Genomic DNA, 57,671 nt, shown 5'->3' with positions numbered 1-57,671 from the left:
GATATCCCCGTGAATTTCATCCGCCACGACGAGCACACCGTGCTGGCGACAAATTGCGCCGAGCCGCGCCAGGTCTTCCTTGCTCCAGACCCGCCCCACGGGATTATGTGGATTGCACAAGAAGAGCATTTTGGTGCGCGGATCGGCGGCGCAGGCCTCCAGGCCTTCAAAATCCATGTCATACTTGCCTGCGGACAAGACAAGCGGGTTTTCAACCAGGCGCCGTCCATTCTCGGCAATAATATCGGCGAAATCAAAGAACACGGGCGGCTGAACGATGATGCCGTCTCCGGGGTTGGTGAACAGATTTGCCGCCATCGACAGGCTGTTGAGCACATTGGGCGCACGCAGGATGTGGTCGGGAACAATATTCCAGCTATGTCTGTCCTTCATCCATCCCGTCAGGGCAGGCAAAAGACCATCCGGCACAGTCTCATAGCCAAAGACACCATGGGACAACCGCTGCGCCATCGCGTCCCGTACGGGCGGGGGCGCGCGAAAATCCATGTCCGCGACCCCTCCCGGGAACAGGTCCATCCCGTCTTCGCCCAGCACCATGCGGTGGGATTTGAGCGCAGGCACATCGCGGCGATTGATCACCTCGTCAAAATCGAATGCCTCAGCCATGGTTTTCCTCACGCAGTAGCCAGCCAAAGAACCCTGTCGCCATCACAGCCGCGATCACCTGAACCATAATGAAAGCGGCCACATCCACTGGCGCAATCCCTGCGAAAGTGTCCGAAAACCCACGCGCAATCGTGACAGCGGGGTTTGCAAAGGATGTGGAAGAGGTGAACCAATAGGCTGCGGTGATATATAGGCCAACAGCCATTGGCACCGCAGTTGGGCGCGCCTTTAGACAGGCAAGGATCGTACCTACCAGGCCAAAGGTCGCGACAAACTCACCCGCCCATTGGCCGATGCCGCTGCGAGTGGTGGTGGACGGATCGACCAGCGGGTGGTCGAACATGACATGGGCCGCCAGCACGCCAATGATCCCACCAAACACCTGCGCGCCAACGTAGAAAAGCGCGTCACGCTTTTCAATCTCGCGGCGCAGGGCAAAGCACAAGGTGACCGCCGGGTTGAAATGCGCGCCCGAAATGGGGCCGAATATCGTAATCAGCACCACAAGGATTGCCCCGGTCGGGATCGTATTTCCCAAGAGCGCAATTGCGACATTCCCATCTGCCAAGCGCTCGGCCATGATGCCGGAGCCAATGACGGTTGCCAAAAGCGAAAACGTCCCAAGCCATTCTGCCATAAGGCGTCGTTCAAGCGTCATAATCGTCTCCTGTGGGGAATACAAACCGTGCCCCGTCGATGTTGCCGCATGTGATAGCTGTCGCAGATAGCGGCAAGCGTGAGGGGCTCCACATTCATGCCTTGTCCGCTTCCGCCTCAGCGTCGGACGCGATCTGAAAAACCGCATCCCCCCTCTCGACCCGTGCCATCGCACGAGAGCACAGGACGATTCCTGCGTAGGGAGAGGAAACCTTTTCAGGCTCGGCTTTCGGCGTTTCCGGATGGTGAATAAGGCCGACAGTCTCCCCCACCTCAACATTATCACCGATCGATTTAGTTGACTCGAATATACCAGCCGAATAGGCATAGACCGACCCCTGCACGTTCAGCTCTTGGGTGCCACGGCGCGCGTCTGGCTGGTAGTCTGGCAACATGCCCAAAGAGTTCAGAATGCGTCGCAAACCACGTTCAGTGCTCTGTAGAATCTCAGGCGTGACCACGCCGCTCCCGCCAAGTTCCGCCATCACGTTGATAGCACCCTTGCGGTTGGCAGCCCCCATGGCAGTACGCGCCGAGCTGCTGCGCCCACCGCCGCCAGTAAAGACCCATGCATAGGGAAGATCAAACGCCGCTTGCAGATCGAGGAGAGCCTTTGTTTCTTCGGTGCTGTGTCCCTGGCCGCGTAGCAGGGTGGGCGGATAAAACAGGGAGCTACCACCAGAGTGCAGATCAACCGAATAGTCCGCCAGAGGCATCAGAACCTCTTCGATGTAATGCGCAATCATTTCAGTTGGCGTGCCGGTGGCGCTGCCAGGAAACGAGCGGTTGAGATTACCTGAGTCAATTGGCGAGATACGCAGACCAGCCTCAGCCGCAGGCGTATTCACCATTGGCAACAGGATCAAGCGACCGCGAATGTCAGCTACGTCCAGCGAACGCGCGAGGTTTGAAACAGCGATCTGTCCTTCATATTCATCGCCATGGTTTCCAGCCATGATGAGGAGAGTTGGGCCCGGGCCGTTGTTTATACAGGTGATCGGAACTGGGATCCAACCATAAGCCGAACGGTGGACAGAATGTGGCAAACGCAAAAAGGCCGCCTGTTTTCCGGTCACGGTGAAGTCGACTTCTGACGTAATGGATGTTGCAGTCAACGATGGCTCCCAAAAAACATCATTTCGGAAATTTCCGAAATATCGTTTCGCTAAATGAAACCAGACCGGTTCGCTTGTCAAGCTTCGTTATTTCGGGCATTAACGAATTATGGATCAAGCCAACGCCCTCGAAGCCTTTACGGCCCTTGCACACCCCACCCGACTGGAGGCTTTCCGATTGTTGGTCAGAATTGGCCCAACAGGCTTGCCAGCTCTGGAAGTCTCGCGCCGACTGGGGACAAAGCCGTCAACCCTTTCTGGCCATCTCTCCATTCTGAAACGCGCAGGCGTTCTAACAGCAACCCGTCATCAACGTGAAATCCACTACTCGGCAAACCTCGCCAGTGTGAATGCGCTCGTCCAGTTTCTGATCGCAGATTGTTGCGGAGGGCAATTCGAAAACTGCTCTGAAATTGTTGCTCTGCTGGATATGGCAGATCCCTTGCAAAGCTAACCCTGCAAGGGAAAGGCCGGCCTCAGCGGGCAACGACAGCTCTGTGTCCGTTTTGATCAGCGCACCAGTTTGCCTGAAGGGCAACGCAGGAACTTAACCGCTCGTCATGCCTGCGATCATGGCCGCAAGCGCGACCAAGTGGACAAGCATCAAAGCCCTGTCATTCCACAATGCGCCAACGGCAAACCAACCCAGAACACCAATTAGAAACAGATAGAGGTTCCAGGGTGTCCAGCCAAACCCCGTCGCAGTGTACCCCATGATTTGAATGGCGGATGCCGCCCATTTGACCATGAACACGAGGCGTTCGCGGTACTGCCTGCGAAGAGCGAGATCAGACGGCACGGGTTAATCCCCCGTCAATGCGCAAATTTTGGCCAGTCATGTAGCCGCCGCCCTCAGAAGCGAGCAACGAGATGATCGAGGACACTTCTTCGGTACGGCCATATCGCCCCATCGGAATGCGGGCCTTGCGGTCTGCGGTTTCAGGCAGGCTATCGATAAAGCCGGGCAAGACGTTGTTCATGCGAATGTTGTCTGAGGCGTATTTGTCGGAGTACAGCTTGCAGAAAGCAGCCAACCCGGCGCGAAACACACCAGATGTCGGGAAGAGCGGATCAGGTTCAAACGCGGCAAAGGTAGAGATATTGATGATCGCCCCACCTCCCTGTCTTTGCATCAGAGGGGTGATCAACCGCGTCGGGCGGATCACATTCATCAAATACACCTCCATACCCTGGTGCCAGTCGTCATCGCTGATTTCCAACACCGGCCCCTTAGGACCGTGTCCTGCCGAATTGATCAAAACATCCACCCGGCCCCACCGCTCCTGTGCCCCCTGCACAAGCGTGGACAAATCATCGCCATTGAGATTGGACCCGGTGACACCAAAACCGCCGAGTTCAGTGCCTAGTGCTTCGCCTTTACCCGATGATGAGAGGATACCGACCTTGAATCCGTCAGCTGCAAGCCGCCGCGCCGCGTCTGCGCCCATCCCGCTACCACCTGCTGTTATTAGGGCTACTTTTTCTACTGACATATCCAACTCCAATGCTTTTCCCGTCAATTATATTGGATCTTTCCAAGTTCCTGGATTGAGAATTGATGTTTCGCGACAGTAGAAATACTATCGTCAAATGATAGATCTTCCTCCCCTCAACGGGCTACGGGCCTTTGATGTTTCTGGCCGTAGGCTGAACTTTCGTGCCGCTGCAGATGAGATGGGCGTTACCCAAGGGGCCGTGGCACAGCAGGTACGTCAACTTGAAGCGCATCTCGGCATCACGCTTTTTGAACGTCTCCCCAAAGGACTTGCCCTGACACCTGCTGGCCGCAGCTATCACAAGAGAATTGCACACGCCTTTGCCGAGCTGCGTTCGGCGACGGCCCAGCTAAAGCCCGAGAACGGAAAAGTTCTAATCAGCGTGACGCCAACCTTTGCTTCAAAGTGGCTCATTCCAAACCTACCAGATTTCTCAAACAGACATCCCGAGATAGATTTGCGTATCCTGGCAACTGAAAAAGTCTCTAGTTTCCATAGTGACGGCATTGACCTCGCCGTTAGACAGGGATCGCCACCGTTCGGCGCGGCACTAGATGCCACGCTTTTATTTAGACAAAATCTAATCGCCGTAGTTGCCCCCAAACTGGTGCAAACCGCGCGCCCTCCCTACAGCGATGAAACGCTAGCCCACTTGCCGAAAATTCATGACACACATGATCTCTGGCCAAAAGTGCTGTCGGAATGGGGGATAGGAGACCAAAGCAAACGGGGTCTTCGGCTCAGCCAAACTGCCCTTGCAGTGGATGCAGCGATCTCTGGTCAAGGTGTCGCCTTGGTCAGCCGTTTTCTCGTGGCCAATGACATAGCCGCCGGAAATCTGCTTGAGATTGGACCGCTGAACGCCGTCGGAGCTCAGGATTTCTACTTGTTGACGTTGCGCAAAACCACGTCGAATGCTGCCATTGACACAGTTGTATCTTGGCTCACCTCGCAGGCCAACAAAACGGACTAATAAGTAGTAGCTCCTTCGCAACAATCGCCAGGTACTGAGATTGGCACAACCGCGTAGCTCCTGCCTTCATTCTTTGTACACTCCTCAGGCTAGTTCCGGTCAGACAGCTAGGTTACCCGAAGGGCGGTTCAGGCCTTCGTCGGAAAATGCATCGACACTTTGGCCGGAAGATGAGAGCCTAAACGTCCTACGTTTCCGCCCTGCTCGCTCGCCCCGTGAGGATATCTCTTGCTTCTATCGATTCAGGCCCACCTCATCTACACATGCGCGCAGCCTTGCGATCTTTTGCTGCAGATTGAGGTGGCACAAGATCCCGAGCAACGGCTCGAGGAGATGCAGTTTCGCATTTCACCCGATATTGAAACCAATATTGTGCGAGGTGAAGAGCAGGTTGGGATCAGGCGCTGGCTGCGCGTGGCCGACGCGTTTGAGTGCCTGTATCAAACCAAGGTCGTGGTAGATCGGCAGAGTGTTGAACTGGCTGATCTGCAAACCACACCGCTCAACCAGATCCCCAGTGAGGTCACTAAGTTTCTGATGCCCTCAAGATACTGTCACCCTGAAGACTTCCTGAATGCTGTCCCAGCTTTGTTTGGGCCGCATTCTGGTGGGCAGCTGATTGCAGTGATGTCCAAATGGATCAGGAACGAATTCACCTACGACAACCTTGTGAGCAACGGTATGACAACCGCAACGGACAGTTTTGGGGCGCGTGCAGGCGTTTGTCGTGACTATGCGCATGTCTTGATCGCAATGGCACGTGCAGTGGGCATTCCCGCCCGATTTTTGAGCGCCTATGCGCCAAATGTCACCCCCCAGGATTTTCACGCCGTGGCAGAGGTTTATCTAGAGGGCAAGTGGCATTTGGTCGACCCGACAGGCATGGCAAAAGCGAGCGAGATTGCCCGAATTGGTGTGGGCAGGGACGCCGCAGACGTCTCTTTCATGACCTCCTACGGCAGCATGTCGCTCAAAAAACAGGCAGTTAATGTGTCGCGAATTATCTGACCGAACAATACGCATTGCGAAAGCATCAGTACCTCCTAAAGTGTTCTTATGGATTTAGAACGCCGCCACTTTGATGAAATGCTTTTGGGTTCAGATGGCGTACGCGCTCCGTATGCCGAGTACCAAAAGTGGTTTGCAAACGAAGACCCCACGCGTCTTTCGAAGAAATCAAAGGAAGCCGAGGCGTTTTTTCGACGAACCGGCATCACCTTTAATGTCTATGGGCAAGCCGAGGCCCAAGAACGTTTGATCCCGTTTGACCTGATCCCCAGGATCATCGCAAACCGCGAGTGGACAAAACTGTCCAAAGGGATCAAGCAGCGTGTGGTTGCCATCAATGCTTTCCTGCACGACATTTATCACCGGCAAGAAATCCTGCGGGCAGGGATCGTGCCGACTGAACTGATTTCGCGAAATGAAGCATTCCTGCCGCAGATGATCGGCCTTACTCCACCGGGGAAAGTTTACACGCACATCGTCGGCACGGATCTTGTGCGCACAGGTGAGGATGATTTCTACGTGCTCGAAGATAACGCCCGAACCCCCTCGGGTGTGTCCTATATGCTGGAAAATCGCGAAACGATGCTGCAAATGTTCCCTGAACTTTTCAGCCAAATCAAAGTTCAGCGGGTTAGCGACTACCCCAAGAACCTGCGGCGCTCCCTTGCCGCATGTGCGCCCCAAGGATGCTCTGGGAAACCCACGGTGGCCATTCTGACGCCTGGAATTCACAACTCTGCCTATTTTGAGCATTCGTTTCTGGCCGATCAGATGGGCGTCGAGCTGGTGGAAGGTCATGATCTGATGGTCGTGGACGGCCACATCGCAATGCGAACAACCAGGGGCTACAAGAATATCGATGTTCTGTATCGGAGGGTCGATGATGACTATCTTGACCCGCTGAACTTCAACCCAGACTCCATGCTGGGTGTACCGGGGATCATGGATGTCTACCGCGCCGGCAACATCACGATTGCCAACGCGCCTGGTACAGGCATTGCTGACGACAAAGCGATCTACTCCTACATGCCTGATATCATCGAGTTCTATACTGGCGAAAAAGCAATCTTGAAGAACGTCGAGACATGGCGCTGTTCAGAACCGGACTCTCTGGCCTATGTGCTTGAACACCTGGAAGAGCTCGTCGTGAAAGAGGTCCACGGGTCAGGCGCCTACGGGATGCTTGTGGGGCCAGCGGCCAGCAAGAAAGAGCTGTCCTCCTTTGCCGCCAAACTGCGCAAAAATCCAGGCAACTATATCGCCCAGCCCACGTTGTCTTTGTCGACAGTGCCCATCTTTGCCAAAAAAGGCCTTGCGCCGCGTCACGTCGATCTACGGCCGTTTGCCTTGGTATCTCCTGAGGGTATTGACATAGCCCCTGGCGGGCTGACCCGCGTAGCTTTGAAGGCGGGTTCTCTGGTGGTCAACTCCAGTCAGGGCGGCGGTACCAAAGACACTTGGGTTCTGGAGGACTAGCAGAATGCTTGGAAAAACCGCTGGTGGCCTCTATTGGATGTTTCGCTTTTTGGAACGCTGCGAAAATACTGCGCGCCTTGTCGAAGCCGGTTTCAGGATTGCTCTGACACGATCCAATGATCCGGCCTCTGAATGGAAATCTGTTGTGACCACAGCGGGTGCCCGCAGCAACTATGACGCAAAATATGACACCTACGAAGCCGCCTATGTGGTGGATTTCCTGCTGCGTGACCCCGCCAATCCGTCAAGTGTTCTCTCAGCTGTTGAAAAAGCACGGACCAACGCCCGTATGGTTCGAACCGCCCTGACCACAGAGGTTTGGGAGGCTGTCAATGAGGGCTGGATGGGCCTGAAACAGACACTCAAGTCACCTGTCAAGGAAACGGACCTACCAGCCGTGCTCGGAGAGATTCGCCGTCATAGCGCATTGGTCCGCGGGGCTCTGCACGGCACAATGCTGCGCAATGATATTTTTGATTTCACCCAAATGGGCATCGCATTGGAAAGGGCAGACAATACGGCGCGGATCATTGATGTGAAGTATTACACGTTATTACCTTCCGCCAGTTTTGTCGGGTCTGCGTTGGATAACGTGCAATGGGAAACCATTTTACGCTCGGTTTCTGCGCACCGGTCGTTTCGTTGGCTCAACGATGAAAACATGACGCCCGCCAGCGTCGCTGACTTCCTCATTCTTGACCCACGCTTTCCACGCTCTCTGTCCTTTTGCAGCCGAATTCTGGAAGAGAGTCTCGGTTTTCTCGCCAAGGATTATGGTACCCGTTTGACCTGTCACGACATGATCAGCGCGCAGCGTGACAGGCTGCGCGGGCATACAATTGCAACGGTTTTTGACGAGGGGCTGCATCAATTCATCACAGCCTTCATCGACGACATCAACGCGATCGGACAGCAGATCGAAAAAGACTATCGGTTCATCGGATAGGCATTTGAAATTATGAAACTGGAAATCTCTCATACCACCCAATACACCTATGATGCGCCGGTCTCTTATGGGTTGCAACAGGTGCGCCTGACCCCGACCTCCACAAAGCATCAGACGGTTCTGGACTGGAATATCTCGATTTCCGGCGGGGTGCAGGAGCTTGAGTTTCAAGATCAATATCAAAACCAAACGCTATTGGTTCAGGCCGATGCCGGCACCACCGCAGTCTCCGTTCAGGTCTCTGGCGTGATTGAAACCCATTCGTCTGATGGTATCTTTGGCAAAATTTACGGTAAGGCACCGCTTTGGCATTTTTGCCAATCTACGCCCCGCACGATACCTGGCCGTGGCATTCGCAAGCTCGCCAAACATATAAAGCCCAAAGGCGATACGCTGAGCGACCTTCACGTATTGTCAAAGGAAATTCTTGCAGCGGCGCCTTATGGCGAAGCAAATACATTTGCAGGGACCAGCGCCGAAGAGGCGCTGAAGGCTGGCGGTGGCGTTTGTCAGGACCATGCGCAAATCTTCGTGGCTGCGGCGCGGGTGGCAGGCATTCCTGCGCGCTACGTTAGCGGATATCTCCTGATGGACGACCGGATCGATCAAGATGCCAGTCACGCCTGGGCCGAGGCTCATGTGGAGGGGCTGGGGTGGGTCGGCTTTGACGTCTCGAATGGCATTTCACCGGATGAGCGTTACGTCAGGATCGCGACAGGCCTCGATTCACGGGATGCGGCACCCATTACGGGCATTCGCAGGGGCGCTTTGGACGAGACGATGATTGTATCGCTGCAAATTCAGCAATAGATACGGGAGACTGTTTCGCATTTTCTACCCCGTACTGGACCAAAACAATGACCTATTGCGTCGGACTAAGATTGAACAAGGGCTTGGTTTTCATGTCCGATACCCGCACCAACGCAGGCGTAGATAATTTCTCGGTCACGCGGAAAATGTTCACATGGGAAGTTCCAGGTGATCGGGTCATCACGCTGATGACATCCGGCAATCTTGCAACGACCCAATCATTGATCAGTCTTCTGGAGGAGCGTTCAAAGGTTACAACGGAACGTAGCCCCTCCATTTTAGAACTGCCGACCATGTTTCAGATCGCGCGGCTTGTTGGCTCCACATTGCGAGAAGTGATCGCCGATAGCCATACTGAAGGACAGCAAGCATCGTCGAAATTCAAAGCCTCGGTGATTGTAGGGGGCCAGATCAAAGGCGGGGCACCGACGATGTTTTTGATCTACCCTGAAGGCAATTTCATTGAAATCACGGAGGACAACCCGTTCTTCCAGATTGGTGAAGCCAAATATGGCAAACCGATCCTTGTGCGGGCCTACGACCCTGACATGTCATTCGAAGACGCCGTAAAACTTCTGATCGTCTCGTTTGATTCAACGATCAAGGCGAATTTGTCAGTAGGGCTACCCCTTGATCTTCATATCTATTTTCAAGACAGCTTTGTAGCCACCGCGAGACCACGGATCGAAGCGGACGATGCCTATTACCAAGCGGTTTCCTCAAGCTGGGGGGACGCCTTGCGCAACGCGCTGGCCCAATTACCAAGCTACAGGATCGACTAAGCAGACGAGGCGGGGAAACCCGTAGCCAACCTGCCGCGAGTTTTAGCACCCGAACCGGTATGCCTAACCAGCTTTAGGGGCTGGGGGATACTCCTTTTGCCTTGATAACAACTGCGGCGCAGCGACGCTTATGGCGCGTTGCCTGCGACCCAGACCAGAGCACGGTGCCCAGATTGAACAGGTCACTGGCCCTGCTGCGCCCAGCCAAGCAGTGAACGCATGGTTTGCAATGGGGCTTTGGAAAGAAAGGTTCAAGACGCGCCATCTGCGCATCCGTCAGCCGGAAAAGAACGGACATGATCACTGTTCGTTTTTGAACCCTTAGTCACACCATCGAATAGTGAAGTGGTCCGGCAAATTCGGACAGCGTGCTAAGATGTATCCAACCCGATTGAATGGATACAAGAATGACAAAGCGACGGAATTTTTCAGACAAGTTTAAAGCGACTGTGGCCCTTGAAGCATTGCGCGGTGACAAGACGGTGCAGGAGATTGCATCGAAGCGCCAGCTGCACCCTACGCAGGTGAGCACGTGGAAACGGCAGGCGATTGATGGCATGGTCAACGTTTTCTCGGACAAGGTCAAAAAGGCTGAGAACAAAGACGGCGAAATCAAAGAGCTTCATGCCAAGATTGGTCAGCTGGCGGTGGAAAATGATTTTTTGTCACAAGGGCTGAAGCGATGAGCCTGTCTGAACGCCGCGAGATGATCCGCAAGGACAACACCGACCTTAGCCTGACGCGCCAGTGTAAGCTGCTCAAGATCAGCCGTTCCTCAATCTATTACACGCCTGTTGGCTTTGATCAGGCGACGATTGATCTGATGCATGAGATTGACCGGATATTTACGAAGTATCCGTTCTTCGGCAGCCGCCAGATCGCGGCGTATCTGCCCCAATCAGGGTTCTCGGCAGGACGGCATCGCGTGCGTCGCCTGATGGGCATCATGGGGCTGCAGGCCATCTACAAAGGGCCGAACACCAGCAAGAAGCACCCGCAGCATAAGATCTGGCCATACTTATTGAGAAAGCTGTCGATTACGCGGCCCAACCATGTTTGGTGCAGCGACATTACCTACATTCCAGTGAAGAACGGGTTCCTGTATCTGGTGGCAATCATGGATTGGGCAACACGCAAAGTGCTGTCCTGGCGGCTGTCAAATACGTTGGATGCCAGCTTTTGCGTTGAAGCACTGGACGAAGCCATCGCCAAATATGGCAAGCCCGAGATCATGAATACGGATCAGGGTAGCCAATACACGGGCGCGGATTGGATCAAGACGCTGACGAAGGCCGATATCAAAATCTCTATGGATGGGCGGGGCCGCTATCTGGACAACATCTTCATCGAGCGGCTCTGGCGATCCCTGAAGCAGGAGGCAGTGTATCTGCACGAGATCACCAACGGCTTTCAAGCCAAAAGGATCATCGACGACTGGATCGGCTTTTACAACGCAGAGCGGCCTCACACCGCCCTCGACAAGCGCACGCCAGACGCGGCATACTTCGAACAAAGTGAAACACGAAAAGCGGCATGAACATAAACCAGATGCATCTTAGCCAAGCCGCAAACCTGTCCTAAAAAGCAGGACCACTTCATAGAAATCAATCGGCCCTGCCCCTCGCCAATCTATTTCAGCTATCTTGGGGTACGCCAATCGACCAAACGCTTAATCCGAAAATTGAGTGAATTATGCATCCTGAAGAAAACACATGACGATTCCGCCTAACTTCGACATGTCGGACGCGACAAGCCTATTGTCGACCTTTCTTAGATCGACAACACTATCGCCCTTAACCTCTTCTAGGTTTTTCACCCGAACATCAAGCGCCGCAATCCTGGGCCCATCCGACAGGTAATCTGCTGGAAGTTCAGCGCCGTAGAAAGATCGAAATTGCCCTGGCCCAACGATCCGCCAATGACCGTTGGCTGTCTCGATACTGTCAAAACCCTCGGCATCTTTGGTCGCGGAGACGTTGTGAATGCGGGCCAACCAATCCATCACAGGCGCTTTATCCTCAGCTACAATGGTCGCTGCGGCAAAGCCCTTCGCGCCGTTGGGATGTGTCATCTTATCGGGAAACTCCAGCAGGTCGCGCCGATGTTGTTGGCAGGCAAAGACCGACAGCCGGGGCATAGTGTCGTTGCGGAATACCTTCAGTGTGGTTTTGGTTCGGTCCTGCTTTCCGTCGGCACGAACAACATCGCGGCCAAAGTTCACGGTGCCTGTGCACGAAATCCGATGTTTGGCCAGTTCGGCCTCTGCCTCGTCGGCATCCTCTGTGAACAGCGCGGTGAGCGCTACACCTTCCGATTTATCCAGGAACGCTTCGACATGGCGCCCAAAGCGAAAGCCCCCGGTTTCATAACCGTCTAGCAAAGACGTATCGCCGATGCTTACGATCTCAAGAATTTGATGTCGGAACAGGGCGAGCGCTGTGGATGTCCCCCAAGGGTGCTGACCGGGCGGTGCAATGAAGAACCCCAAGCTGCGGTAGGTCTCAATCGCTTTGTCCAGATCGCGCACGGCGATCAGCGGGTGGTCGATACCAAGAAATGCCATGGAACCCTCCTATGTGAAGCCACTAAAGCTGCCGGGTTTGCGGTCTCGGATGGTGGCTTTGGGACCATAGACAGTTTTGCCAGCGGGAATTGATTTGGTGACGATGGCCCCTGCAGCGACGACCGCGTTTTCGCCAATATCAATACCGCCCAAGATGACCGAATGGCCCCCCAGCACGGCACCTTTGCCTATCAGCGGGTGACGACGGTCGCCCATGGAGACAAAGTTCGACCCCAACGTGACACCGTGCCAAATGCTCACGTCGTCTTCGATGACCGCCGTCCGTCCGATCACGACCCCAAGCCCGTGGTCGAGCCAAACGCGACGGCCGATCTGTGCCTCTGGCGCGATATCCACGCTGAGTTGCCGTCCAAGCATGGCTTTGATGGCCGCGGCCGCGGTATCGCGCCCAGACATCAGCAACGCATGCGACGCGCGATAGGACAAAAGTCCCTGATATCCGGGAGCGAACAACAAAACACGGGCGGCATCGGTACTGAGATCGCGTTCAGCCGTGGCCACGAGATCTTCCAAAGCGAAAGCGACGCTCCCCGCATCCGCTGCAAACGCTTCGCCAACCAGATCGCGAATCCTATGCCGCGCTTGCGCGTCAGGCACCAGTCCAGCAAGAACCGCGGCGAGCAGGTCAGCATCGTTTTGCACCTCGTCCGGCGTAAAGCCGTACAACGCAGCCAGCGCCGGCTCTTCGTGAAACAGCTGGGCAGTGTCTTCGATCAGGGTCATATCACTCGCTTGGGGCATAGCCAAAGGCCACGCGCGGCACTTCGGCAGTTTCGACCCAAACGCTTTTGGGTTCGGTGTATTCCATCAGCACATCCGTACCAGACGAGCGCCCAAAACCGGAAGAGCGCGAGCCACCAAAAGGCGTAGACACATGAATAGCCTTGTAGCCATTCACCCAAAACGTGCCCGCCCGCACATTCCCTGCCATACGGTGTGCGAGGCTGACATTGTTCGTCCAAACCGCGCCCGCCAGACCAAAATCTGTGCTGTTGGCGATGCGCACGGCATCAGCCTCATCGACAAAGCTAAGAGCCGCCACGACGGGGCCAAAAATCTCGGTTTGGGCGGCGTCAGCTTCTGGAGGCAGGTCCGTCAGGATCGTAGGCGGCACGATGAGAGCATCGCCTTTTGTTCTGTCCCCAGACAGTACCTTTGCCCCGTTCTTTGCCGCCTGATCAACCATCGCTGTCACATGGTCGAACTGGCGACGGTTACTGATCGGGCCGATCTCAGTCGCCTCGTCGAGCGGATCGCCAACCTTGAGCTGTTCCATCCCATCCGCGACCATCTTAACGAATTTATCCTTTATCGATGCCTGCACCAACAGCCGCGAGCCAGCGACACAGCTTTGCCCAGCGGTTGCAAAAATCGCGGCCTGTGCGCCTTTGCAGGCTGCCTTGAGGTCGGCATCCTCGAACACGATGTTGGCCGACTTGCCTCCCAACTCTAGCACGACAGGTTTCAGCGCCTTCCCTGCCGAGGTCGCCACAACCCGTCCAGTTGCAGGAGAGCCCACAAACACCACCTTGCGCGTCGCGTCATGCGCAATCGCAGCTTCGCCGGCCGTTGGGCCTAGGCCCGCCAGCACGTTGATCAACCCTGCGGGCGTACCTGCATCTTCGCAAATGGTGGCCAGCGCGATGGAGGTCACAGGGGTCAATTCGCTAGGCTTCAGAACTACGCCATTGCCGCAGGCCATCGCTGGAGCAATTTGCCAACCGGCAGTAAACATGGGCGCGTTCCATGGGGTGATCTGGAAAATCACACCCAGGGGTTCGCGGATCGTATAGTTCAGATGGCCCGACGGAACCGGGATCACCTGACCGTGCAGCTTGTCCGTATACCCCGCGTAATAGCGGAACATCTCGGACACTTTCGCAACCTCAACCCGACAATCACGGAGCGGCTTTCCTGAAACCACGGCCTCGACCTGCGCCAGTGTCTCTTGACGTTCATCCACGAGGGCAGCGATTTTTTGCATTACGATACCGCGGCCAGCGGCGGTGAAATCGGTCATCCACACCTTCTGCGCCACCGCTGCTGCCTCACAAGCACGGTTGGCCGTTTCAGCACCACAATCGGGATATTCAGCCAATACGGTACGAGAGTACGGGTCCTCCAGAGCGATCATCGCGCCTGTCCCAGAAACGAACTCCCCCCCCACATAGCTTTGTGGGACCTCCGACAAGTCAAGCTCCGCGCAACGCGATTTGTAATAAGCAATACGATCAAACATTAGAGCGTTTCCGATATTTATAGATTTCATTGAAGTCGGCGCTGTCATCCAGAATCTCTCGGCTGTTTTCCCAGATCGCCGCGATTTCCCGGGTTGCGGGAAGATCGATTCCCAGCCGTTCGGCCAGTCCGGTTGCAAGCCCGACGTCCTTTCGCATCAAGCCCATGGTGAAGCCAGAATCGTAAGCCTCATTGGTGATCCATTTGGGGAAATTCACCTCACTGACGCCCGACCGGCCGGATCCTGCGTTGATACCTGTCAGCAGCTCAGTCAATGAGATACCAGCCCGTTCGGCCATCTGCGCCATCTCGCTCATCAGGACAAGGTTCGCAGCGCAGAGCAAGTTGTTGGCGATTTTCACGGTGTGACCCGCACCAGAGGGGCCGATATGGACCAGCTTGCCGGTCATCTTCTCAAGTAAGGGGCGGACCTTGGTAAAACCAGCTTCGTCACCGCCGACAACCATGGTCATCGTTCCGGTGCGCGCGCCAAGTGGGCCGCCGCTGACAGGGCCATCAAGGAAGGTGTAGCCGTTGCTTTCCGCCGCCGCCGCGAGGCGCTTAGTGGTGTCCGGCTCTGACGTTGAGGTGTCGACAACGATACTGCCCTTTTTCAGATATGGGCCTAGTTCCTCCATCACCGCAGAGACAATAGCAGCTTTGGGCAAAGACAGGATAACGGTGTCGCAAGCACTAAAATCGGCCAAAGAGTCCGCCACCTTGGCCCCCGCCGCAGCTGCGCGCGCGCGGGCTTCTGGCATCGCGTCAAAGCACATCAAGTCGCAGTTCTGCGCCATCAAGCGCGAGAGGTATCCGCCCCCCATCGCCCCCAATCCAACCAATCCGATCATGAAAATCTCCCGATGTTTCAGGGAAAGTAATCCAACATCAGGCATCCGTGAATTGCAGCAACCTAGAAATAATGTTGCATTTGGCGCAACAATGCACCTCAGTCAAACCTGAAACGCCTGCATCGATCGCATTGCGTGATTGGCGAGTTTCACAGCCACCTCAGGCAAGCGCCGACCTGAGCGAGCGATTAAACTGACTTCACCCCGCGAAAATTCCGAAACATCCAGAGGCAAATCCACGATGGTGCCATCTGCGATCTCTTGCGCCACAACAAAAGCAGGCAGGACGGTGACGCCTAGCCCTTCGCGTACAAAATTCCGGATAGCCGCGAGCGAATTTGCTTCCAAAGCCCGATTTAACCGCACACCATAGATCGTCTCAACCTCGCGCACCATTGCCCCAATGCCGGAACCAGACGACAAGACCGCCGAAGGCATCGCAGCCAGGCTGCTTATTGAAACAGGCGTCGCAGTTTTGGCCCAGTCCGAAGTCGGAGCAGCCAATAGCCGCAAAGGCTGCGCCATATGTACCAACACCTTGCTCTGACGATCAGGCTTCGCATTGAAAACAAACCCTAAATGGGCTGCATCATTATGAATGTCTTGTACCACGGCTTCAGTGGAACCACTGCGCAGGGTGAATGTGATTTCAGGATAGGTTGTCTTGAAACTGGGCAAGGCGTTCTTAATCAAGTCGCTAACAAACCCTTCGCCCACCGCCAGCGATACGCAACCTCTGCGCATCCCGCGCAAGGCGTCAAACTCCGCCGTCAGTGCCTCAAACTCTGCCGCCTGTCCACGCAAGTGACGCAACAGCAAATTCCCCGCCTCGGTTGGCTTAACCCCCTTCTTGTGCCGTTCAAGCAATTGAATGCTAAGCTGCTCCTCCAGCGCCGTCAGCCTGCGACTGATCGTGGAAGGCTCTTGCTCTAGCGAAACGGCTACGGCCCGGATCGAACCCTCTCGGCAAACCTGCAGAAATGTAGAGGTGAGTTTGTCGTCCATTTGAGTTCCGGAGTTGCGCTGTTCACAACAAATTTTACATAGAGCCACCTAAGAACGCAACATTTTGGCACTAGGGCCAATGGCGTCATGTAAGCTGCTATTCTCGAGAAAAGACATTCATCTGGATTCAGTGAACGGCCGTTTTGTCCGCTCTGCCGAGCTTGACCGCCTGCCTCAGTACGGATTTGGTGTACTGGCGCGGAGAACGGTGGCTGTGAGCCCTTACCGGTCATTTTGCACGTTCTCTGATGCTGCAAATGCACCTGGTTGCTCCCGGCCCAAACCTGCCGTTGACGAGCTATGCATGCGCCGCATTGCAGCTTACCCAAGGCAACCGTTCAACACATTCTTCGAGAACTAGCCGTTAAGGAAGGTCGACTGCGCTGCATCTGAACGTGAAGGTTTCGTTATTGAACTGTGTCCAGACCTGATCTTGGTTCACGATACGGGCCATGATCTGATCATAATTTCCCCTCGCGCATGATAGGTTAGTACGTTTGAAAGACGTCATTTGCGCCACCACATCGAAGGTTCACTTTGTCCCGCAGGGCTGCTGTCTATGTATGAGGCCCGTCCGGCTTGGACTCAACCTGGCACGCCAACAGAGCCTTGTTTGCCAGTTTTGCGCCGGATTCACGAGCCACCTTGAAAGGGGCACTGAGCGGCTCAGCAAGTGGAGTGTCAGTTTTTACACCCCTGCTGCACACCCAAGTTGCATCTCTCTTTCAACCGCCTGCTATCCTCTCTCGTCCAGTTCTCAGGGGCGGTCACCTCTGCCCATGGGGCGATATAGTCTTGGGCGTAGTAGGCGTGACCGTGGCCCGCAGGGGCATCAAAGGCCAAAGCCAAATCGAACGCGAGCTGAAACTGGGTCACAATCGGGATAAACTTAAGGCGCGTAGAAACATCATGAGCGGGTGGGTCATTCATCCAGGGCGGCGCCCGCCACAGAGAATAGGGATCATAGAAAACAATGGGATCGCTCGAGTATTGCAGGAAGACAATGCGCATACTGCCCCACTCCGCTTTGGCTTGTGATGCATCCGAAATATGAGAAGCGTATCGGACCAATGAGCCATCACCGATTGTCGGCAACCACCAAGAGCTGCCTGGCCGGCGTGAGTGTTGAACATATTGCCAGAAACGGGAGGGAAACGGCGGACCGACCCAAAAAGCACCATCAATTGGGTCTCCGACGAGCCTGAAAAGGTTGGTGGCATACATGGAGGACCAGGCGCCAAGGCTCAATCCATGCGCGTAAAGGCGGGGTCTGCTGTCCTGCGGCAGTGTTTTCCAGTACTCATGCACGGTTTCAAGAAGGGCGGTGGCCTGATCCAACCCGGTCTTGGTTTCCAAAACCAGCGCCAGAGGCGATTGAAGATAGGAATACTGCGCACTCACCGTCGCGATATCTCCGTTGTGCATGTACTCAACCGGGTCGTGGGAGCCAGGATCCATCCAGCCGGTTCCCGTGGGGCTGGCAACAATCAGGACCTTTCGATCAAAGGCTTTGAGCCGTTTGAGTTCGGCAAGAGCCAGCTCCGCCCGCTCTGTCGCCGTGTCACCATTCGCACGTCCGACATAGACACGGATGGGCTCGAGCGCTGGCTTACCGGAAAACGCAGCGATCGCTTTCGCATCAGGGCCAGTCATCACGAAATCACGACCAGGCTGCCCCATCGCAGCCCAATCGATCAAGGACGCGGCAGATCCTGCCTTGTGCTCTGCTGTTGGCCGAGGCGGAGCATTTTCGAATAACTTTTGCGCGGCTTCATAGCTTTCATCCAGCCCCGTAACAGCGCGATCGAAAAGACCGTCACGCGTAACAACAAATAGAAGGAGAATGACTGTGATAACCCCAAGAATATTTGCACGCCGAACAGGCATAATCCGATAAAAGGCTGCTCTGACCCATCTAAATACCCCCGAAATCAAAATGCCCATGACGAATGCAATGGCAAATGTGATGAGCGCTGAGACAAGAATGGTCGTGAGGTATTGCGCTTCTGCAGGTTCCAGTCCCATTTTCTGCCGCAGTTCATTCTGCCAGTCCAAGTGGAACCAAATAGTCAAGACGGTCACCGATACAGTGATGCCCAGGAGAGCGAGGTTCAAAGAAGCGGCCAGTTTTCCTTGCAGGCGTGGCATATCGGCGGCGCGCCATATCAAATCAGCCGCTCGACCAAAAAGGTATCCAAGTGAAATTAGGACCCCGCCAAGAATACCCTGCACAGCCGGGCCACGGGGGATCAGAGACGGTGTCAAGGAGGCGGCAAACAAAAGCACGCCCAGCAACAGACATGGTAGAGAAAACCGCGGGACGAGTGTGCCGATTCTGAACATTTCCTAGCCTCCTCGCGCAGGGATAAAATACTTAAACAGCATAGGTTTGATGATAGCCAAGCTACACATTCTTTTCAGGCTTCAATGTTTATTCTTCCCTTTATCGCGTCAATTTGGCGGGCAATCTGCTAGCCGGCAGGCCGAATGCCAATCTGGTGGGGCTGGTGGCCCACCCGGCAAGGGTCTATATGGACATCTGCAAAAGGGCGCCATCCGGGCATCCCAAACGTGCAGGAGCAGAGCATGCCAGATCAGATTTGCATCATTGGCCTTGGCTATGTGGGTCTGCCCCTCGCGGTGGCCTTTGGACGGCATCGTGCCACCCTAGGGTTTGACATAGATGGCGCGCGCATCGCAGAACTGCGCGCAGGCGCGGACCAAACCCGCGAAATCTCGCCACAAGAGCTGAGCGAGGCAAGCCATCTGGCGCTGACTTCAAATCCTGATGAAATCTCTGATGCCAGGATCTATATCGTCACCGTGCCCACCCCCGTAGATGCAAGCCATCGCCCGGACCTGCGCCCTTTGCTGGCGGCCTCCAAAACCGTTGGAGCCGTTCTGAAACCTGGCGATCTGGTGATCTACGAAAGCACCGTCTACCCCGGCGCCACAGAAGAAGACTGCGTGCCGGTCCTAGAAGCGGAATCCGGCCTGCGGTTCAATCAGGATTTCCACGTCGGCTATTCGCCCGAGCGGATAAATCCTGGTGACAAAAATCGCCGCTTACCCGATATCACCAAGGTGACCTCTGGCTCCACCCCCGCAGTGGCGGCGCAGGTGGATGCGCTCTACAAAGAGGTCGTAACCGCTGGCACCCATCTGGCACCCAGCATCCGCGTGGCCGAGGCTGCAAAAGTGATCGAAAACAGCCAGCGCGATATCAATATCGCCCTGGTGAACGAGCTTGCGATGATTTTCAACCGTATGGGTATAGACACAGAGGCTGTGCTAAAGGCCGCTGGTAGCAAGTGGAATTTCCTACCCTTCCGTCCCGGCCTCGTTGGCGGGCACTGCATCGGGGTGGACCCCTATTACCTAACCCACAAGGCAGAAAGCCTCGGGTACCATCCGGATATCCTGCTAGCGGGCCGTCGTTTGAACGATGGGATGGGGACTTACGTTGCCCAGCAGATGATCAAGGCCCTGGTCAAACGCGGCAAGCCCATGCGCCGCGTGCTGATCATGGGGCTGACGTTCAAGGAAAACTGCCCAGACTTGCGGAACACCCGTGTCATTGATGTGTTGCGAGGGCTGGAGGACTACGGGTTAAGCGTCGACGTGCACGACCCCCACGCCGATCCTGCCGCCGCAAAGGCCAGCTTGGGTGTGGAACTCGTCGCCGAGCCCGCGCAGCAGGCCTATGATGGTATCATCCTCGCAGTTGCCCATAGCGCCTTCATCCAGATGCAGGAAAGTGATTTTCGCGCTTTCGGCGGCGAGGATGCGGTGCTTTACGACCTGAAGTACATCCTGCCACCGGACGCCTCCGATCTGCGCCTCTAATAGTGAAGTCGGGCGGCAAAGTCGCCAACCCTACATATCGATAGCATAGCACTGGAAGGACATTCTCTCCTCGCTTTGACACATGGATATGGACCGCAAAGCCGGAGCGCTGACAAAGCCCCTATTCGTTTAAGAGCATACTCTGCTCAAGCCTGAAGAAACTCGACGGCTTGACCTTTGACCACAGCGGCCGTGAGCCGCCCAGTGGCAAAGGCTCCCGTATCGATGGAAATGCGGCCTGCCTCGGCACTCGGTGCATCCACTATCGTATGACCATGCAGAACCCAATTTCTATCCTGGAGGGGCATTTTGAAAAACTCCGGATGCCCCCACAACAGATGGCTGGCGCTCTGCTCGTCGACGGGCACCGCCGGATCACAGCCAGCATGGGTCACAAAGATGTTTCCCGACTGCCAAGACAAGGGTAGGCGTCGCAGCCAGGTAATGAGGTCCTCCCCCATTGCCACCGTCAGGGCCTCGCAAGCCTTTTCAAGATCTGTCCCCTGTGAGGTATCGCTAACCCCCGCCACACCAAAACTGGCCAGTGTTTGCAGACCACCATATCGCAACCAACGGGGCCCAGCCGCCTTTGGATCATCTAGAAACGACAAAAGCATTTGCTCATGGTTGCCCATGAGGCAGGTGATCTCCGGGTGCGCCTGGAGAAACCGCAAAACCTCGGCGCTGTGTTCGCCGCGGTCCACGTAGTCGCCAACGCAGATAACTTGCAACTCTGGTTCGAGCTTGGTCAGCAAGCGCGTCAACAGATCAAAACGCCCGTGGATATCCCCAATGGCGCAGAAGGGTCCGCCTGGAGACAAAGGGGCAACAGGCTGAGAGCGAGCGAGGAGTTTTGCCAGCCAAGATCTAAGCATGTACCAGGTTCCAGACAGGTTTGAGTTAGGTCGTATCGCCTTTTACAGAGAGCCGCGATGAAAGGGAACGGCTGGAAAAGCGCACTATTTTGGGCGCAAAGGTGTTTATGTTTCGTGACCGTTCAGTGAAGCATTGGACGCCAATTCTGAGTTTTCGAAGCTTTGAATCAATAGCTGATCTGAAAACAATCACAAAACCGGCAATCCGAGAGGTAATTTATTTCCTTCGCAGGCAACAATGATGCCACCCCGACGCGGTTCTGGGTAAATTCAGACCCAGCATGGGGATCTCAAAATGGACGAATTTCACAAGCGCCTGACAGCGCTGCGCCAGCAGTTTCACCAGGACCCGGAGCTTGGCTTTGAAGAGCATCGCACCAAGGCGCGTGTGGCGGAACGGTTACGGCAGCTAGGCCTTGAGGTACATGAGGGCGTTGGCGTCATCGGTGTGCTGAAATCCGGCGGAGGCAACCGGGCAATTGGCCTGCGCGCCGATATGGACGCGCTACCGATTCACGAAGCCACGGACCAAGATTACAAGTCACAAAACACGGGGGTTATGCACGCCTGCGGCCATGATGGGCACATGGCAATGCTCTTGGGCGCTGCAGAGGTCCTGGCCCAGAGCCGCGACTTTGATGGCACAGTGGTTTTTATCTTCCAACCAAATGAGGAACATGGACTGGGGGCGCAGGCGATGATCGCTGAGGGCCTGCTGGAGCGTTTTGAGCTCGAAGAAATTTACGCAATCCACAATCTGCCTGGCGATCCGCTTGGCCAGGTTTCGACCCGCCAGGGACAAATCTGCGCCAGTGAAAGCCTGTTCGAGATCACCCTGCGGGGCCAGGGCGGGCATGCCTCAATGCCCCACGTGGGGGTAGATGCCATTACCGTGGGCGCTGAGCTGGTTCTCGCCTTGCAGACGATTGTCTCCCGCAAGCTGGCCCCTTCCTCCGGAGCTGTGGTCTCTGTCACTGAATTCATCACCGATGGGCAACGCAATGTGCTGCCTGGCCTTGCGCGGCTCAAAGGCGACGTGCGGGCGCGCGCCCCCGAAGACCGCCTGGCACTAGAACGGTTCATGCGCCAAATCACCAGTGGAATCGCAGCGGCCCATGGCGTCACTGCCACGATGAGCTTTGACACGGAATTTATCGAAACACTGAATGCCACAGATCCAACAGAAGCGGTGGTGCGTGTGGCACAAGCCATGCAGATCGCAACACTCGCAGATCGCCCCCCAATGAGCTTTTCGGAGGATTTCGCTCATTTCAGTGCTGCGGTTCCCGGCTGCTTCCTGCTCCTGGGCAACGGCGTAAGCGGTGCCCATGGACAACCGCTGCACTCTGCCGACTATGATTTCAATGATGCGCTTTTGCCGATTGGAGCTGCCCTATGGGCAGAACTGGTCCGTGATCGTCTGCCAAACAGAAAGACCACCGATGTTTGATTTTCTCACTCTCCCAAAGCTGGGCCATGTCGCTGCCAAAAAACGCAAGGGTGACGCCGTCGAGAGAGTTTTGTCCCGACAGGACTTTGCCACCTCCCGCGCTGAAATCACCCAGTGGCAGGGCTATGCGCCAACGCCACTGGTCTCGCTCAGGGCATTGGCGGATAAGATCGGCGTTGCTGAAGTGCTCTACAAGGATGAAGGCCCACGGTTTGGGCTCGGCAGCTTCAAGGCGCTTGGCGGTTCCTATGCGGCGCAACGGGTGCTGCAACGGCAACTCGCGGCCAATCTGGGGCACGAAGTCTCATTGGAAGATATCCGAGAAGGCAAATACAAAGCAGAGGCCGCCAAAATCACTCTGGTCTCTGCCACCGATGGCAACCACGGTCGGTCACTGGCCTGGGGCTGCCAGCGATTTGGCGCCCTTTGCCGGATCTATATCCATGCTGAGGTCAGCGAAGGACGGGCTGCCGCCATGCGTGATTTGGGCGCCGACGTGATCCGTATCGCAGGCGACTACGACGACTCCGTTCTGCTGGCCAAACAAGAAGCCGAAGAAAACGGCTGGTTTGTAGTCTCCGACACCTCATGGGAGGGCTACTCTGAACCGCCTCGTGACGTCATGGCCGGCTACGGTGTGATGACGCAAGAAATCTGCGACAGCCTGGAGCAGGCCCCGACCCATGTGTTTTTGCAAGGCGGGGTCGGCGGACTGGCCGCAGGAGTCGTTGCTGGGCTGCGGCAACACTGGGCGGCAAAGGGCCCACGGGTGGTGATTGTTGAACCTGAACTGGCTGCCTGTCTGTTTGAAAGTGGCCGGGCGGGTGCTGCCACCAGTGTTGCCATTCAAGAAGAAACAATGATGGCCGGCCTGTCCTGTGGGGAACCCTCAGAAATGGCCTGGGAAATTCTGGCCGAGGAGGTTTCCGATTTTCTGACCATACCGGATTCGCTGGTAGCCCCTACGGTACGCCTTTTGGCGCGGCCCCTCGAGGGGGATCCGTCAATCGAAGCGGGCGAAAGTGCCATTGCTGGCTTGGCTGCATTGATCGCCGCACGCCAAGATGGCGCACTTTCGCAAAAATTGGAACTGGATGCGGGATCGCGTGTTTTGCTGATTGGCTCAGAAGGGATCACGGACCCCACCATTTTTGCTCGGATCATGGGAGACCTCGATGCAGCGTAAGGCCCCAGCACGCGGGTTTGAGCAGGCGGAATTTCAGGCGCGCACCCAAAAAGCGCAGGCACTGATGGCGCAGCAAGGCTTGGAAGGCTTGCTGCTGATGACGGAACCGGATGTGAGATATTTCAGCGGATTTCACACCCTGTTTTGGCAGAGCCCGACACGCCCCTGGTTTTTGTTCATCCCGGCATCTGGCAAGCCGGTCGCGGTAATCCCTGAAATCGGTGCCGCCCTGATGCGGCAGACTTGGATCGAAGATATTCGCAGCTGGAGCGCCCCAGCCCCACAGGATGACGGTATCAGCTTGCTGCACGAGCTCTTGGCGCCCTTGGCACGACGCGGGGCGCGGCTTGGCATTCTGAAGGGGCATGAGACCTCCCTGAGGATGCCGTTGGGGGACTGGGAACGGCTGGTGCGGGCGCTGCCGGGTCTGCAGCTCACTGATGCGACCGGATTGATCCAGGGGTTACGGATGGTCAAATCAGCAGCCGAGATCGAAAAACTGGCCCATATCTGCACAATTGGTTCAGCCACATTCGATCAAGTGCCTAAACAAATTTCACAGGGAATGCCCCTAGAGGAGGTCTTTCGTGCCTTTCGACGCGAGGCACTGGCCCAGGGAGCGGATGATACCCCCTATCTGGTCGGTGGCGCCGGGCCGGGGGGCTATGCAGATGTCATCTCCCCCCCCTCGCGCCGTCCTTTGCAAGCCGGGGATATTCTGATGCTGGACACTGGCGCCACATGGGACGGGTATTTTTGCGACTTTGATCGTAACTTTGCCATCGAAACCGCAGATGATGCCGCCCGCCGTGCCTATGATGTATTGTGGCGCGCCACCGAGGCCGGGTTGGCAGCAGCCCAGCCGGGCAACAGCTGCCAGGATCTGTTTCAGGCCATGCAAGGCGTGATTGCTGAGCTTGACGATCAAAGCGGCGACATTGGCCGGTTGGGACATGGGCTTGGAATGCAGCTGACCGAACAGCCCTCTCATGCGGACTTTGACTGCACCCGTCTTCAGGAAGGCATGGTGCTGACGCTGGAACCCTCCTTGGGCTATGGCGACGGTCTGATCATGGTCCATGAAGAAAACATCGTCATCCGTGCCGACGGGGCTGAGCTGCTGACCCGGCGCGCACCACCAGAACTGCCGGTGATTTAGCAAACACCCCTGAGGAAAAGCGCAGAAACCGGTTGTCCTTTGACCTGCTTCTGCGCTTTATCGGCACATGGACGACAAAGATCTGGAAATACTAAAGCTGATGCAGGGCAATGCCCGTTTGACCGCAGATGCGCTGAGCCTCGAAGTAGGCCTGTCCCCACCTGCGGTGCAAAAACGGGTGAAACGCCTGCGCGACTCTGGCGTCATTCACAGCGAAATTGCCGTACTCTCCCCAGCCAAGCTGGGCCGCGAAATGACAGCGATTGTAGAGGTGGTACTAGAACGCGAAAGCCGGATGCACCTCGACGCGTTCAAACAGCGCATGAGGGCGGCACCCGAGGTGCAGCAATGCTACTATGCCACTGGTGCAGCCGATTTCATTCTCATTGTCGTCACCAAAGATCTAAAAGAATACGAGGCGTTTACCCAAGAGTATTTCTTCGACGAGTCCAATGTCAGCCGGTTCAATACCTCGGTGGTGATGGATCGGGTCAAGGTCTCGTTGGATATTCTTTGACGCTCGCCTCAGAATCAAAGGCCAGCGATGCTATCGGGGCAAGTGCCTGAACTGTATCAGGTCTTATTCTCCAGCGCTGTCTGTAGAATATGCGACAACCGTGCCTTGTTCATCGGCTTCTGCAAGAAAATATGGCCACGGAGAGACAGAGCTTCCAGCGTCGCTTCATCTTGCATATAGCCTGACATCAAGACTGCCTTGATCTCTGGGAACCGCCCCCCAAGCCGGTCGACAAACTCCAAACCGCTTTCGCCCCCTGGCAGAACAATATCAGCTAGGATCAGCGCAGGCCTCGGGCCCTGCGAAATCACCTGCATGGCAGAGGCGGCATCGCTTGACTGTGTAACTCGGTAGTTTAGTGACTCCAGAATACTGCGCAGCGTGCTTTGCACCGCCCTGTCGTCCTCCAGCAGGTGTATATTCTCCCCATTGCCGGGGATTGGAGTGGCCAAGTTTGGCGCCTTACTTGCTTCCGGATTCTGCAGGGATCGGGGCAGAAAAAGTGAAGCACTGGTGCCCTGCCCCAGCTCACTGTGCAAAGCAAAACCGCCGCCTGATTGCTGTGCAAAACCAAAAACCATAGAGAGGCCTAACCCACTGGTCTGACCAGGTTTACGCGTGGTGAAAAAAGGCTCACAGGCGCGGTTAAGCGTGTCTGGGGTCATCCCCTCACCAGTATCGCGGATCAAGATTTCAACGTATTCCCCGGGCTTTAAACTATGCTCCCCCCCTGGCAGAGGCTGTGCCTCGGTAACCAGATGGTTCTGGCAGGATATCTTCAGCTTCCCACCCTCTGGCATGGCATCCCGCGCGTTACTGGCGAGGTGCAGAATTGCGCTTTCGACCTGGGCTGCATCGGCATAAACAGGCCATAATCCGCCAGGAATTTTTATCTCGACCTCTATCCCCGCTCCAAGATTGGCCAGGAGCGGTTTGCGAATGCTCGTTATCAACTGGGACAGAGCCATGGGGCCGGGATTAAGGGTTTGCTTGCAGGAATAGGCCAGCAGATGGCGTGTCAAATCTGCGCCCCTCAAGGCCGCCTTCTTGATGGCCCCGATTAGCTCGTGATTTGAACCGTCGGCCATTTCCAACAATTCTGCATTGCCCAGGATCACCGTAAGCAGATTGTTGAAATCATGTGCGATACCCCCGGATAACTGTCCAATAGCCTCCGCGCGGTGAGCCGCAAGAAGAGAGGCTTCGAGCTCCTTCCTTTCAGTGATATCCGTCAAGATCCCAACAGAGCGGGCAGCCCTTCCATCCGGTCCGGAAATTGCTTTGCCACGCGCATGAAACCAGCGATACCGGCCCAGTCCGGTTTTCAACCTATGCTCATGGCTAAAGGGTTCATCCGGTTCCTTCAGGTGGCGCGTGAGCTCTTCCAGATAGGACTCAATATCATCGGGATGCAAAATTCTCTGAAGCAGACCTTCGCCATTTTCACCAACAAGAGTATCGATTTTGGTATCAGGCTCCAAATCAAGCGCCTCAAGAAAACTAGGCGAGAAATAGAGGTGATTTTGCTCTATGTCCCAATCCCAGACCGCAACACTTTGGGTGGCCAAGGCATAGCGTTCCTCGCTGGCATCAAGCCGCCGGGTTCGCTCTTCGACTTTGCGTTCCAATTGAGCATTCAGCCTCTGCATCTGTAACCGCAGGGCGTTCTGTTTAGTCACATCCTCTTCGCTGATAATGACTGCAAAGGCACCAGTAATGGGGTCGCGCCCCCGCCGGGCCAGAAGCCGGTGCACACGAGACCCATTCTGGGTCCAGACAAGTTGTTCCAGATCCAGACTCTTGCCGTTTATTGCCGTTTCCAATAACTGTTCCGCAACGTTTGGATCCTTTAGACGGCTGGCCATTTCATTCCCGCTCAAACCTGGCCTGGGAGGCCCGTAACAGCACAGCGCTGCGGGGTTCTGCGCGAGCAACTCACCATCTGCCGAAAAAGTACTGACCATCAGCGCCGAAGCGCGAGTCGCTTCGAGGATCCGCAGGGATTCCGCATCAACCATACTGCCGACGAATTGCTTAACCTCGATCAGAACCGCATTTGTGTCCTGCTCGATGATGATGGGAAGAAAGGACAAGATGACGTTCTTTGGCGCATCATTGGGATAAAGCGTCCAGGTGTCCTGGATGCGTTTTTGGCCAGGGCCATTGCCTATGATCTGACGCAGGCGGGTGCGGACCATGTCACTATCAGTGGAGAAGTCTCGCTTTAGCAGGTCATCGAGGCTCGGTGCTTCCCAAAACAAAATACCTGCCGCGTTTGCCCACCAAATTTTGTGATTGTCGACGTCAAAAACCCAAATTGGCGTGGCCAATTGTTCAAAATGGCCCAGGCTATCCCGAGTTTCAAAACGAGAGGCGGTGTGGAAACTATCCATACTGGTAAAGTACCGTAACTACAAACTGACGAAGTTGTACACTTCTCCTATAGGCAACCCAAGCAGTTTTGACACTTCTGCGTTCACGATTTCTGGCCCGCCGAGCTAAAGCCCTGTGGAAAAGCAAAACGGAGAGAAACACCTAACTTCTGGGCGGTACATGGAGTATCACTGCCCGACAGGCTAAGACTGCCGCAACATTGCTGGAAACCCTCAGCGCTCTGCAACCGAGGCCTTGACCTATACACTTAGACAAAAGGCCCTTATGATTGCACTTAACGACAAAGGTGCAGAGATCATGAAGGCTACATTCCGGCACGTCAAAGCCGACATCATGGGGAAAATCACCTCGGGGGAATGGGCTCCAGGTGGGTTGCTTCCTAATGAAATGGATCTGGCCGAAAGCTATGGCTGCGCCCGCGCCACCGTCAATCGCGCCATGCGCGAACTGGCTGATGAAGGGGTGGTTGAGCGCCGTCGTAAGGCCGGCACCCGCGTCCGACAGGCGCCCCTTCGCCAGGCACGGTTTTCTATTCCTATTGTCCGGGCGGAAATTGAAGAGCAAAACGCAGCCTATCGTTATACCTTGATCAGCCGTGCAGTGCAGGCGGCGCCCCATTGGCTCTGTGCCCGTTTGAGCCTGGATCAGGGCACCCAGGTGCTGCACCTGACCTGCATGCATTACGCAGATGGCCTGCCCTATCAGTTTGAGGACCGCTGGATTTCCCTCTCCATCCTGCCTCAGGCAGAAGAGGCCGATTTCAGCACGCTGGGGCCAAATGAATGGCTGGTCTCTACGGTGCCCTTTTCGGATGCTGAAATTGCCTTTTCGGCCACAGCCGCGACCCCGGAACTGGCAGAGTATCTGGGCTGTGCACAGGATGAAGCCCTGTTCACGGTGGAGCGCTCCACCTGGCTCAAAGAAGAGGCGATCACATTTGTGCGCCAGACTTTCCGACCTGGCCATCGGATGACGACGCGGTATTAAACCGCGCCGCCCTTAGTTTATTTCAAGATGCCAGGCAGGCGCAGGTTGTGCACACGGGCGCATTCCTTGGCCTCTTCGTAACCCGCATCCGCGTGACGCATCACGCCCGAAGCCGGGTCGTTCCACAACACGCGCTCCAGCCGCTTGGCGGCGGCATCGGTGCCATCGGCACAGATCACCACACCGGAGTGCTGGGAAAAGCCCATGCCGACGCCGCCACCGTGGTGTAGCGACACCCAAGTCGCACCTGAGGCGGTATTGGTGAGTGCGTTCAGCAGCGGCCAGTCCGACACCGCATCAGAGCCATCCATCATAGCCTCAGTCTCACGATTGGGCGAGGCAACCGAGCCCGAATCCAGATGATCTCGACCAATCACCACCGGTGCGCTCAACTCGCCGTTTTTCACCATTTCGTTGAAGGCCAGCCCCGCCTTGTGACGATCGCCCAGACCGATCCAGCAAATTCGCGCCGGAAGCCCCTGGAAGGCAATCCGCTCCTGCGCCATATCGAGCCAGTTGTGCAGATGGGTATTCTCCGGGAACAGTTCCTTCATCTTGGCATCGGTCTTACGAATGTCTTCGGGATCACCAGATAGGGCGACCCAGCGGAAGGGGCCAATGCCACGACAGAACAGCGGGCGGATATAGGCAGGCACGAAACCCGGGAAATCAAAGGCGTTTTCCAGCCCTTCCTCCAGCGCCATCTGACGGATGTTGTTGCCGTAGTCCACGGTGGGCACGCCCATGGCGTGGAACTTGCACATGGCATCTACCTGCACCCGCATTGAGGCCCGCGCCGCTGTTTCCACTGCTTTGGGATCGCTTTCGCGCCGTGCTTTCCATTCCCCCATTGTCCAGCCCAGTGGCAGATAGCCATTGACCGGATCATGTGCGGATGTCTGGTCGGTGACGATGTCAGGGCGCATACCGCCAGACTCGGCACGGACCAGCAGCTCAGGGAAAACATCGGCGGCGTTGCCCAACAGGCCGACCGACTTGGCTTCCCCCGCAGCGGTCCATTTTGCAATCATCGCCAAGGCTTCATCCAGAGTCTCAGCCTTTTCATCCAAGTATTTTGTGCGCAGCCGAAAATCAATGCTATCGGGATTGCACTCCACCGCCAAACAGCAGGCGCCAGCCATAACTGCGGCCAAAGGCTGGGCGCCGCCCATCCCTCCCAGACCACCCGTGAGGATCCATTTCCCACTGAGATCACCGCCATAGTGCTGACGGCCAGCCTCAGCAAAGGTCTCATAGGTGCCCTGCACAATGCCCTGCGTTCCGATGTAGATCCAGGAGCCGGCCGTCATTTGGCCGTACATCATCAAACCCTTTTTATCGAGTTCGTTGAAGTGATCCCAATTTGCCCAATGTGGCACCAGATTGGAATTGGCAATCAAGACACGAGGTGCGTCTTCGTGGGTTTTGACGATGGCCACGGGTTTACCTGATTGCACCAGCAGAGTTTCATCGGCCTCCAGATCCTTGAGACTGTCCACGATAAGATCAAAATCTTCCCAGGTGCGCGCGGCGCGACCAATGCCGCCATAGACCACCAGTTCATGCGGATTCTCGGCCACATCAGGGTGCAGGTTGTTCATCAACATGCGCATTGGTGCTTCGGTCAGCCAGCTTTTGGCAGTGATTTCAGATCCGGTAGTCGGAAAGACATCGCGGGTGTTTTTTCGGGGATCGGTCATGTGTTTCCTCCGGTCTGGGGCGCCCAGTCAGCCAGGCGAGTGAGAATGGTATGTAAATGTTCACGCAGGCGATTGGCCTTGGTCTGGTCATAGATCCAAGGGGCGGCCTCGCGGGTTAGATAGGTGCTTTGCGCCAGTTCCATTTGAATGGCATGCAGGCCTTCATCAGGGCGGCCATAGTGGCGGGTGGTCCACCCCCCTTTAAAACGCCCGTTGACCACAGAACGATAATTCTTGGCCCTTGTGCAGGCTGAGACCACAATCTCTTCGAGTGCAGGATCACAGGTGCGGCCCATATTGGTCCCGGTGTTGAAGTCCGGCAGGACTCCTTCAAACAGAAAGGGAATAGTGCTGCGGATCGAGTGGCAATCATAAAGAATGGCAAAGCCGTGTATGGCTTTCACCCGTGCCAGCTCTGCCTCAAGTGCCCTATGATAAGGCGCGTGAAATTCCCGGCAGCGGGAGTCAATCTCTGCTGCATCTGGCTCCTGATCCCAGATAGGGTGACCATCAAAATCCGTCAGCGGAACCAAAGTTGTGGTGTTTTGGCCAGGGTAAAGCGAGACCCCCGATGGATCCCGGTTGGCATCAATCACATAGCGATGAAAGACCGCACGGACAGAGGTCACATCGGGCAAAAGCCCCTCGTAGAGCCTATCTATGTGCCAATCGGTGTCATCCAACCCCCTGCCCCGCGCGTTCAGCTTTGCTGCAACCTCTGCAGGGACATATGTCCCTGTATGGGGCAGACCCAGAACCAAGGGGCTGTCGCCTCTGGTGACATCAACAGCGGAGATCATGCTCCCAGCTCCGGCATGGCGATCTGACTACACCTTGCAATTTCTCCGCTCACGATCAGCGCCGAAGCGGCCTCAATATCCGGTGCGGTGTAGCGATCTTCTTCTAAGGGCGGCACCGCATTGCGCAGCTTTGCGATCACGTGCTGCAATGCGTCGCTGGTGGGTAAAGGAGCGCGGAATTCCACGCCCTGGCTCGCGCAGAGCAGCTCAACCCCAAGGATGCGCTCAAGGTTCACCAGCATCTGCCCCAGACGCCTGGCACCGTGAGCAGCCATGGAAACGTGATCTTCCTGATTGGCAGAGGTCGGCGTGCTATCGGTGACGCAGGGGTTGGCCAAGTGCTTGTTCTCACTCATCAGCGCGGCGGTTGTAACCTCAGCAATCATGTAGCCAGAGTTCAGACCGGGGTTCGGCGTCAAGAAAGGCGGCAGATCGTGGCTCAGAACCGGATCGACAATCAGCGCAATGCGGCGTTGAGCGATGGCCCCGATCTCTGCAATCGCCAGCGCGATCATATCGGCAGCAAACCCGACGGGTTCTGCGTGAAAATTCCCGCCCGAGACAATCAAATCAGCCCCAACCAGCACCAGCGGGTTATCAGTGGCGGCGTTGGCCTCGATCTCCAGCGTCTGCGCGGCTTGGCGCAGCACATCCATTGCGGCACCGACCACCTGTGGTTGGCAGCGGATACAATAGGGATCCTGCACGCGGGCATCATCGTCACGATGGCTTTCGCGAATGACCGATCCCGCAAGCAGCAACCGCATGGTGGCTGCGGCCTCTACCTGACCGCGATGACCGCGCAGGCTATGAATTTCGGGCTGCAGTGGCGCCGTGGATCCCATAATCGCATCCGTGGTCAAAGCCGAGGTCACAAGCGCGCTTTGCGCCGCTTGCCAGGCCCCAAACAGGCCGACGAGGCCAAAGGCGGTGGAAAACTGCGTGCCATTGATCAACGCTAGCCCCTCTTTGGGGCCAAACTCGATCGGAGCCAGACCAGCCGCCGCGAGCGCCGCCTCTCCCGACAGGATCCGGCCGTCATATTCCGCCTCAGCCGCCCCCATCATCACCGCTGCCATATGCGAGAGCGGCGCCAGATCGCCAGAGGCCCCAACCGAACCCTGCGCCGGAATGACCGGGGTAACGCCTTTTTCCAACATAGCCTCAAGCAGATCGATGACCTCCAACCGCACTCCAGAGGCACCACGGCCAAGGCTGAGCAATTTCAGCACCATCATCAAACGAGCATGGGCCCGCGGTATCGCCGGGCCGACACCACAACAGTGGCTTAGGATCAGGTTGCGTTGCAAAGTGGCGGTATCCTCAGCCGCGATTTTGACGCTGGCCAATTTGCCAAAGCCTGTATTGACCCCATAAACTGCGGCCTCTCCAGCAGCCGCGGCGGCGATATGGCTATGCGCGCGCTCAATGTCCGGACGGCAACTCGCATCGAGACGCACAGGGCATTCTTCGCGGAAAACCCGTTCAAGCTCGGAAAGAGAAACCGCACCAGGCGTGAGGGTCAGGGTCAAGGTTTGGTTCGTCACAGGGAACCTCCAATAATGCGCGCGTAAAGAGGGTTAAAGCCAATGCGATAGGCCAGCTCTGCCGGATGGGCGACGTCCCAAACCGCAAGATCCGCAAGCTGCCCCACGGCAAGGCAGCCGCGGTCCGAAAGCCCAAGAGCCTGGGCCCCGTGGCTGGTGACACCGCACAGGGCTTCTTCGGGCGTCATGCGAAACAGGGTGCAGCCCATATTCATCGCCAGCAAAAGCGACGTCATCGGTGCAGAACCAGGATTGCAATCGGTGGCCAGCGCCATGGGCACGCCCGCAGCGCGCAATAGATCCAGCGGCGGCATCTGTGTTTCGCGCAGGGTATAAAAGGCACCAGGCAGAATCACAGCCACGGTTCCAGCCTCCGCCATGGCGGCAACCCCGTCACCATCGAGGTATTCGATATGGTCGGCAGAAAGCGCACCGTAACTGGCCGCCAGTTTGGCCCCGCCCAGATTGGACAGCTGTTCTGCGTGAAGTTTCACTGGCAGGCCCAAACGGCGTGCCTCGTCAAAGACCTGTGCGATCTGTGTTGGGGAAAACGCTATTCCTTCGCAAAAGCCATCAACCGCATCAACCAGACCTTCGCGATGGGCTGCGCGCAGCGTTGGGATACAGACCTCTGCGATATAGCCATCAGCATTGCCGCTGTACTCCGCAGGTACCGCATGCGCCCCAAGAAAACTGGTCACAACCCGGATTGCGCGATGCTCTGGCAAGGCGCGGGCCGCCCGCAGCATGTTCAACTCGGTCTCTTGGTCCAAGCCATATCCGGATTTCACTTCTACCGTGGTGACCCCTTCAGCCAGCATGGCGTCAATGCGGGGCAGTGCTTGAGCGACCAACGCCTCCACGGTGGCAGCACGGGTGGCGGTGACTGTGGAGACAATACCACCGCCTGCCCGTGCAAGCTCTTCATAACTGGCTCCGTTGAGGCGCATCTCAAATTCCGCAGCGCGATTGCCACCATGCACCACATGGGTGTGGCAGTCGATCAAACCTGGGGTGACCAAACGGTTGCCCAAAGAGGTTTTGGGGCAGCCCTCAAAGGCGGCTGGTAGCTCGCTTTCGGGGCCAACCCAGGCGATTTCCCCCTCAACCACGGCAATGGCAGCGGCATCAACGAGCCCGTAAGGCCCTGCTCCGGCGACAAGAGTAGCCGCACGTAGCTCGGTAAAAACGTGACCCTCTGTCGTCATGGGTGACCTCCACAAAAATCTGTTTTCCTCTTTTCTCGTACAAATCAATATGCCATATGTCTAGACATAAAACGAGGTGAGAAATGACCACGATCTTTGCAAAACGTGCACTATTGACCACGGGCTGGGCTGAGCAAGTGCGCCTGACACTGCATGGCGGCAAGATTTCAGAGATCTGCGTCAACACCCAGCCAGAGCCAAGCGATTGCCACGTCAACAGCCTTTTGCCCGCGCTGGGGAATTTGCACAGCCATAGCTTTCAGCGGGCCATGGCCGGGATGACCGAATACCGCCTGGCCGGGCGCGATAGTTTTTGGACCTGGCGCGAGCTCATGTATCGCTTTACCGCTCACCTTTCCCCAGACCAAATCGAAGCCATCGCCGCTTTGGTCTTCATGGAAATGCAGGAGGCTGGCTATGCTTCGGTCGGAGAATTCCACTACCTGCACCACCAAAAAGACGGCCAAACCTATGATAACCTGGCAGAACATTCGGACCGGATCATGGCGGCCGCGGTTGAAACGGGTATCGGCCTCACTCATCTCCCAGTGCTCTATAGCTACGCAGGGGTCGGCAAACGACCGCTAGAACCGGGGCAGCTGCGGTTTGGCAATGATGTAGACCAGTTTTGCAGGCTCGTGGAGTTGGCGCGCAGCGCGGTCTCCAACCTGCCCGCCGATTGTCAGGTTGGCATTGCCCCGCATTCCCTGCGGGCCACCGCACCAGACGATCTTGCTCGGGTTTTGCAAACCCAGGCTGAGGACTGCCTTGTCCATATTCATATCGCTGAACAGCCAAAGGAGGTTCAAGAGGTCCTGGCCGGTCTCGGCGCGCGCCCGGTTGAATGGCTCATGGCCAATGCCCCGGTGAGTCAAAACTGGTGCCTGATCCACGCCACTCATATGACCCAGGACGAGACAATCGCCATGGCTCGATCCGGCGCAGTTGCCGGTCTTTGCCCGATAACGGAGGCCAATCTTGGCGACGGCCCTTTTAATGGCGCCACCTATCTGGAAGCGAACGGAGCCTTTGGGGTGGGGTCGGACTCCAATGTATTGATCTCCCTCACTGAAGAGCTGCGTACACTTGAGTATTCACAGCGCCTGCGAGACCTGGCGCGCAATGTGCTGGTCCGCGGTGAGGGCTCGGTCGGCCACGCCCTCTATACTGGTGCCGCGAAAGGCAGCGCTCAGGCCCTAGGGCGTGGAACGGGAGAAATTGCGGAAGGCCAATGGGCGGATCTACTGGCAATCGAGACCAGCCATCCATCGCTCTGCGCTCTGACAAATGATCAACTTCTGGATGGGCTTGTCTTCGCCGCCAAAGACAGTGTTATCACCGATCTGTGGTCAGCAGGTCGTCATACTGTTCAGGCGGGGCGCCATATTGCCCGTGATCCAGTCGTTGCCCGTTACCGTAAGGCAATGTCCGATCTGCTATCAGAGATCGGCTAGGCTCCTCCCCAAGACTCGTGGGCCCGTGCGCTCAAGATGCCCCCTGTGCGGAAGCAATGGGTAAGGCCTGAAGGAGTGCTTGGCCTAGGTGTACAAATTTCTACCCTAAATTGCATCAATGCAACGCAAAAGCAGCCCAGGGAAGATATTGAAATTTCCCAGTATAGTGTTGACATGTGGCTTTTGCGCATGAGAACCCGCAGCCGCATTGTCCAAAGTCAGGCATTTTATCGTTTAAAACCAAAGCTACACATAGTTTTTAATCTCATTTTGCGATGCAAGAAGAGGTGCCGAAATTCCAAGCGTAACGCCATGTTGACGCTGATTCGGCAATTGGTTAATAAATTGTTAACTTTGGTGAAAGTCCTGGCATCGCCGCCCCAGGACCAGCCAGTATGCCGCGTTAAAGGGTAACAGATTCAGTGCTACAGTCCTTAGATTTCCCCACAGATGACAGCCCTTCACCCGCCCCTGCGGCCAAGCCCTTCAGGCTCAACACTGTTGTCACCAAAGGCCATATCCGCGTTGTTTCAGAATCGGGTTTGCAGGTGGTTTCCCCGCAAGTGAGCGATGCGACCAGCCCGGATCTGGCGATCGACGCTGTTGATCTTGGGGAGCCAGAAAATACCGAAACAAATGGCGCGGAGAACGCGTTTGTTTCAACTGTGGAACCCGCTACGCCTTCGGCTTCTGCGCCTTGGAACGAGGGGTTTACTGAGCGTGCCCATGACACGACGCCGATCGATTCTGTAATTTTGCCTCCGCCGGGACTTTCTATGAAAATGATAAAACTCATCGCCGCGGCCTCTGTTTTGGGCATTGCTGCTATCGCCCTGACCTTCTTGCAATTTTCAGGATCTGACAGTGAGATACAAGGCGGAGGCTTGGCAGGGGCTTCGGGCTATAGCCCAGTCATTGCTGCGGCTGATGCTGGAACTTTGTCGACGATCCCTGTTGCGCAGTTGGCCACAGCCTCTGACGCAAATAACGCTGACATAGTGGCCCAAATCACCGCAGGCACACTGGCCGCCCTGCGCAATGGGACGTCAAAGTCACCCGCAGCCGCGCTGCCTGAAACAGCCGCACCTACCTCCGTGAATATGGGAGAGGTCAGTGGACTTTATGCCATGGTGTTGACAGCACTGGAGCAGGGACAATCGCGCCAGTACATCGATCAAATGGTCAACGACGCGCATCGCACGCAAAAAGTGGCCGTGCCCGCCCTGTTGTTGACAAGCTCAGGTGAGGTCAACACCGACGCGCTGTTGACACTGTTTGGCGGACAATAAAACGAAACATGTCGTCCTTGGGATCCTGCCATCCTGAGGGCTCTGTCAACTTTGGGCTCCTGACTGCATCGGACCCGATGAAATACCTTCTCAATTTTCAACCGGTCTCAATTCAAAACGCGGCTTAGATCGTGGCGACCGAATTCTTTGCATCCCTGGGGGGAACCACATGAAGAACAAGCTCCTGGCGGCAACTCTTGCAGTTGCCGGCCTATTTTCCGCACAGACCCTCGCTGCTGAAACCTGTGGTGGGTACTACAAGGTCAGATCCGGAGACAGCCTGTCCGTGATCGCGGATCGGTTGTACAAGGATGTTGGCACTTGGAGCACCATCCATTCGCAAAACATCGACGCCATTGGCCCCAAACCAAATGCTATTCGCGTCGGCATGAAACTGCGGATGCCCTGTATCAACGGATTGCCGACCGGCTTGGAGGGCGGCACCAAGGCCGCCAGCACAACCCCGATTGCCGCAGCGCCCGTAAAAGTGACACCAGGCAATGCATCGGTTCGACAAAAAATCAATCTTCTGACAGGTGATGACTACGCGCCCTTTACCTCCAAGGCTTCGCATAATGGCGGGCTAATCACGGATGTGATGGATGCAGTTATGACCTCGGCGGCCCCAAAAGAAGGCTATGCCATCCACTGGGTGAATGACTGGGGATCCCATTTTGACCCCCTACTGTCCAACGCCCTGCTCGACGTGGGCTTTCCCTGGTATCGACCCGATTGCGACAGCATGCCAGACAGCTATCGCTGTGTGAACTTCCTGTTCTCGGACTCGATGTTTGAGACCTTGATGCTGCTCTTCGTCGACAAAAGCCGCCCCTTCACCTTTGAGGATGACGCCGACATTCTGGGCAAGACACTGTGCCGACCCAATGGCTATTTGACCTTCGACCTGGATGGCTCTGGCCGCCGCTGGATTGCAGACAACAAGATCACCCTGAAATCCCCTCATACGGTCAAAGACTGCTTTGACATGGTGGCAAAGGGTGAGGCCGACGCGGTTGCGATCAATGAATTCACCGGCCGCAGTGTCATGAAAGAGCACGGGCTGGGAGATCAGTTCAATGTTCTACCACAGCCGCTGTCGGTTCTGGGCATCCACGCTGTGGTCCATAAAACCCATCCGCGGGCCGAAGAGATGATGGCTCTGGTCAGCCAGGGATTGAAGGATGTGCGCGACAACGGCACCTACCAGCGCATCATCGAGGATCACCTCTCCCGCATCTGGGCTGAGTTCTAGGAGAGGCTATCATGCTGAAAAAGCTATCGCTCTCACTGGCTCTTGTGCTGGGCTTTCTCAGCCCAGCGACTGCCTGGGCCATTTGTGACGTGGATTACCGTGTTCAACCCGGTGATACGCTCTTCTCGATTGCAGAACACCATTATGGGGATCGCGGTCGCTGGACCCTGATCTACTACGGCAACCAAAGCCGTCTGACCGGCCCTGTTGCCGAGCCAGGCAAGGTTCTGCACATCCCCTGCGCCAAAGGTGTATCCGCCCCAGATGCCACGCCGCTGCGCCGCGATGATGCCGAGATGAAACTGCTAACCGGAGGCGGGTTTGCCCCTTTCACGGATCAGGATTTGCCAGGTCAGGGCCTGATTACCGAGCTGGTGAACGCCGCAATGGAGCTCACTCCCTCTCCTGTTTCCTATTCGATCACTTGGGAAAATGACTGGTCCAAACATCTGTTCCCAAAACTCGACGACAAAGAGTTTGATATGGGGTTCCCGTGGTTCAAACCGGATTGTGAGACCACGCCGCAGGATAAACGCTGCGTGAACTTTCATTTCTCGGAACCACTGATCACCATTCCAATCATGCTCTTTGCCCGTGCGGATGCAGGGTTTTCCTATGAGCAGGACAGCGATCTGGAGGGCAAGACACTGTGCCGCCCCAAGGGGTATTTCACCCATGATCTGGATCGCCCCGGCCGTCGTTGGCTTACGGAGGAAAAGATCACTCTCGTTCAGGCGGACACCCCTGCGGCCTGCTTTCATCTGGTGAATGAAGGCCGTGTAGACGCCGCCACAGTCAATCTGTTCCTTGGCGCCAATACCCTGATAGAGGAAGGTCTGCGCAACAGTATCCTACCGGTCGAACGCCCCCTCTCCGAAGAGGGGCTGCATGTGGTGATTTCCAAACGCCACTGGCGTGGCACCTCACATCTCTACCGGATCAATGCTGGCCTGAAGGCTCTGAAGAAAGAGGGACGGTTTGAGGAAGTCGTTGCCCGCCATCTTGAGCTGTTCTGGGCACAGTTGCAGTAGCCGCCTTAGGGGTTGACCTGCGAAGATACCTACAAGAGGCCGCGCTTTGGGCGTGGCCTTTTTTTCTGATCTAGTCGTCAACTGGCACAGCACCGCCAACATCGCTGCGGGCAATGGCTACGGATTTGACAACGGCGTAGCACTGCGTTCCAGAAGACAGCTCCAGCGCCTGAGCAGAGCGCCGGGTGATACGCGCCAGCACCCGCCCAGCATCGGTCTTGAGCGAGACCATGGCGCCAGGACCGCTGCCACTACGGATCTGCTCGACCTCGGCGGGTAATATATTCAGAGCGGACAAACCCTCTGGGCGGTGTCGGGACAGGATCACATCCTGCGCCAGTATCCGCACCCGCAACAGGCTGCCGGGGACCTGTTGCACCTGAGGCAAAAATAGCGAGACTCCCCCTGCATCAAGCTCGCTGAGCCCATCAGGATGATGGCGCAATAACCGAGCCTCGAGGAGCGCCCCTGCGGCGCGCACCCCAGTTGGCATCACCCGATCGTCACCCAGGACCTCTGCCGCGTTACCCTGGCGTTGCACCTGTCCGTCTTTCAGCACCACGACGGATGTGGCTAGGCGCGCCACCTCAGCAGCGGAGTGGCTGACGTAGAGCATCGGCACCTTCAGCTCATCCCGCAGGCGTTCAAAATAAGGCAGGATTTCTTCTTTGCGGGCCTCGTCCAATGCGGCCAGAGGCTCATCCGCAAGGATCAGATCTGGGCTGGAAAGCAAAGCCCGTCCAATGGCCACCCGCTGCTTTTCCCCCCCCGACAGCGCCACGGGATGACGCTGCATCAAAGCACCGATGCCAAGCATAGCCACGATCCGATCCAGATCCTCCCGCACGGCCCCACGCGGCGCAAACCAGCGGCCAAACAACAGATTTTGGCGCACGGTGAGATGAGGGAAAAGCCGCGCCTCTTGGAAGATATAGCCCAGGCGACGGCGGTGCGGCGGCACCCAAAGGCCTTTGCCTAGATCAAACAACACCCGACCGTTCAACGCCACCCGACCACTTTCAGGGCGCTTCAGCCCGGCCACCGCGTTGATCACAGTTGTTTTGCCCGCCCCAGAACCGCCAAACAGAACTGTCACCCCGGCAGGGGCCTCAAAGCTAAGATCAAGCGTAAAACCATCCAGGGGCTGGCGCAAAGACACCTCAAGCATCACAGACCTCCCAAGCGGCGGGCTGCGCGGCGCGCCAGCACTTCGGAGAGGATCAGCGCCCCCATGGCGACAGCAACCGAGATCCCGACCAGACGTAGCGCGGCACTTTCGCCACCCGGAACCTGCAAAAAGGCATAGATCGCTGAAGGCAGGGTTTGGGTCTGCCCCGGGATATTCGAAACAAAGGTGATAGTGGCGCCAAATTCCCCCATCGCCTTAGCAAAGGCCAGAATGACCCCGGCCAAGATACCCGGCAGAATGAGCGGCAGGGTCACTGTGGCAAAGGCCCAAAAGGGGTTGGCCCCAAGGGTGGCAGCGGCTTGCTCCAGCTTAGGGTCCACAGCTTCGATCGACAAACGAATAGCCCTGACCATCAAGGGAAAGCCCATGATCGCGGCTGCCAAAGCCGCACCAGTCCAGCGAAAGGCAAAGGAGATGCCAAACTGCTGCAGAAATCCACCCAGCCCCGCCTGCGGCCCAAAGGTCAGCAGCAACAGATAGCCGGTCACAACCGGCGGCAGGATCAGCGGCAGATGCACCAGGCCATTGACCACTTGTTTGCCAGGAAACTGCCAGCGCGCCAGCGCGTAGGCCGTAAAGATACCAAAAGGCAGAGTTACAAGGCTGGCCCAGATCGACACTTTGAGAGACAGCGCAACCGCCTGCCATTCTTCGGGGCCAAGCCAGGTCATGCGCCACTACTCCGCAATCACGTCAAAGCCAGCAGCAACAAAGGCCTCACGCGCCTTTGGGCTTTGCAGATAGGCATGAAAGGCCGCGGCGGCGGGGCCACCCGCCCCTCGAACCCTGGCGAGCGGGTAGCGGATCGGGTCGTGAGCGTAGGCAGGGAATACTGCCAGAACTGTCACGCGTGGATCAGCTATGGCATCGCTGGCATAGACCACGCCAAGCGGGGCGGCTCCGGCCGCGACAAGGGCAAGTGCTGCGCGCACATTATCTGTCTGAGCGATATGTGGCGCCAGATCCTGCCAAAGCCCCAGGGTTTCCAACGCGGATTTTCCATATATTCCTGCTGGAACAGCCTCGACCATGGCCATGGCCAGTTTCCCCTGTCCCAGCTGTTCGAAAAGTACTGGATCCTCAAATCCGGTAATGGCGCGAGCGCTCTGTTTTGGCGCCACCAGTACCAATTTGTTGCCAAGAAGGTTCAGGCGACTGCCTGGGACAATGCGGTCTTGGGTCTGCAGGTAATCCATCCATTCCGGGCTAGCGGGAAGGTAGATATCTGCGGGCGCTCCCAATGCGATCTGGCGCGCCAATAGCGAAGACCCCGCCAACGATAGGGCAGTGCTATGACCAGTATCAGCCTCAAATTTCGCACTGATTTCATCCAATGCCGTCTTCAGACTGGCAGCCGCAAAGACCGTCACATCCGCGGCCAAGGCAGGCGCGGCAGAGCCAAAGCCGCTCACGCAGACCAAAGCTGCAAGGAAACATCGGATGCGAGATTTGATGTCAAAGCCTCCCTGGGCCAGCTACAAATGCGTCCCTTTTGGGTAGCTCTGCCATTGTCCTTGGGCAAGTCAAATATGCAGATCATCGATGCCTAGTGCCTGCCCAGAGGGAACCGAGACACGGGGACGAGACATAAAAAGCCCACCCCATGTTTCCTGGGGCGGGCTTTGGCGAATTCTGTGTGCACGATCAGAAGAGCGTCAGCCCACCTGGATCGGCTGCAGCTGGCGTTGGGGCGGGCTTTGGAGCCGGCCGCGCTGCCGCCAATTCCTGTTCACCAAGGCGCCGGTCATTTGCCACCCGCGTTTGCTGCGCACTGCCCGAGACCGCATGAAACCGGACACGCCGCGCAGAGGTGCCACCAACACTGGAAGAAATGACTGGAATGCCTTCGTCCTGTAGGAACTGCTGCACGAAGGCAGAGTTAGACGCGCCGATATCGGAGAGATTCACCGACATTTTTGCGCCGCCAAAGACCTTGGCCTTGAGGTTGCTCCGCTGCGCTCCCTTTTTCATGATGCCGTTGATCAACAGCTCCATAGCGTGGATGCCGTAGCGGGCGCTCACACCGTTACCATTGGCATTGGCCAGCAGGAAATGGTTCATACCGCCGACACCATTTTCGGCGTCATAAATACAGGCGGCAATACAGGAGCCGAGAACGGTAGAAAACATCACTTTGGGATCTGTAGTGACCCGGTATTCCCCCTGCAGAACCGTGACCGAGGTAGTATTGGCAAAAACTGTTGTCACAGCACACTCCTTATCAACTAAACTCAGGCTTTTGCAGCCTGTAAAAGGGCCCCAGCCATGCGGGCAAGGGAAACTTGTTTCTCAGCAGCTCCGGTTTCCCAGGCGACACGTGGCATACCATAGACGACCGAGGATTTCTCATCCTGCGCGAATGTGGTTGCCCCTGCTTTGCGCAGGGCCAAGAGCCCTTTGGCTCCGTCCTGACCCATGCCGGTCAAGATGGTTGCAACCACCTCTTTTCCATATGGCACGGCAGAGGTGAACAATGCGTCAACAGAAGGCATATGACCTGAAATAGGTGGGCCTTCTTTGAGGCGGACCCGCATTGGCTTGCGTTGGGTCATGCCCATATGGCGTCGTTGACCCGCCGCTACATAGACGTGTCCTGGCTCCAGCGTCATATTGTCGTCTGCTGGGAGAACTTTGGCGGCGCAGATCCGATCCAACAGCGAGACCAGACCCTGGCCAAAATTCTTGCCCGTGTGCTGCACAATCAAGGTTGGTGGGCACTGCGCCGGAAAACCGACGAGAACGCTGCGCAAAGCTTCTACCCCACCTGTGGAGGAACCAATCAGAATGATCTTTTTAAAGTCTGTCGCAGAGCCAGCTGCGCCGTTTCGTTTTCCGGCCCTGGTTTGATCACGTCTGGGAGCTTTGACCATCATGTCAAAGTACTGCGAGAACTGTACCGGAGAATCCGTTTTTGTCAGTTCAAAAATCCCGGCTCCGACATTGAGCAAAGGCGAGGATTTCCGCGCCGGCGTGGCCCCGAGACTATCCATCACCGCGACCCACCGGGTATCTAGCGCCGAGAACAGCGCCAACATCATTTCAAATTCTGGCAGCTTGGTGAATCCATCTTCAACGAAGGCAAAAACCGGTCCTGCGGCCTCTGCCTGATTGTAGGCCATCATCAGGTTGTTGGCCAAAAGCACTTTCATCCCAGGATAGGTGGATTCCATGTGCTGTTGAATGGAACGGGCAAAAGCCCGGTCAGTTGTAATGATCAATAAGTTCTGAGACGGCAATGTGTCACCCAGTCAGGTTGATCGGTAAAAAAACCGAAGTTTACGGTCGCCTCGGGGCAGCTTTGGCGCCCCGAGAATGGTTATTCAAAAATCTTGCCACAGGTCCTCTGCGGCATTTCCACCGGTCTGGGCGGCCACGGGGGATGGTGCCGGCGTCGCCTCGTCCAAATCCCAGTCGTCATTTCCATGAGCTGAGGGAATTTGATCCTGCGCCGCAGGCAGTGAATCCTCTGTCTTCATCTGGACGACCTTTGCGCCATCCTTGATGCTAAAGCGGGAAACCAGCTGCGCCAGCTGCGTCGAATCTGCGCTCAGCAAATGTCCAGCCGCTGTCGCTTGTTCCACCATCGCAGCATTTTGCTGCGTCACCTGGTCCAACTGGGTCACGCCAGTATTGATCTCATTGAGCCCCGTGGATTGTTCCACGGCCCCCTCCGCAATACCGGACACCAGCTTGGAGATGTGGCTGACGCGTTCAACGATATTGTTGAGCGCATCCCCAGCTTTGCCGACCAGATCAACACCGCGTTCGACCTGTTTCGAGCTGTCACTGATAAGGGTCTTGATCTCCATCGCCGCATCAGAGGACCGCTGCGCCAGAGCCCGGACTTCAGAGGCCACAACCGCAAAGCCCTTGCCAGCCTCACCGGCTCGGGCCGCTTCTACGCCCGCATTAAGCGCAAGCAAATTGGTCTGGAACGCAATATCATCGATAACCGAGATGATCTGACCGATGTGATTCGAACTCTGTTCGATTTCAGTCATGGCTGAAACCGCACTTTGCACAACTTCACCGGTGTTCTCTGCCTCTTTCTTTGCTTCGTCCATGGTGGCTTCAACACTACGGGCGCCATCGGCCGCGGATTTCACACTTGCGGTCAATTCATCCAAAGCGGCCGCTGTTTCTTCCAAGGTCGCGGCCTGACTTTCTGTCCGATTGGACAGATCATCAGAGGCACGGCTGATCTCTGTCGCACCGTTGCGAATGGAACTAGAGGAATCAATGACTTGAGAAACAGTCCCGCTAAGGGTCTCGATTGTCTGATTGTAGTTCAGACGCAGTTTTTCGTGCTCACCAGAGAAGACCTGTTCAATAGGGAGAGAGAAATCGCCCTCAGAAAGCCTGACCAGACCCGCGCTCAGGTTCTCTACAACAATCTGCTGTTCCTGTTGCAGCTCTGCGCGATGTTCTTCGGCGATGCGGGCCTGCTGCAGATCTTCCTGCATCGAGACCAGAGTTTTGCCAATCTCGCCAATTTCGTCCCCACGGTTTGCATCCGGCACGTCAGTATCCAGGTTGCCAGAAGATACAGCATCCATATTGCGACAGATCCGAGCCAAGGGGCGGGTAATCCGGCCAGCAAACAGCCAGCCAAAGACCGACATGACGGCCGCACCCAACAGCGAGGCAATCGCCAAGATATTGCGATCTCTTACCACTGGCGCCAGCAACTCTTGGCGATCTTGTTCAATGGCAATAACCCAGGTGCCTCTTTCCAGTGGAATGCTTTCGGCATAGGCCGCGACAGGTTGGCCGCGCAGGCCAGTTGCTTCTGTGGTAAAGTGACCGTTGCCTTCGAGGGCTTGTGTCAGGTAGTCGCTGGCAGGCAGCTGATCCAAAACCGCATGGCCATCTTCAAAGCGGGAAGACGAGCGCGCGGTGAGGTCGGGCCCCGCCAAAAAGATATCGACCGAATCGCCAATACCCTGGTCATCGTTCATAATGCTGTTGATCATGTTCATTGAGATTTGCAGGACCACAACACCTACCGTTTGGCCCGAAGGTGCCACGATCTTAGTTGCAGCAAAAGCAGCGGGTGCATTGCCACTTGGCGCAAAAGGAGCAACATCAGAAAAGACGGCCCTGCCGGCCTCGGCCTCCAGCGCTTCGCGGAAGAGCACAGCGAGATCGCTATCCTTATAGGCACCATTCATCAGGTTGGTGCCATAGTCGTCTTCTTTAAAGACTGAATAGATCACATCGCCAGGCATGCTGATCAGGAAGGCATCATAGTAGCCTTTCGCAGTCAGCAGCGTCCGGAAGGAAGGATGAAACTTGGAGTGATGGATATTGTAGGGAATCGTCTGTTTGCCCCGGTCGAGCATGTGGCGCTCACCAGCCGGAAAGGGATTCTCTGCGATGTAGGTCTGGCGTGCGATATCCGAGGCCTCAGCCCCAAGGTTGCTCCAGGCTGCTGAAAGCCGCTGAATGGCCGTTGCTGTGGAAGGCGTGCTTGCCAACGTCAGCAGGTCGGCGTTGACCCCACGCAACAGCGCCTGAAAAGCCGTTTTGCGCCCGGCAATCAGCGACTCGAACTGATTTTCAGCCTGTTGAAAGGCGCTTTTCTGAAAGTTGATCGTACTGATCGTGACGATAATCGCGGTCAGCAGCACCCCAAACCCGACGACGAACAGCGGTAGTTTGTGGGCAATTTTCAGAGACTTCAAACCCTGCATGTTATTCTCCTGCGGCATGTGTCGCGGCAAACCGCGTAATGACTAGCGGCTAGATTGCAGAAGAGATGTTAATTTGCGGCTTACGGATCCCGTCAGTAATTTCAATTTTAGAAATCTAAAGTGATTTCTTGCTGTTTTCTGTGTCCAGAAAGCGGCCTTTTCCTTCAAATAGTCGCCCAGTTGGAACAGTCAGCAAATGGCGCCTATATATACGGTACTCTTACGCTGTCCCCTTTAATTCTGTACAGAAGCCAAATCATTCCTTTTGATTCAGCGACGCCGCAGGAAGCAGAAAACTTTAGGAAAATGCGTAGATCTCCCTGGTTTTCAATCGCACAAAACCTCTGTTCTCACTGTTTGCAGCAATCAATTGTTAAGCCCAAAGGCCTAACTATGAAGCTATCGAATACAAACATGTCACCGACAATGGGGGTGAGAATCGCGGAAGATGACCACAGAAACGCAGAAACACCTTTTGGAATTGCCAAATGCATTTGCAGAGTTGAGTCCGCTCACAGCATTTCTGAGCGGGGCACGCTCCGCTGCAGTGGAGATTGACTGCAGTAATGTTGCAGCCATGCCTTCGCGCTGTCTGCAACTGTTGCTTAGCGCCGAACAACAATGGCGCTCCGAAGAACTGGGGTTCGCGGTAACCCATATCAACGATTCCTGCCGCAAGTCCCTGACGCTCTTGGGTCTTGAGCCCAACCGATTTGAAGACGAGGTAACAGCATGAAAACCAAAGTACTGGCAATCGATGATTCCCGCACCATCCGGAATCTGCTCGCGGCCACCCTGGAAGAGGCCGGATTTGAGTATGTAAGCGCGGTTGACGGCCGCGAAGGCGTCGACATGTATGATGATGTCGCACCGGATGTTGTGATCACCGATATCAACATGCCCAACCTCGACGGTTTTGGCGTGATCGAAGAACTGCGCGGCACTGACATCAATTCCAAAGTTCCAATCCTGGTACTGACCACAGAAAGTGCACCAGAAATGAAGGCGCGTGCCCGTAACGCCGGTGCCACCGGCTGGATCACCAAGCCCTTTGACGATGCTTCGCTGATCTTTGCACTCAAGCGCGTGACCGGAGCTGCGGCATAAAATGTCGGGGTCTATTCAAGATACCTTCTTTGAGGAGTGCGAAGAACTCCTTGAAGCAACGGATGAGGGTTTGAGCGCCATCGAAGGAGGCGATCATAACCCAGAGGTAGTCAATGCCGTTTTCCGCGCGGTTCACTCGATCAAGGGTGGCGCGGGCGCATTTGGCTTGGACGAGTTGGTGGCTTTTGCCCACAGATTTGAGACTGTTTTTGATGAGGTCCGGGCCAACCGGATGGAGCTTGATGAGCCGCTGATCCAGCTGCTGCTGCGCTCCTGCGATCACCTGTACAACCTGGTTGCCGTTGCCCGCGATGGCGGCGAAACCGACCAGGCGCATCACGACATGCTGATCGAAGCTCTGGACAAATATATTCCTGAAGAGGAAGAAGATCTGACCTTTGAGCCTATGGGGCTTGGTGGTCCGATGGATGTAAGCGCGATCGATATTCCTGCGGCCCCGACCGAAGAGACTTATCAGATCCATTTCCGTCCCCTCAAGGATATGTATAGCACCGGCAATGAGCCTATCTTCCTGTTCCAAGCTCTCCAAGAGATGGGTGAGCTGAGCATCGAACTTGATGTCATGGAGCTGCCCGGGTTTGACAGTATAGACCCAGAGGAGAGCTATCTGAGCTGGAACCTGACCCTTGTCACCACCGAAGCACGATCCACAGTTGAAGCGGTTTTCGAATTTGTCGAAGGCCTCTGCGAACTGTCCATCGAAGGTGCCGGTGACGCGGAAGCGGATGCTGCAGCCCTAGCAGCACTAGAAGCCGCTTTTGGTGGTGCCCCAGCAGACCCAACGCCTGTATCGGAGCCCGCAGCCATGGTTGAAGAGACCCCCGCAGCCCCTTTTGAACAGCCGGCCCCCGCACCAACACCGGAGGCAAAACCGGAAGCGTCCGGCGGCAAGCCTGCGGCCCCCAAAGCCGAGAACGCAAAATCTGAGCAGCGTGGGCCAAATCCAACACTGCGCGTTGATCTCGAGCGGGTGGACCGGCTTATCAACGCTGTTGGGGAGCTGATCATCAACCACTCGATGTTGGCACAGCAAATTGCCAATTTGGATGTGGCCGATGTACGGGACGTCGAAACCGAACTGGAGGGCTTTAAGAACCTGGCCCGTGATATCCAGGAAGGCGTAATGTCCATTCGTGCGCAGCCCGTCAAACCGCTGTTCCAGCGGATGGCTCGGATCGTTCGCGAAGCCTCCAGTGCTACCGGCAAGACCTGTAAGCTGGTGACCGAAGGTGAAAACACCGAAGTCGATAAGACGGTGATTGAACGCCTTGCAGATCCTTTGACGCATATCTTGCGGAATGCGGTCGACCACGGCATCGAAAAGCCCGAAGATCGTGAAGGGACAAACAAGGACAGGGTCGGCGAGATCCGCCTCACTGCCTCGCATCGCTCTGGCTCGGTCTGTATCGAAGTCAAAGATGATGGCGCAGGGGTCAACCGTCCTCGCGTGAAACAGATTGCCATCGAAAAGGGTCTGATCCCTGAGAATGCCGAGCTTACGGATAGCGAAATCGACAATCTTCTGTTTGCTCCCGGCTTCTCCACCGCCAAAGAGGTGTCCAACCTCTCCGGTCGCGGCGTTGGCATGGATGTGGTGAAAAATGCTGTGACTGGCCTGGGTGGCCGGATCAACATTTCATCGTCGCCTGGCAAAGGATCGACCTTCACGATCATTCTACCTCTGACCCTTGCGGTTATGGATGGCATGGTGGTTTCAGTCGCAGATCAGACAATGGTGGTTCCGATCACCTCGATTGTCGAAACAATGCGTGGCAACGACGACATGATCAACAACCTAGGCGCAGATGGCACCTTGCTGTCGATCCGCGGCAGCTTTGTTCCGATCTGTGATGTCGCCGGCGCCCTGGGTCTCGAAAAGAAAGATGACCAACCACCCGGCGTCTATCTGTTGGTGGAAACCGAAACGGGCCAGCGCAGCGCCTTGGCAGTGGATGACATCCATGACCAGCGGCAGGTTGTGATCAAAAGTCTGGACGGTGTCTGCGGAGAGATTGCCGGCGTCGCAGCCGCAACCATTCTGGGGGACGGCAAGATCGCGATGATCCTTGACCCTGAAAGCATCCTGGCGACCTCGCCTGCGGTGGGAGCCTTTGATACCGAGCGGAGAATGAGCAATGCAAGCTGAAGTAAAAAGTAATGACCAAGAAGTTAAGCACGCTCAGTTTAGCGAGTTTGTCAGCTTCACCGTCGCCGGGCAGGCCTTCTGTCTGAAAATCACCCAGATCCGGGAAATCCGGCGCTGGTCCCCAGTCACCATCCTGCCCCATGCGCCTTCGGACGTTTTGGGCGTGATGAACCTGCGGGGCGCGGTGATCCCGATCTACGATCTGTCGGCCCGGTTTGGCCTGGAAACAACCGAAGCCAGCGAGCGCAACGTTGTGATCGTGGTCTCCTCTGCTGGAAAACCAGTTGGCCTTCTGGCGGAATCTGTGTCCGAGATCATTTCGATCAATCCCGAAGAGATCCAGGAAACACCGCCGGTCGATAGCCGCAACACCAAGGAATATATCCAAGGTATCATCTCGCATGATGAAACTATGGTGCGGATCATCAATCTCGACGCTGTGATCTCGGTTCCGGAGCAAGTACTGTAATGATGGCTGCTGGCTCTATTGAACCCAATAACGACGGGTTTACCCTGACGGATCAGGATTTTGAAGCAATCGCTGATTTTGCCTACAAGCACTTTGGGCTGGCGATGTCGAGCAGCAAGAAACCTCTGGTTTCTGCTCGGCTTGCCCGACAATTGAGGCAGCAGAAAGTCGTCAACTTCAAAGAGTACCTGGCGCGTTTGAATGGCAAAAACAGTGAACAGGAACGTAGCAAGCTGCTGTCTCTCCTGACCACAAATGTCACTCATTTCTTCCGCGAGCCACATCACTTTGAAACCCTGCGTAAGGATGTGCTGCCTCCACTGATTGAAAAAGCACGCAACGGTGGGCGGGTTCGGATCTGGTCTGCAGGCTGTTCCAAGGGGCCAGAACCCTTCACAATGGCTATGATCATTCACAATATGTGCCCCGACATTGGGCGCTATGACTTCAAGATCTTGGGCACGGATATCGACCCGCAGGTGGTTCAATTCGCCAAAGCGGCAAAATACCCGCAGGAAGAACTCGACCAGATCCCTGCAGAGTACCGTAGCTTGGTACCAAAGATGGAAGCTGGTGGGCGCATGCCTGAAAACCTGAGATCGATGATCACATTTGGGGTATTGAATTTGATCGAACCTTTCCCGTTCAAGGGCAAGTTTGATGCAATTTTCTGCCGCAACGTGGCCATCTACTTTGACACACCAACCCAGCAGAAGGTCTGGCAAGCCTTCCAGCGCAGTTTGAATCCCGGCGGCTATCTGTTCATCGGTCACTCCGAACGGATGTCTGGGCCCGCTGAGGCAAAACTGACGACGTCTGGCATTACAACTTATATCAACACGCCCCCTGGAGGCGCTGCTTAACTAACGAGCAGTAAGAGCAACACGAGGAAAAATGACATGAGCCTAAAAGACTCTTTACGCGTTATGGTCGTCGATGACATGTCCACAAGCCGCGGTATTATTACCCAGTGTTTGGATGAGCTCGGCATCAAAAATTACATGGTTGAAAACAACGGCCAGTCTGCTTTTCAAAAACTGACGACAACCCCTGTGCATCTGGTCTTGTCAGACTACAACATGCCAGGAATGGATGGGCTAGGCCTTCTTCAGGCTGTCCGGGGTCACCAGGTGACACAGCGGCTTGGCTTTATTCTGGTCACAGGTAAACCGACGCCTGAAATCATCGAGGTGGGCAAAAAGCTCGGTTTGAACAACATCATCCGTAAGCCCTTTACTGTGGCGACCATGAAACAGGCGATCGAACAGGTCGTCGGGCGGCTGTAACCATGGAAGGACAGCACCAAACAATTTCTGGCCTTAGCGCGATCTCAGCACGAGAAATGCGGCAGCTCTATTCCAAGGTGCAAACCTTGGAAGACGTGGTGCATGACATCTTCGATCGTGGAACCAAGCCAACCCGGCAAGAAACACAATCGCTGCAAGACTTTGATCTGGTCATGCAGACACTCGCAGGGATGGCCAGCTTCTTTGAGAAGGTGGAAACGCAGATTATGGATACCGGCGAGGCCGATATCCAAGCCGCGACGGAGACTGTCACGCTGCAAAAACTGCGGGAACGTCTGCGGGAAATTGGCAGCTTTGTGGCCAACTAAGCGGCCTACTGCGGCCTGTCCGCGCCCCTACGAACTCTCTAAAGCCGTTTGAGCATTTTGCTTGAGCGGCTTTTTCTCTTTCTTTGCTGCACCAGCGCGTTAGATTACCACGAGATAGGTGAATTTTCATTGGTATTGGTATGACGCGGTTTTTCAAGGTTCTGACAGCGATAGTCTGTTTTGCTCTCCCCCAGATCGCAGAGGCGGCGCGGGATCGAATCGCGCTGGTCATTGGCATGGCCGATTATCAATATCTCCCGCCTCTGGAGAACACCCATAATGATGCCAATGGAATGGCACAAAGCCTTGAAAATATTGGCTTTGACGTCACCCTAGCGTTAGACGCCACCGCCCAGCAAATGGTTGGGCTTCTGGATGATTTTGCCTTCCGGTCTGAAGTGGCAGATCTTGCATTGGTCTATTTTGCAGGGCATGGAATCGAAGTGCAGGGCGAGAACTTCCTCATCCCAATTGATGCCAATGTGACCAGCAATAGGGATGTTCAACGTCAGTCCGCCTCCCTGAAGCAGCTGCTTGCTGCCGTGGATCGTGCCCGGAAGATGAGGATTGTTATCCTTGATAGCTGCCGCGACAATCCGCTGGGGGACTCTATCGCACTGGACCAAAGCAATGCGTCTGGGACGGCCTCAGAAGAAACCCGCGGTGGAGGGGGCGGTATGGCCGCCGTAGATCCTGATCGCGGCACTTTAGTGGCCTTTGCTGCCCGCGATGGTCAGGTCGCCCTCGACGGTACTGGGAACAATAGCCCCTACGCCCAAGCCCTGATGCAAAAAATGGCGCAGCCTGGGTTGGAAATCAGCCTGATGTTCCGTCAGGTGCGAGATCTGGTTCTAGAAAAAACCGGCAATCTTCAGGAGCCTCATACTTATGGCTCCTTGACCGGGGTGCCCTTTTATCTTGCCGCCGCGACGCAAGACGGTGCCGAAGCCGTTCCAGCAGGCACCTCCGAAGCCTGGTCGGCAATAAAACCTGACCAGGAAGAACAGCTTCTCGCCCTCGCTGAACAGGGGGATACCCGTTCGATGCTGGGGCTGGCCTATATGCGGCTCAACCCCAATGCCGGGCGGTTTGATCCCGTCGCTGCGGTAGATTTTCTGCAACGTGCGGCGGATGCAGGCGCGCCAGAGGCCCAGTTTGAACTGGCCAAGCTTTATGAGCGTGGCACTGGCGTTCCTGCCAACCCGCAAAAAGCTCTGGAACTTTATCAAGCTGCGGCCGCCCAAAACTTTGCCGATGCCATCAACGACTTGGGCTTCCTGCATCATCAGGGTGGTCTTGGCCTGCAAGCCAACCCGCAAAAAGCCTATGGTTTTTTCCAGCGTGCAGCTGAGCTGAGGCACCCACAGGCGCAGTTCAACTTTGCCGCACTCATTGACGATGGCTTGGTTCCCGGAAAAGGCCCAACTGAAGCGGCGCATTTCCTTTATGCCGCGCTCCGGTCCGGCAGTGCAGATGTGCTGGACCTGCTGAGCAAACGCCCCAACATGTTCACATTAAACACCCGCAGGGCGCTGCAGGACAAACTAAAAGAAAACAAGTTTTATCAAGGCTCTATTGATGGTGATTTTGGTCCCGGAACCCAGCGGGGTATTCGCCGGGCCTATGGGCTTGATGGCTAAGGGCCAAGCCACAGATTAGCGAGTTACGGAGGTTGTATTATGAGAAAGCTATTGAGATTTGCTCTGAGCTGTATCGGGGTTGTTTTTCTGGCTCTGACCCACCCTGTCACAGCGCAAGAAACCGGTGACTCACAAAGCGGTTACAGCGGCGACCCCAGCGGGTCACCAACAGGTCGCTCGCCATCCACCCAGGTGGCATCCGTACCGCAACTGGCCACCCGGCTATCGCAAATGAAGAACCTTTGTACCGCCACCGGCGGATATGTTGTCGATTGTCTCGCAGAGCGAATTGAAACTTTGGGATTGGATGCTGCCAATATGAACGGTCACACAGAACTCAAACAGATTCTGCGCGAGACTGCGGAAGAACTGCGCCTTCTGGCCCGCGCGAATAGTGACAAAACCGCAGCCCGGGCACGCATCAGCAGCAATGACGGCCAGCGCTCCGCACGTCCCCTGGTCGCAGTGACCCCCGAACGCCGTGCAAGCGCCCAAAGGCAGGCTATCGCAATCCTCCAGGAAGCCGAAACCAAACTGCTGCGTTCATCGACGCAATCCGCCGCACGGGCCAGCCAATATCAGCAGGTGGCGGCGGCCTTGGGGTCAAACAAGGTTCTGCTGCGCTCCTGAGCCCCCTATCTAAGACATTTCTATATTGAAGGTCTCCTAGAGGCGGCCTTCTGCGATCCAGCTATCTAGCTGGCGGCGGCTGATTTCAAAATGCATGCTGTCTTCGCGGCGGAAACCCGCGCCCCAAACCCAGCCCTCTGCAAAGAAAAAATCTGCCATGATGGTCAGGCCCAATTGGGTCTTCCCATCGGTGAAATTATCCAACTGGCCATCGATATTCAGATCAACTGCCAGGCCGTAACTATGGGTGGACAGTGAATTGGTTGTGCCCCGGATCCGCCGCACACAGAGCGCGCCGGCCGTGTTGATACGATTGTACAGATCAGGATCCGCTTGGCGGATATTCTCAAACACCACTTTCAGACTTTCGATTGCTGGGCGCAGCATACTGACACGAATTGGCCCAACCTGCTCCGTCACCAGCTTTTCTTTTAGCTCTGGGTTGGTCATCGGCTGGCAGGTATCGTTCAAGGTCTCACGTGGACGTCCCAGCCGCTCGGTGAGGTAGCGGCCACCCGTCACCTGCAGGCCGCGATTGACGTTCACACGATCCGCAATCAACACAACCTGTGCATAATCCAGGTCTGCACCTTCGGTTTGATCCCAGATCTCCCGCTCGGCCTCAGCCGAAGAGGCCGCAGGCGCCATCTGGCCGCCATTTCCCAGCGGCAGGCGCGTTACCTCTGTTTGCAGATCCGTCAGGCGCAATTGCAGGTCTTCGATTTGCTGGCGCAGCATCTCAATTTCGATTCGGGCGGTGGAATCAACCGAGGCCCCCTGGAAATCCTCTTCGGACAGCATCCATTTGAGACCAATCCAAACAGCCGGGGCCAAGAGCAGCCCGATACAAATAATAATCGCCGGTAAAACCCGCATAACACCCTCTACTTAATACCACCCCATTCAAGGCCGAGCAGGCAGGCGAGTAAAGCCCTTTGTCCAGATTTGTCAGATCAACTGACAAAGTTCTTATTCCTATCCAGCCCATTGGCAGAACCGTTCATGTGGTATAGTCTTTTTTGGGTAATGTTTTTCAGTATAGGGGACAAGTTATGGTCCGCGTCAGTATTATTGCCGCCTTTATGTGTTCTGCGCTGCTCCTGCCGACCTCCGGGCTCCATGCTCAGGCCAGTAGCGAGGGACAGTCTGTCGAAGAAATTACCAAAATTCTTCAACAGCAAAAAACCCGTGGTTTGGTGATCGCCCCCAGCAGCGCTGCGGCCCCGGCACCTCAGGCCTCGGATGCGCAGGAGACCGCAACGGTTGCGACTGCAAATACCGATTATTCTCCCGTTGATCGTCAATCACAGATCAACCTGCAGATTTCCTTCGACTTTGACAGCGCCACCCTGCGCCCAGATCAACAGCCCAAATTGGTCAATATGTGCGCATCGATGCAGGCCCTGCAGGGCACCGTTTTCCAGATCATTGGTCATACGGACAGCTCTGGATCTGCGCGCTATAACGAACGTCTCTCTTTGCTGCGCGCTCAGGAAGTGCGCCGCCATCTGATCAGCAACTGCGGTATTGATGAAGACATGCTCAAGGCAATCGGAATGGGAGAGGCTGCCCCCTATAATTCCGCCAATCCCCGTGCAGATGAAAACCGCCGGGTAGAATTCCAGGCTCTGGGCTAACCTGATGCCGTTAGCCCCGGCCCCCGCGCGGCCTGATGATGCAAACCCCTCTTGGAGTTGCACAGCTGTTTTTGCTGTGGGCTGGAGCCGTGCAATCACCGCGATTTTTGACAAGGACAGGCTGCGATGATCGCATCTCATCCCAGTGACCTTTTTCAGCCAGGTGACTTGCTGAATAACACCTATCGCATTGAAATGCTTTTGGGTCGGGGCGGGACTTCAAACGTCTACAAAGCGCGTTCAGAGATTTCAGGAAACCTTGTTGCCATCAAGGTGCTAAAGCAGGAGTTTTCCGGGAACGAGGATTTCACCGTCCTGATGGCCCGCGAAGAAAACATCCGCGAAATTCGCCATGATGCGGTTGTGCGGTATTCGGAAAACCACCGCACACCGGATGGCCATATCTATTTGTTGATGGATTACATCGACGGTCCCGGACTGGACAAAAAGCTCAAACAAGGACCAATGGAAGCTGCCGATCTGTTGGTGATCTGTCGGCGCGTCGCTGAGGGGCTGAAGGCCGCGCATGCCCGCAACATCGTTCACCGGGATCTAAGCCCAGATAATATCATCCTGCGCGACGGCGATCCTGCCCAAGCCGTGATTATTGATTTTGGCATCGCCAAGGACACCAACCCCGGTGCAGAAACAATTGTGGGCAACGAATTCGCCGGTAAGTACTCCTATGCCGCGCCTGAACAGTTGTCCGGCAATACCGATGCCCGCGCCGATATCTATTCGCTTGGGGCGCTTTTGTTGGCCAACTTCCGGGGAGCCTCGCCTCAGCTGGGCGCGAACCCAATGGAGGTTGTTGAAAACAAACAAAAACCAGTAGACACGGAGGGACTTCCTGCGCCCTTCAAGCAGCTTATCGAACGGATGTGTGACCCCAACCCGGACAGCCGCCTCGGCAGTGCGGCGGAGGTATTGGACTTTTTGGACCGCATCGAGAGTGATCCAAACGCAAGCGTTGAGGCGCGTCCAGTCGCGCCCTCGGATGAAGAGGCAACCATCATTGTCCCCAGTGCGGCTGCAGCTCCCAAAACCTCAGGAGCCACCAAGGGCAGATCAATCAAGGAAGAGCCCAGCCGCAGCAAGGCCCCTCTCTTGGCCTTGGTGGCTGTGCTTGCACTCGCCCTTGCCGGGGCTGGCGCATTTTTCTCTGGCCTGCTGGATCCCCTCCTAGGACCAAGCTATCCAGTGGCGCAGCCCTTTACTCTGATTGTTGAAAAAACAAAACCCGGGCCACGCCGGGCCATTGGAAACATGCCGTCAGAAGAGAGCCGCGATGCACTGACGGCCCTGGTGGATCAGGCCGATATCACCCTTTCAAGCGGAGCCATTGCCGATACCTGGGCTGAGGATGTTCTGACAACACTTACCCCCCTATCGGATCTGCAGCAGTGGCGCCTAACAGTCAGCGACAACCAGGCAAAGCTGAGCGGGATCACCAGCGATCCAGATCTGGCCGCTACACTCAACGCCCAGTTCGAGGACGGGTTGCCCGGGGGCTTGGACGGCGTGGCCATAATCACTTACCGGCTGCCGGTTCTGGCCATTTCAGAAGTCCGTGGTCTGGTTGGCGGATTTGAGGACTGCGGACCGCTCCATGTGGCTCCGGGGTCAGTTGGTGGCGGGTTTGGTCCGGAGGATACCGTAACGGTGACCGGACGGCTTGCAGGATCCGAAGCACGTGTCCGTCTGTTTGATGCTTTGCGCGGTCTCGCTGAAACCCGCAAAATTTCCCTGGATCTAGAGATCCTGAACCCCTCCCTTTGCGTCGTCGAAGGCGCTTTGCCCAAGGCCCCTGCTGGCAAGTTCGATGTTAATTTTAGCACAGGTAACGACAACACACCCAATCCTTCAGGTCGCTTTTTTGTCGGGGAAAACCCGGTCATCGATGTCACGATCCCAGCGTCGATCACCTCGGGCTACCTGACGGTCTCCATACTGGATGTATCAGGTAACGTATTTCATTTGCTGCCTAATATCTCGCGTCAGGAGAATTCGATCACGGATCTACGAGAGGGCAGAACAGGCCAGATTTCTGTGCGCGTTGCCTATACTCTGGCGGAGTCAGCACTGAACGGTGGCCTGGCCTTCCGGGTTGATGACAGCACACTTGGCAAAAGCCGCATTCTGGTGCTGCACTCATCCGAACCTCTGTTTGCAGGACTGCGCCCAACCTCCGAAAGCGCCGTTGGCTTTGCCGAGGCCCTTAAAGAAAACAGTGCCAATGATGCCAATCTGATCCTCTCCAT

Annotated in this window: 53 protein-coding genes and 1 pseudogene (2 of these 54 cut by a window edge); 29 read left to right on the top strand and 25 right to left on the bottom strand. The window is 56.1% G+C overall.

Annotated features, from left to right (window positions below):
• The 3 genes from MED193_RS01030 to MED193_RS01020 form a co-directional block, all read right to left on the bottom strand.
• Positions 1–627: the 5' portion of a MalY/PatB family protein gene (locus MED193_RS01030; RefSeq protein ID WP_009807758.1), read on the bottom strand. It extends 552 nt beyond the left edge of the window; 627 of the gene's 1,179 nt are visible here — the first part of the coding sequence; it begins with the start codon at positions 625–627; its stop codon lies off the left edge, out of view.
• Positions 620–1,285 carry an MIP/aquaporin family protein gene (locus MED193_RS01025; RefSeq protein WP_009807757.1) on the bottom strand — a complete coding sequence of 222 codons (666 nt, stop codon included), beginning with the start codon at positions 1,283–1,285 and terminating at the stop codon, positions 620–622. Before MED193_RS01025 ends, MED193_RS01030 begins: the two co-directional genes overlap by 8 nt.
• Positions 1,286–1,379: 94 nt before the next feature.
• Positions 1,380–2,399, bottom strand: a complete 1,020-nt coding sequence (locus MED193_RS01020; protein ID WP_039965634.1) for a succinylglutamate desuccinylase/aspartoacylase family protein — start codon at positions 2,397–2,399, stop codon at positions 1,380–1,382.
• A gap of 109 nt (positions 2,400–2,508) precedes the next feature.
• Here MED193_RS01020 and MED193_RS01015 point away from each other — a divergent pair, with 109 nt between their 5' ends.
• Entirely contained in the window at positions 2,509–2,853 is a 345-nt protein-coding gene (locus MED193_RS01015) for a helix-turn-helix transcriptional regulator (RefSeq protein ID WP_009807755.1), read from the top strand.
• Positions 2,854–2,946: 93 nt separating this feature from the next.
• Here the strand turns inward: MED193_RS01015 and MED193_RS01010 are convergent, their stop codons facing one another.
• Positions 2,947–3,198 carry a DUF6552 family protein gene (locus tag MED193_RS01010; protein ID WP_009807754.1) on the bottom strand — a complete coding sequence of 84 codons (252 nt, stop codon included), beginning with the start codon at positions 3,196–3,198 and terminating at the stop codon, positions 2,947–2,949.
• The gene (locus MED193_RS01005) at positions 3,188–3,892 is read right to left on the bottom strand and encodes an SDR family oxidoreductase (protein WP_039965633.1); all 705 of its coding nucleotides are present in this window, start codon (positions 3,890–3,892) and stop codon (positions 3,188–3,190) included. The genes MED193_RS01010 and MED193_RS01005 overlap by 11 nt, the downstream gene beginning before the upstream one ends.
• 97 nt (positions 3,893–3,989) lie before the next feature.
• Here MED193_RS01005 and MED193_RS01000 point away from each other — a divergent pair, with 97 nt between their 5' ends.
• The 6 genes from MED193_RS01000 to MED193_RS00975 all read left to right on the top strand — a co-directional run bounded on the left by MED193_RS01000 (position 3,990) and on the right by MED193_RS00975 (position 9,890).
• Positions 3,990–4,868 (top strand): LysR substrate-binding domain-containing protein, encoded by an 879-nt coding sequence (locus MED193_RS01000; RefSeq protein ID WP_009807752.1) that lies wholly within the window; start codon positions 3,990–3,992, stop codon positions 4,866–4,868.
• Between the two features lie 228 nt (positions 4,869–5,096).
• The gene (locus MED193_RS00995; protein WP_009807751.1) at positions 5,097–5,876 is read left to right on the top strand and encodes a transglutaminase family protein; all 780 of its coding nucleotides are present in this window, start codon (positions 5,097–5,099) and stop codon (positions 5,874–5,876) included.
• A gap of 48 nt (positions 5,877–5,924) precedes the next feature.
• Positions 5,925–7,352, top strand: coding sequence for a circularly permuted type 2 ATP-grasp protein (locus tag MED193_RS00990; protein WP_009807750.1), 1,428 nt, complete (start codon positions 5,925–5,927; stop codon positions 7,350–7,352).
• 4 nt (positions 7,353–7,356) lie between these two features.
• Positions 7,357–8,298, top strand: a complete 942-nt coding sequence (locus tag MED193_RS00985; protein ID WP_009807749.1) for an alpha-E domain-containing protein — start codon at positions 7,357–7,359, stop codon at positions 8,296–8,298.
• Positions 8,299–8,310: 12 nt separating this feature from the next.
• The gene (locus tag MED193_RS00980; protein ID WP_009807748.1) at positions 8,311–9,108 is read left to right on the top strand and encodes a transglutaminase family protein; all 798 of its coding nucleotides are present in this window, start codon (positions 8,311–8,313) and stop codon (positions 9,106–9,108) included.
• A gap of 47 nt (positions 9,109–9,155) precedes the next feature.
• Positions 9,156–9,890, top strand: a complete 735-nt coding sequence (locus tag MED193_RS00975) for a proteasome-type protease (protein ID WP_039965632.1) — start codon at positions 9,156–9,158, stop codon at positions 9,888–9,890.
• A gap of 220 nt (positions 9,891–10,110) precedes the next feature.
• Here MED193_RS00975 and MED193_RS22800 read toward each other — a convergent pair.
• Positions 10,111–10,188: pseudogene (locus tag MED193_RS22800) on the bottom strand (IS5/IS1182 family transposase); the annotation flags it as partial.
• A gap of 109 nt (positions 10,189–10,297) precedes the next feature.
• On the opposite strand from MED193_RS22800, the gene MED193_RS00965 reads away from it, so the two are divergent.
• Positions 10,298–11,427 (top strand): IS3 family transposase gene (locus MED193_RS00965; protein WP_085978290.1). Its coding sequence is split into 2 segments (ribosomal slippage): positions 10,298–10,562 and positions 10,562–11,427, totalling 1,131 coding nucleotides; the frame shifts between segments, so codons are not numbered across the junction.
• Positions 11,428–11,580: 153 nt separating this feature from the next.
• Here MED193_RS00965 and MED193_RS00960 read toward each other — a convergent pair.
• From MED193_RS00960 to MED193_RS00935, 6 genes are all read right to left on the bottom strand, one after another.
• Positions 11,581–12,453 carry a VOC family protein gene (locus tag MED193_RS00960; RefSeq protein WP_009807744.1) on the bottom strand — a complete coding sequence of 291 codons (873 nt, stop codon included), beginning with the start codon at positions 12,451–12,453 and terminating at the stop codon, positions 11,581–11,583.
• Between the two features lie 9 nt (positions 12,454–12,462).
• The gene (locus tag MED193_RS00955) at positions 12,463–13,197 is read right to left on the bottom strand and encodes a serine O-acetyltransferase (protein WP_254655406.1); all 735 of its coding nucleotides are present in this window, start codon (positions 13,195–13,197) and stop codon (positions 12,463–12,465) included.
• Between the two features lies 1 nt (position 13,198).
• Positions 13,199–14,713 carry an aldehyde dehydrogenase family protein gene (locus MED193_RS00950; RefSeq protein ID WP_009807742.1) on the bottom strand — a complete coding sequence of 505 codons (1,515 nt, stop codon included), beginning with the start codon at positions 14,711–14,713 and terminating at the stop codon, positions 13,199–13,201.
• Positions 14,706–15,563, bottom strand: a complete 858-nt coding sequence (locus MED193_RS00945) for an NAD(P)-dependent oxidoreductase (protein ID WP_039965680.1) — start codon at positions 15,561–15,563, stop codon at positions 14,706–14,708. Before MED193_RS00945 ends, MED193_RS00950 begins: the two co-directional genes overlap by 8 nt.
• A gap of 102 nt (positions 15,564–15,665) precedes the next feature.
• On the bottom strand, positions 15,666–16,568 hold the full coding sequence (locus MED193_RS00940; RefSeq protein WP_009807740.1) for a LysR family transcriptional regulator: 903 nt from the start codon (positions 16,566–16,568) through the stop codon (positions 15,666–15,668).
• 681 nt (positions 16,569–17,249) lie between these two features.
• On the bottom strand, positions 17,250–18,911 hold the full coding sequence (locus MED193_RS00935) for an alpha/beta-hydrolase family protein (protein ID WP_009807739.1): 1,662 nt from the start codon (positions 18,909–18,911) through the stop codon (positions 17,250–17,252).
• A gap of 243 nt (positions 18,912–19,154) precedes the next feature.
• On the opposite strand from MED193_RS00935, the gene MED193_RS00930 reads away from it, so the two are divergent.
• Complete coding sequence (locus MED193_RS00930) at positions 19,155–20,414, top strand: nucleotide sugar dehydrogenase (protein ID WP_009807738.1); 1,260 nt, start codon at positions 19,155–19,157, stop codon at positions 20,412–20,414.
• Positions 20,415–20,560: 146 nt separating this feature from the next.
• Here MED193_RS00930 and MED193_RS00925 read toward each other — a convergent pair whose 3' ends face one another.
• Positions 20,561–21,289 (bottom strand): metallophosphoesterase family protein, encoded by a 729-nt coding sequence (locus tag MED193_RS00925; protein WP_039965628.1) that lies wholly within the window; start codon positions 21,287–21,289, stop codon positions 20,561–20,563.
• Between the two features lie 295 nt (positions 21,290–21,584).
• On the opposite strand from MED193_RS00925, the gene MED193_RS00920 reads away from it, so the two are divergent.
• The 4 genes from MED193_RS00920 to MED193_RS00905 all read left to right on the top strand — a co-directional run bounded on the left by MED193_RS00920 (position 21,585) and on the right by MED193_RS00905 (position 25,601).
• A complete protein-coding gene (locus MED193_RS00920; RefSeq protein WP_009807736.1) occupies positions 21,585–22,739 on the top strand; it encodes an amidohydrolase in 1,155 nt (384 codons plus the stop codon).
• The gene (locus MED193_RS00915; RefSeq protein ID WP_009807735.1) at positions 22,732–23,925 is read left to right on the top strand and encodes a diaminopropionate ammonia-lyase; all 1,194 of its coding nucleotides are present in this window, start codon (positions 22,732–22,734) and stop codon (positions 23,923–23,925) included. The genes MED193_RS00920 and MED193_RS00915 overlap by 8 nt, the downstream gene beginning before the upstream one ends.
• Positions 23,915–25,084 (top strand): Xaa-Pro peptidase family protein, encoded by a 1,170-nt coding sequence (locus MED193_RS00910; protein ID WP_009807734.1) that lies wholly within the window; start codon positions 23,915–23,917, stop codon positions 25,082–25,084. The genes MED193_RS00915 and MED193_RS00910 overlap by 11 nt, the downstream gene beginning before the upstream one ends.
• A gap of 67 nt (positions 25,085–25,151) precedes the next feature.
• On the top strand, positions 25,152–25,601 hold the full coding sequence (locus tag MED193_RS00905) for an Lrp/AsnC family transcriptional regulator (protein ID WP_009807733.1): 450 nt from the start codon (positions 25,152–25,154) through the stop codon (positions 25,599–25,601).
• A gap of 56 nt (positions 25,602–25,657) precedes the next feature.
• Here MED193_RS00905 and MED193_RS00900 read toward each other — a convergent pair whose 3' ends face one another.
• Entirely contained in the window at positions 25,658–27,994 is a 2,337-nt protein-coding gene (locus tag MED193_RS00900) for a PAS domain-containing sensor histidine kinase (RefSeq protein ID WP_009807732.1), read from the bottom strand.
• Between the two features lie 298 nt (positions 27,995–28,292).
• Here MED193_RS00900 and MED193_RS00895 point away from each other — a divergent pair, with 298 nt between their 5' ends.
• A complete protein-coding gene (locus tag MED193_RS00895; RefSeq protein WP_039965679.1) occupies positions 28,293–28,982 on the top strand; it encodes a UTRA domain-containing protein in 690 nt (229 codons plus the stop codon).
• 17 nt (positions 28,983–28,999) lie between these two features.
• Here the strand turns inward: MED193_RS00895 and hutU are convergent, their stop codons facing one another.
• Genes hutU through hutI form a run of 4 tightly spaced genes read right to left on the bottom strand, consistent with a single transcriptional unit; the run spans position 29,000 to position 34,237 of the window.
• Complete coding sequence (hutU, locus tag MED193_RS00890; protein ID WP_009807730.1) at positions 29,000–30,682, bottom strand: urocanate hydratase; 1,683 nt, start codon at positions 30,680–30,682, stop codon at positions 29,000–29,002.
• Positions 30,679–31,482, bottom strand: a complete 804-nt coding sequence (hutG, locus tag MED193_RS00885) for an N-formylglutamate deformylase (RefSeq protein ID WP_009807729.1) — start codon at positions 31,480–31,482, stop codon at positions 30,679–30,681. Before hutG ends, hutU begins: the two co-directional genes overlap by 4 nt.
• Positions 31,479–33,029 (bottom strand): histidine ammonia-lyase, encoded by a 1,551-nt coding sequence (gene hutH / locus MED193_RS00880; RefSeq protein ID WP_009807728.1) that lies wholly within the window; start codon positions 33,027–33,029, stop codon positions 31,479–31,481. Before hutH ends, hutG begins: the two co-directional genes overlap by 4 nt.
• Positions 33,026–34,237 (bottom strand): imidazolonepropionase, encoded by a 1,212-nt coding sequence (gene hutI / locus MED193_RS00875; RefSeq protein WP_009807727.1) that lies wholly within the window; start codon positions 34,235–34,237, stop codon positions 33,026–33,028. The genes hutH and hutI overlap by 4 nt, the downstream gene beginning before the upstream one ends.
• Positions 34,238–34,320: 83 nt before the next feature.
• On the opposite strand from hutI, the gene MED193_RS00870 reads away from it, so the two are divergent.
• The 4 genes from MED193_RS00870 (at position 34,321) to MED193_RS00855 (ending at position 39,263) form a co-directional block, all read left to right on the top strand.
• Positions 34,321–35,691, top strand: a complete 1,371-nt coding sequence (locus MED193_RS00870; protein ID WP_009807726.1) for a formimidoylglutamate deiminase — start codon at positions 34,321–34,323, stop codon at positions 35,689–35,691.
• Between the two features lie 422 nt (positions 35,692–36,113).
• On the top strand, positions 36,114–36,980 hold the full coding sequence (locus MED193_RS22180; RefSeq protein WP_009807725.1) for a hypothetical protein: 867 nt from the start codon (positions 36,114–36,116) through the stop codon (positions 36,978–36,980).
• Between the two features lie 169 nt (positions 36,981–37,149).
• Positions 37,150–38,232, top strand: coding sequence for a transporter substrate-binding domain-containing protein (locus tag MED193_RS00860; protein ID WP_009807724.1), 1,083 nt, complete (start codon positions 37,150–37,152; stop codon positions 38,230–38,232).
• Positions 38,233–38,243: 11 nt separating this feature from the next.
• Positions 38,244–39,263: a transporter substrate-binding domain-containing protein gene (locus tag MED193_RS00855; protein WP_009807723.1), complete on the top strand. Its 1,020-nt coding sequence runs from the start codon at positions 38,244–38,246 to the stop codon at positions 39,261–39,263.
• A gap of 70 nt (positions 39,264–39,333) precedes the next feature.
• Here MED193_RS00855 and modC read toward each other — a convergent pair whose 3' ends face one another.
• The 6 genes from modC to MED193_RS00825 all read right to left on the bottom strand — a co-directional run bounded on the left by modC (position 39,334) and on the right by MED193_RS00825 (position 46,145).
• Positions 39,334–40,431, bottom strand: a complete 1,098-nt coding sequence (gene modC / locus MED193_RS00850) for a molybdenum ABC transporter ATP-binding protein (protein ID WP_009807722.1) — start codon at positions 40,429–40,431, stop codon at positions 39,334–39,336.
• Entirely contained in the window at positions 40,431–41,123 is a 693-nt protein-coding gene (gene modB / locus MED193_RS00845; RefSeq protein WP_009807721.1) for a molybdate ABC transporter permease subunit, read from the bottom strand. The genes modC and modB overlap by 1 nt, the downstream gene beginning before the upstream one ends.
• Before the next feature lie 6 nt (positions 41,124–41,129).
• Positions 41,130–41,864 carry a molybdate ABC transporter substrate-binding protein gene (modA, locus tag MED193_RS00840; protein ID WP_009807720.1) on the bottom strand — a complete coding sequence of 245 codons (735 nt, stop codon included), beginning with the start codon at positions 41,862–41,864 and terminating at the stop codon, positions 41,130–41,132.
• Positions 41,865–42,096: 232 nt separating this feature from the next.
• Entirely contained in the window at positions 42,097–42,660 is a 564-nt protein-coding gene (locus tag MED193_RS00835; RefSeq protein ID WP_009807719.1) for a chemotaxis protein CheD, read from the bottom strand.
• A gap of 23 nt (positions 42,661–42,683) precedes the next feature.
• Positions 42,684–43,622 carry a CheB methylesterase domain-containing protein gene (locus tag MED193_RS00830; RefSeq protein ID WP_009807718.1) on the bottom strand — a complete coding sequence of 313 codons (939 nt, stop codon included), beginning with the start codon at positions 43,620–43,622 and terminating at the stop codon, positions 42,684–42,686.
• A gap of 150 nt (positions 43,623–43,772) precedes the next feature.
• The gene (locus tag MED193_RS00825; RefSeq protein ID WP_009807717.1) at positions 43,773–46,145 is read right to left on the bottom strand and encodes a methyl-accepting chemotaxis protein; all 2,373 of its coding nucleotides are present in this window, start codon (positions 46,143–46,145) and stop codon (positions 43,773–43,775) included.
• Positions 46,146–46,593: 448 nt separating this feature from the next.
• On the opposite strand from MED193_RS00825, the gene MED193_RS00820 reads away from it, so the two are divergent.
• The 9 genes from MED193_RS00820 to MED193_RS00780 all read left to right on the top strand — a co-directional run bounded on the left by MED193_RS00820 (position 46,594) and on the right by MED193_RS00780 (position 53,773).
• Entirely contained in the window at positions 46,594–46,881 is a 288-nt protein-coding gene (locus tag MED193_RS00820; RefSeq protein ID WP_009807716.1) for an STAS domain-containing protein, read from the top strand.
• Positions 46,878–47,252: a response regulator gene (locus MED193_RS00815; protein WP_009807715.1), complete on the top strand. Its 375-nt coding sequence runs from the start codon at positions 46,878–46,880 to the stop codon at positions 47,250–47,252. The genes MED193_RS00820 and MED193_RS00815 overlap by 4 nt, the downstream gene beginning before the upstream one ends.
• Before the next feature lies 1 nt (position 47,253).
• A complete protein-coding gene (locus MED193_RS00810) occupies positions 47,254–49,419 on the top strand; it encodes a chemotaxis protein CheA (RefSeq protein WP_009807714.1) in 2,166 nt (721 codons plus the stop codon).
• Complete coding sequence (locus MED193_RS00805) at positions 49,409–49,888, top strand: chemotaxis protein CheW (RefSeq protein ID WP_009807713.1); 480 nt, start codon at positions 49,409–49,411, stop codon at positions 49,886–49,888. The genes MED193_RS00810 and MED193_RS00805 overlap by 11 nt, the downstream gene beginning before the upstream one ends.
• Complete coding sequence (locus MED193_RS00800; RefSeq protein ID WP_009807712.1) at positions 49,888–50,751, top strand: protein-glutamate O-methyltransferase CheR; 864 nt, start codon at positions 49,888–49,890, stop codon at positions 50,749–50,751. The genes MED193_RS00805 and MED193_RS00800 overlap by 1 nt, the downstream gene beginning before the upstream one ends.
• 36 nt (positions 50,752–50,787) lie before the next feature.
• On the top strand, positions 50,788–51,174 hold the full coding sequence (locus MED193_RS00795) for a response regulator (protein WP_039965623.1): 387 nt from the start codon (positions 50,788–50,790) through the stop codon (positions 51,172–51,174).
• 2 nt (positions 51,175–51,176) lie between these two features.
• Entirely contained in the window at positions 51,177–51,503 is a 327-nt protein-coding gene (locus tag MED193_RS00790) for a hypothetical protein (RefSeq protein ID WP_009807710.1), read from the top strand.
• 140 nt (positions 51,504–51,643) lie between these two features.
• A complete protein-coding gene (locus MED193_RS00785) occupies positions 51,644–53,143 on the top strand; it encodes a caspase family protein (protein WP_009807709.1) in 1,500 nt (499 codons plus the stop codon).
• Between the two features lie 51 nt (positions 53,144–53,194).
• Complete coding sequence (locus MED193_RS00780) at positions 53,195–53,773, top strand: hypothetical protein (RefSeq protein WP_009807708.1); 579 nt, start codon at positions 53,195–53,197, stop codon at positions 53,771–53,773.
• A 36-nt stretch (positions 53,774–53,809) separates the two neighbouring features.
• On the opposite strand, the gene MED193_RS00775 is transcribed toward MED193_RS00780, so the two are convergent.
• A complete protein-coding gene (locus tag MED193_RS00775) occupies positions 53,810–54,649 on the bottom strand; it encodes a M15 family metallopeptidase (protein ID WP_009807707.1) in 840 nt (279 codons plus the stop codon).
• 176 nt (positions 54,650–54,825) lie between these two features.
• On the opposite strand from MED193_RS00775, the gene MED193_RS00770 reads away from it, so the two are divergent.
• Positions 54,826–55,410: an OmpA family protein gene (locus MED193_RS00770; protein ID WP_009807706.1), complete on the top strand. Its 585-nt coding sequence runs from the start codon at positions 54,826–54,828 to the stop codon at positions 55,408–55,410.
• A gap of 126 nt (positions 55,411–55,536) precedes the next feature.
• Positions 55,537–57,671, top strand: partial view of a serine/threonine protein kinase gene (locus MED193_RS00765; RefSeq protein ID WP_009807705.1) — the 5' portion only. The gene runs 34 nt beyond the window's last position; only the first 2,135 of its 2,169 coding nucleotides appear in the window; it begins with the start codon at positions 55,537–55,539; its stop codon lies off the right edge, out of view.

This window comes from Roseobacter sp. MED193 (assembly GCF_000152965.1).
GTDB lineage: Bacteria > Pseudomonadota > Alphaproteobacteria > Rhodobacterales > Rhodobacteraceae > Pseudophaeobacter.
Note: the sequence above shows the minus strand (reverse complement) of the source record. Positions and strands in the feature narration are given on the sequence as shown.

What these genes read in the sequence shown, in the direction of transcription:
- MED193_RS00990 (WP_009807750.1), top strand. Translation starts at nt 5,925, where the DNA reads ATGGATTTAGAACGCCGCCACTTTGATGAAATGCTTTTGGGTTCAGAT.
- MED193_RS00945 (WP_039965680.1), bottom strand. Translation starts at nt 15,563, where the DNA reads ATGATCGGATTGGTTGGATTGGGGGCGATGGGGGGCGGATACCTCTCG.
- MED193_RS00960 (WP_009807744.1), bottom strand. Translation starts at nt 12,453, where the DNA reads ATGGCATTTCTTGGTATCGACCACCCGCTGATCGCCGTGCGCGATCTG.
- MED193_RS00920 (WP_009807736.1), top strand. Translation starts at nt 21,585, where the DNA reads ATGGACGAATTTCACAAGCGCCTGACAGCGCTGCGCCAGCAGTTTCAC.
- MED193_RS00975 (WP_039965632.1), top strand. Translation starts at nt 9,156, where the DNA reads ATGACCTATTGCGTCGGACTAAGATTGAACAAGGGCTTGGTTTTCATG.
- MED193_RS00905 (WP_009807733.1), top strand. Translation starts at nt 25,152, where the DNA reads ATGGACGACAAAGATCTGGAAATACTAAAGCTGATGCAGGGCAATGCC.
- MED193_RS00930 (WP_009807738.1), top strand. Translation starts at nt 19,155, where the DNA reads ATGCCAGATCAGATTTGCATCATTGGCCTTGGCTATGTGGGTCTGCCC.
- MED193_RS00825 (WP_009807717.1), bottom strand. Translation starts at nt 46,145, where the DNA reads ATGCAGGGTTTGAAGTCTCTGAAAATTGCCCACAAACTACCGCTGTTC.
- MED193_RS00900 (WP_009807732.1), bottom strand. Translation starts at nt 27,994, where the DNA reads ATGGATAGTTTCCACACCGCCTCTCGTTTTGAAACTCGGGATAGCCTG.
- modB (WP_009807721.1), bottom strand. Translation starts at nt 41,123, where the DNA reads ATGACCTGGCTTGGCCCCGAAGAATGGCAGGCGGTTGCGCTGTCTCTC.
- MED193_RS00955 (WP_254655406.1), bottom strand. Translation starts at nt 13,197, where the DNA reads ATGACCCTGATCGAAGACACTGCCCAGCTGTTTCACGAAGAGCCGGCG.
- MED193_RS00895 (WP_039965679.1), top strand. Translation starts at nt 28,293, where the DNA reads ATGAAGGCTACATTCCGGCACGTCAAAGCCGACATCATGGGGAAAATC.
- MED193_RS01015 (WP_009807755.1), top strand. Translation starts at nt 2,509, where the DNA reads ATGGATCAAGCCAACGCCCTCGAAGCCTTTACGGCCCTTGCACACCCC.
- MED193_RS00910 (WP_009807734.1), top strand. Translation starts at nt 23,915, where the DNA reads ATGCAGCGTAAGGCCCCAGCACGCGGGTTTGAGCAGGCGGAATTTCAG.
- MED193_RS00985 (WP_009807749.1), top strand. Translation starts at nt 7,357, where the DNA reads ATGCTTGGAAAAACCGCTGGTGGCCTCTATTGGATGTTTCGCTTTTTG.
- MED193_RS00940 (WP_009807740.1), bottom strand. Translation starts at nt 16,568, where the DNA reads ATGGACGACAAACTCACCTCTACATTTCTGCAGGTTTGCCGAGAGGGT.
- modC (WP_009807722.1), bottom strand. Translation starts at nt 40,431, where the DNA reads ATGCTTGAGGTGTCTTTGCGCCAGCCCCTGGATGGTTTTACGCTTGAT.
- MED193_RS00860 (WP_009807724.1), top strand. Translation starts at nt 37,150, where the DNA reads ATGAAGAACAAGCTCCTGGCGGCAACTCTTGCAGTTGCCGGCCTATTT.
- MED193_RS00935 (WP_009807739.1), bottom strand. Translation starts at nt 18,911, where the DNA reads ATGTTCAGAATCGGCACACTCGTCCCGCGGTTTTCTCTACCATGTCTG.
- MED193_RS00855 (WP_009807723.1), top strand. Translation starts at nt 38,244, where the DNA reads ATGCTGAAAAAGCTATCGCTCTCACTGGCTCTTGTGCTGGGCTTTCTC.
- MED193_RS01000 (WP_009807752.1), top strand. Translation starts at nt 3,990, where the DNA reads ATGATAGATCTTCCTCCCCTCAACGGGCTACGGGCCTTTGATGTTTCT.
- MED193_RS00800 (WP_009807712.1), top strand. Translation starts at nt 49,888, where the DNA reads ATGATGGCTGCTGGCTCTATTGAACCCAATAACGACGGGTTTACCCTG.
- hutU (WP_009807730.1), bottom strand. Translation starts at nt 30,682, where the DNA reads ATGACCGATCCCCGAAAAAACACCCGCGATGTCTTTCCGACTACCGGA.
- MED193_RS00950 (WP_009807742.1), bottom strand. Translation starts at nt 14,713, where the DNA reads ATGTTTGATCGTATTGCTTATTACAAATCGCGTTGCGCGGAGCTTGAC.
- MED193_RS00830 (WP_009807718.1), bottom strand. Translation starts at nt 43,622, where the DNA reads ATGGAATCCACCTATCCTGGGATGAAAGTGCTTTTGGCCAACAACCTG.
- MED193_RS00770 (WP_009807706.1), top strand. Translation starts at nt 54,826, where the DNA reads ATGGTCCGCGTCAGTATTATTGCCGCCTTTATGTGTTCTGCGCTGCTC.
- MED193_RS00870 (WP_009807726.1), top strand. Translation starts at nt 34,321, where the DNA reads ATGACCACGATCTTTGCAAAACGTGCACTATTGACCACGGGCTGGGCT.
- MED193_RS00925 (WP_039965628.1), bottom strand. Translation starts at nt 21,289, where the DNA reads ATGCTTAGATCTTGGCTGGCAAAACTCCTCGCTCGCTCTCAGCCTGTT.
- MED193_RS00815 (WP_009807715.1), top strand. Translation starts at nt 46,878, where the DNA reads ATGAAAACCAAAGTACTGGCAATCGATGATTCCCGCACCATCCGGAAT.
- MED193_RS00915 (WP_009807735.1), top strand. Translation starts at nt 22,732, where the DNA reads ATGTTTGATTTTCTCACTCTCCCAAAGCTGGGCCATGTCGCTGCCAAA.
- MED193_RS00805 (WP_009807713.1), top strand. Translation starts at nt 49,409, where the DNA reads ATGCAAGCTGAAGTAAAAAGTAATGACCAAGAAGTTAAGCACGCTCAG.
- MED193_RS00790 (WP_009807710.1), top strand. Translation starts at nt 51,177, where the DNA reads ATGGAAGGACAGCACCAAACAATTTCTGGCCTTAGCGCGATCTCAGCA.
- hutI (WP_009807727.1), bottom strand. Translation starts at nt 34,237, where the DNA reads ATGACGACAGAGGGTCACGTTTTTACCGAGCTACGTGCGGCTACTCTT.
- MED193_RS00980 (WP_009807748.1), top strand. Translation starts at nt 8,311, where the DNA reads ATGAAACTGGAAATCTCTCATACCACCCAATACACCTATGATGCGCCG.
- MED193_RS00810 (WP_009807714.1), top strand. Translation starts at nt 47,254, where the DNA reads ATGTCGGGGTCTATTCAAGATACCTTCTTTGAGGAGTGCGAAGAACTC.
- hutG (WP_009807729.1), bottom strand. Translation starts at nt 31,482, where the DNA reads ATGATCTCCGCTGTTGATGTCACCAGAGGCGACAGCCCCTTGGTTCTG.
- MED193_RS01005 (WP_039965633.1), bottom strand. Translation starts at nt 3,892, where the DNA reads ATGTCAGTAGAAAAAGTAGCCCTAATAACAGCAGGTGGTAGCGGGATG.
- MED193_RS00775 (WP_009807707.1), bottom strand. Translation starts at nt 54,649, where the DNA reads ATGCGGGTTTTACCGGCGATTATTATTTGTATCGGGCTGCTCTTGGCC.
- MED193_RS01025 (WP_009807757.1), bottom strand. Translation starts at nt 1,285, where the DNA reads ATGACGCTTGAACGACGCCTTATGGCAGAATGGCTTGGGACGTTTTCG.
- MED193_RS00820 (WP_009807716.1), top strand. Translation starts at nt 46,594, where the DNA reads ATGACCACAGAAACGCAGAAACACCTTTTGGAATTGCCAAATGCATTT.
- MED193_RS00785 (WP_009807709.1), top strand. Translation starts at nt 51,644, where the DNA reads ATGACGCGGTTTTTCAAGGTTCTGACAGCGATAGTCTGTTTTGCTCTC.
- MED193_RS00795 (WP_039965623.1), top strand. Translation starts at nt 50,788, where the DNA reads ATGAGCCTAAAAGACTCTTTACGCGTTATGGTCGTCGATGACATGTCC.